Raw genomic sequence first — 53,331 nt, 5'->3', positions numbered from 1 at the left:
CGCACGCCGATGAATGGCGTGGTGGGCATGGCGGAGCTTTTGTGTGAAACCTCGCTGACCGAGGATCAGCGCCTGTTTGCCGAGACGATCAAATCCTCGGGCGAGGCGCTGTTGACCATCATCAATGACGTGCTCGACTACTCCAAGATCGAGGCGGAAAAGCTGCGGCTTTACCCGGAGGTCTTTGACCTTGAGCGCTGCCTGCACGAGGTGATGGTGCTCCTGCAGCCTTCGGCCAAGGACAAGGGGCTGAAGATGCTGGTCGATTACGACCTCTTCCTGCCCACCCGCTTTATCGCCGATCCGGGCCGGATGCGGCAGGTGCTGACCAATCTCATCGGCAATGCGGTGAAATTCACCGCCGAAGGGCATGTGATGGCCCGCGTCGTCGGCTTTGAGGGCGACGGCGGCCAATATGAGCTGCATGTGACGATCGAGGACACCGGCATCGGCATCAAGCCGGAATATGTCGAACATGTCTTTGGTGAGTTCAATCAGGTGGAAAGCGAAAGCAACCGCAAGTTTGAGGGCACCGGGCTGGGGCTTGCGATCACCCAGCAGCTGATCAACCTGATGGACGGATCGGTCTGGGTCGACAGCGAGTTTGGCAAAGGGTCGTGCTTTGGGTTCAAGGTGGTGCTGCCCGCGGCCGAACCCGATGCGGCGCAGGTACCGGAAAAACGCCCGGTGACGCTGAAATGTGCGCTGGTCGTGGATGATCTGCTGATCAACCGGGTGATCCTTGAGCGGCAATTGCAGACCTATGGGTTGCAGGTCACGCTTTGCCGTTCGGGTGCCGAGGCGCTACAGGCGATGGATGAGGGCGGCACATTCGACGTGGTGCTGACCGACCATCTGATGGCCGATATGAACGGTCTGCAATTCGCGGCCAAACTGCGCGAGCGGGGGGTGACGCTGCCGATCCTGCTTCTGACCTCGAATGTGGCAGATGCGGCCTTGTCGCCGATGCGCGGCGAATTGGCGGGGCTGTTGGAAAAGCCGGTGCTGCGCTCGGATCTGTTCCGCGCGCTGCAAAGCCTGTCCTATCCGCAGATGGAGGTGGCCGAGGTGGTGCCGGTGGCCCCGCCCGTGGTGCTCAGCCGGCAGATGCGCGTGCTCGCCGCCGAGGACAACCGCACCAACCAGCTGGTGTTTCGCAAGATGGTCAAGGATTTCGACATCGACCTGCAATTTGCCAACAATGGCCGCGAGGCGGTCGAGATGTGGCAGAGCTTTACCCCGGATCTGGTGTTCATGGACATTTCGATGCCCGAAATGGACGGACGCGAGGCGACCCGCACGATCCGCCAGCACGAGGCCGAGCGCAAAGTGCCGCGCACGCCGATCGTGGCGCTGACCGCGCATGCGATGGAGGGCGACAGTGACTCGATCTTTGCCGCCGGGGTCGACCATTATCTGACCAAGCCGTTGCGCAAGACGGCGATCACCGAGATGATCCGCGATCATTGCCCGGAAGAAGCTCGCCCCGCCGTGCCCGAATCCGACGTGGCGGCGCAGTAGCGCCCCATCCCCCGGGGCGACTAGCCGTCCATTTCCGCGATCAGGGCCAGAAAGGCATCGGCGAAGCGCTCGACCTTGGCCTCGCCCATGCCACCCATCCGCGCCAGATGTTCGCGGGTGCGCGGGCGTATTTCGGCAATTTGTTTCAGTGTCGCCGCGCTGCAGTTCAGATAGCGGTCATGCCCGTCCTCGCCGCGTACCAGCCGCAATTGCGCCGCATGCAGCTCATCAAACAATGCCCCCGCATCGCGTCCGGCCAGTTTGCGCCGCGCCGGATGCATCGGCTCGGTCAGCGCGCCCGAGATCACCTCCAGGAAAGCCGCGCCATAGCTTTCCAGCTTTTTCGCGCCGACCCCGCTGACCCGCGCCATCTGATCCATCGACTGCGGCCGGGTCTCGGCCATTTCGATCAGCGTGCGGTCGGGGAAAATCACATAGGCGGGCACCCGCGCCGCCTCGGCCAGCGCCCGGCGTTTGGCCTTCAGCGCCGAGAGGAGCGGCGCGTCCTCGTCCGAGACCAGCGCCCGCACCACCGGGCGGGCCACCGCCTTGCGCACCAGATCACGGCGCAGGGTGATCTTTTCCAGCCCCTTCAGGATCGGATGCGCCGCCCGTGTCATCACCAGCGCGCCGTGCCGCTCGGTATCGGGGCGGATCAGATCATGCCCCATCATCTGCCGGAACACCGCCTGCCACTGCGCCTTGGACAGGTCACGCCCCACGCCAAAAGTTGGCAGCGCATCGTGAAAGCGGCTTTTCACCTTTTCCGTCGCATTGCCCATCAGAATGTCGATCAGATGCCCGGCGCCAAAGCTTTCCTCGGTGCGCAGCGCCGCCGAGAGCGCCTTGCGCACCGCATCGGTGGCGTCAAACAGCTCGGGCGGGTTGGTGCAGAGATCGCAATGGCCGCAAGGCTCACTCGCCTCGCCGAAATAGCCCAAAAGACGTTGGCGGCGGCAGGCGGTGGCCTCGGCCAGCCCCAGAAGCGCGTTCAGCCGCGCATGGTCGGCCTGTTTGCGCTCAGACGGGGCGATCCCCTCATCGACCTGCGCGCGGCGCAGACGGATGTCATCGGCGCCGTAAAGGGTCATGGTTTCGGCGGGGGCACCATCGCGGCCCGCGCGGCCGATTTCCTGATAATAGGCCTCGATGCTTTTGGGCAGATCGGCATGCGCCACCCAGCGGATATCGGGTTTGTCGATGCCCATGCCAAAGGCGACGGTGGCCACCACGATCAGCCCGTCTTCGCGCTGAAACCGCACCTCCACCTCGCGGCGGTCATCGGCCTCCATGCCGCCGTGGTAATGGCAGGCGGAATGCCCCTCTTCGCGCAAAGCCTGGGCCAGGGTTTCGGTCTTGGCGCGGGTGGCGCAATAGACGATGCCCGATTGCCCCCGGCGCGCGGCGGCGAAATCCAGGATCTGCCGCCGGGGCTGGTCCTTTGGCTCAAAGGCAAGGTGGATGTTGGGCCGGTCAAAGCCGCGCAGAAAGGTGTCGGGGGCCTGACCGTCAAAGAGCCGGGTGATGATCTCGCCCCGCGTCTCTTCATCCGCCGTGGCGGTAAAGGCGGCCAGCGGCACGTTCAGCGCCCGGCGCAATTCACCGATGCGCAGGTAGTCGGGGCGGAAGTCATGGCCCCATTGGCTGACGCAATGCGCCTCATCCACTGCGATGGCGACGGTGTTCACCCGCCGCAGCAGGCCGATCGTATTGCCCGAGGCCAGCCGTTCCGGCGCCATATAGAGAAGTTTCAGTCGCCCCTCGTCGAGTGCCTGAAACACCTCCTCGGTCTCTTCCTCGGTATTGCCCGAGGTCAGCGCGCCCGCCTCAACCCCCGCCTCGCGCAAGCTGCGCACCTGATCCCGCATTAGCGCGATGAGGGGAGAGATGACCACCGTCACCCCATCCCGGCAGAGCGCGGGCAGCTGGTAGCAGAGCGATTTGCCCCCGCCCGTCGGCATGATCGCCAGCGCGTTGCGCCCGGCAAGCACGGCGCGCACGATCTCTTCCTGACCGGGGCGAAAGCCGGAAAAGCCGAAAACCCGCGCCAGATGCTGCGCGGGGTCGGACACCGGCGGCGTCAATGCGGGGGCAGCGGCCTCCGGCATCGGCTCAGAAGAAGAGGTAGGCGTTGCGGTGCAGGGCGTTTTGCAACACGATCAGGATGATGAAACAGGCCAAAGGCGCCAGATCAAGGCCCCCGGTCTGCGGCAGGAACCGGCGGAAGGGCGCATAGAGCGGGTCCAGCAGGCGGTTCAGGCTGTACCAGATCTGCGCGACCATCGGCTGCCGCAGGTTCAGGACCTGAAAACTGATCAGCCAGCTCATGATGATCTGCACGATCATGACGAACCAAACGGCGTTCAGGATCAGATCGAGGGCATCATAGAGCATTCCCATGTGGTGTTCTCCGCTAAAGGGTCGGCACACAGGTAAGACAAGGGGGGCCTGCATGCAAGACAGGGCGGGGAACATGGTGAGCCGATGGGGCGCGTTCCGGTGTGACATCCTGCCCCGCGGCGGCCAGAGCGCCCCGGGAGGGGGAGGCGAGGGGCGAAGCGCCGGGGGAACGAAGGGTCTGAATGGGGGGGATCGGTCAGGACGGCGGGGCGAGGGGACGGCCCGTGGGGGATAGGGTGCAGGCGCGCGGGCCGGCCCGGCGCCGGCGTCCCCGGGGCCTGAGGGGGGAGGTCAGCGCCAGATGCCGCAGCGTTTGGCTTGACGCCGCGCCGCAGCGGGGGCAGGCCGGGGGAGCCCAAAATCCCGGAGGTGCCGATGTATCCCTATGCCCGCCTGCTCAAGGCCGTGCTGACGTTTCGCAACGCCCCGGCGCTGCCGATCACCGGCACCCATGTCAGCCAGCACATCTGCTGGCCCTGGGACATTGACCCCTGGATGGAGCTGAACAACGGCCGCACGCTGACGCTCTATGATCTCGGGCGGGTGCCTCTGGCGCAGCGCACGGGGCTGGCGCAGGCCTTGCGGGCGAACCGCTGGGGCATTGCCGTGGCGGGCAATTCAACGCGCTACCGCCGCCGGGTCACCGCCTTTCAGCGCTTTGAGATGCGCACGCGCTGCATCGGCTGGGACCAGCGCTTTCTCTATATGGAGCAGGCGATGTGGCGGGGCGGTGAATGTTCCAGCCATATCCTGATCCGTGGCGCGGTGACCTCGGCGCGGGGGATCGTGCCGCCCGCCGAGGTGTTGACGGCAATGGGGCAGGAGACGACCAGCCCGGTGCTGCCCGAGTGGGTGCAGGCCTGGATTGCGGCAGATGCCACCCGGCCCTGGCCGCCGGAATTCTGATCCGGCCGGTTCCTGATCCCTTTATGGATCCCCCTCATGGATCCCGGTCACCCCGCGCCGGAGCGTGCGGCGTCTGCGGATGCCGCACTCCTGCCCGGACGTGGTGCGGCGGGAGCAAACTGTCGCGCCCGTGCCGCGCCTCGGTCTGCGCCGTGCCGTGCCGGACGCTCCTTGCTTGCACCTTCCGGGGGTTTCGGGCTTGATCGCCGCAAGCGCGGGCCGCACGAAGGCCAAGCCGCAACGCGGGGCAGATGGGGCAGTCATGAGCATTTCGGCACGAAAACGCATCTGGGGCTGGTATTTCTTTGACTGGGCCAGCCAGCCTTACAGCACGCTGTTGCTCACCTTCATCTTCGGCCCCTATTTCGCCCATGTCGCCACACAGCATTACATGGCCGCCGGGGCGGAGGGCGAGGCGGCGCGGGCCAGCGCCCAGGCGCTCTGGGGCACCGGGCTGACCATTTCGGGCCTGCTGATCGCCGTCCTGTCGCCGGTTCTGGGGGCGATTGCCGATGGTTCAGGGCGGCGGATGGTCTGGATCTGGGCGTTTTCGCTCCTTTATGTGCTCGGCGCGGGCGGGCTGTGGTATCTGACGCCGGCGGGCGATTTCCTCACCCCCGCCGTGGCACTGTTCGGCATTGGCCTGATCGGGATGGAATTCGCCACCACCTTCACCAATGCGCTTTTGCCCGGACTGGGCAGCGAAGAAGAGATCGGCGCGCTTTCCGGGTCGGGATTTGCCTTTGGCTATCTGGGGGGCGTCGTCTCGCTGATCCTGACGCTGGTGTTTCTGGCCGAAAGCGGCGACAGCGGGCGCACCCTGGCGGGGCTGACGCCCGGCTTTGGCCTTCTGGATGCCACGACCATGCAGGGCACGCGCTTTGTCGGGCCGCTGACGGCCCTGTGGTACATCCTCTTCATGATCCCCTTCTTTTTATGGGTGAAAGAGCCGCAACGCGCCGCCGCTGACCGGGTGCCGCCGATGGCCGCGCTGAAGGGGCTCTGGGCCTCGGTGCTGGGGCTGGCGCGGCGGCGCTCGTTGCGCAACTACCTCTTGTCGTCGATGTTTTACCGCGATGCGCTGAACGGGCTGTTCAGCTTTGGCGGTGTCTATGCTTACGGCGTGCTGGGCTGGAGCACGCCGCAGATCGGCCTCTTTGGCATTCTGGGGGCGGTGACCGCGACGCTGGCCAGCTGGTGGGGCGGGCGGCTGGATGCGCGGTTTGGCCCGAAACCGGTGATCACCGGCTCGGTTCTGGTGCTGATCGGCGTCTGCCTCGTGGTGGTGGGGATGAACCGCGAGAGCCTGTTTGGCCTGCCGCTGGCGCCGGGCTCGTCCCTGCCTGACCTGATCTTTTACCTCTGCGGCGCGCTGATCGGCGGCGCGGGGGGCACCGTGCAGGCCGCCAGCCGCACCCTTGTCGTGCGCCACACCAGCCCCGAGCGGGCGGCGGAAACCTTCGGCCTCTTTGCTTTCACCGGCAAGGCCACCGCTTTCCTTGCGCCCGGGCTGATCACGCTGGCCACCACGCTGAGCCGCGATCAACAGATCGGCATCACCCCGCTGATCGGGCTGTTCCTCATGGGCATCGTGTTGTTAGCATGGGTGAACCCGAAAGGAGAGCCCCGCCCGTGATCCCATACCTGCCTGCCCGCCGCTGGTTGCACGTCGCAGCCCTTATCGTCCTCGCGCTCCCGCTCAGCCCGGCCGCGCAGGCCGAGCCTTTGGCGCGCAGCCTGTTTGGCGCGGCCAACCGCCCCAGCCAGCAACAATCCGAGCCGATCGGCACCTATGCGCGGGGCTGCGCGGCGGGGCTGGTGCAATTGCCCGAGACCGGGCCGACCTGGCAGGCGATGCGCCTCTCGCGTAACCGCAACTGGGGGCAGCCCGAGATGATCTCCTATCTCGAAGACCTCTCGGTGGCGGCGACCAAAGTGGGCTGGGCCGGGCTTTACATCGGCGACATCAGCCAGCCGCGCGGCGGGCCGATGACCGGCGGGCACGCGAGCCATCAGATCGGGCTGGATGCGGACATCTGGATGCTGCCGCCGAAACGGGTGAACCTGTCGGCGGGCGAGCGCGAGAAGATCTCGTCGATTTCGGTGCGCACCAACGATCAGACGCGGGTGAACGGCAATTGGACCCCGGCGCATGCGGCACTGTTGCAGGCCGCCGCCTCGGACCCGCGGGTGGACCGCATCTTTGTGGCCGCCGCCGTCAAGATCGACATGTGCCTGAAGTCGAAACCGCAGGATGCGGCATGGCTGCAAAAGATCCGGCCGTATTTTTCGCATAACGAGCATTTTCATGTGCGGCTGAAATGCCCCGCAGGCGCGCGCTATTGCGAGACGCAGACCCCGACGGTGTCGGAGCTCTCCAAGGGCGGATCGGGCTGCGATGACACGCTGAACTGGTGGGTGACCACCTATCTGGAAGAGCTGCGCAACCCGCCCAAACCCACCAAACCCGCGAAAAGACCGGCGGGACCGGCGCCGCGCACGACGAAAACCTTCATCCTCTCTGATTTGCCCGCCCAATGCGCCAACGTCCTCGCGTCGCGCTGAGCGCGGCGGCACTCGCCGTCCTGATGCTGACACTGCTGCCGTCGCACCGCCCTGCGCAGGCCCAGGCGGCCTCGGGGGCGGTTCCGGCGGCCGCGCAGATACCGGCAACGCAAACCCCGGGGATCGCGCGCTATCTGGGCACCTATGTCTGGCGCGCGAAGGGGCCGGGCTTTGGCGGGTTCTCCGGGCTGGAGATTGACGATGCGGGCACCGGGATGACCGTCTTGTCCGACCGCGCGCAGCTGTGGCGGGGGCAAATCCGCCGGGATGCGGACGGGCTGATCAACGGGGTGGATGTCTCGGAATCCAGCCTGCTCCACGACAAGAACGGCAAAATACTGACCGTCAATTCCGGCGATACCGAAGGCCTGGCCGTGGCCCCCGATGGCACGATCTTCATCTCTTTCGAGGGGCGCTCCCGGGTGATGCGCTACCAAACGCCGGGCGGGGTGGCGACGGAGCTGCCGGTCCCCAAGGCGTTCAAAGCCTTTGCGAGCAATGCCTCGCTCGAGGCGCTGGCGATCGGACCTGATGGCGCGCTCTACACGATGCCCGAGGATTCCGGCAAACCGGGCAAGCCGTTTCCGGTCTATCGGTTCAAGGGCGGGAAATGGGATCAGCCCTTCAACCTGCCGCGCGACGGACAATTCCTGACGGTTGGGGCGGATTTCGGACCGGATGGCCGGTTGTATGTGTTGCAGCGCTGGTTTCACGGCATCTCCGGGTTTTCCAGCCGGGTGCAGCGGTATGATCTGACCGTCAAAGGCATCAGTGCGCCGGAACTGGTGCTGCAAACCCAAACCGGCGATTTCGACAATCTTGAAGGGATCTCGGTCTGGCGCGATGCCTCGGGCGCGATCCGGCTGACCATGGTATCGGACGACAATTTCATGTTCTTCCAGCAGACGCAGCTGGTGGAGTTCAGCATTCCGGCGCCGTGACCTTCCGCGCCTGAACGGCGTGGCGTTTGCGAAACGCTTGACGTGAGGGGGGCGAAGGGCGTATGCGCGCCGCTGCCCGCGATGGTCGCGGGCCAAGTGCCGCACCTTGCCAAAACGGAAATTGAACCAATGACCCGCTACCTCCTTGGCATCCTTGCCATGGCCGCCATCGTGGTGGCTTCGAACATCCTCGTGCAGTACCTGTTTGGCCAATGGCTGACCTATGGGGCCTTCACCTATCCTTTCGCCTTCCTCGTCACCGATCTGACCAACCGCCTGCAAGGGCCCGCAGCGGCGCGGCGCGTGGTGCTGGCGGGCTTTGTCGTCGGGCTGATCTGCTCGCTGATCGGCAGCCAGATCATCGGCGAATTCGGCCCGCTGGTCAGTTTCCGGGTGGCGCTGGGCTCTGGCCTCGCCTTCCTCTGCGCGCAGCTGACTGATGTCACCGTGTTCAACCGCTACCGCAAGGCGGGCTGGTGGCAGGCACCGCTGATCTCCACCCTGATCGGCGCCACGCTCGACACCACGATCTTCTTCAGCACCGCCTTTGCCGCGCCGCTGAGCTTCCTTGATCCCGGCGCCGATGTCGCCTGGGCGAACGAGGTTTTGCCGCTTTTGGGGCAGGGTCCGGCGGTGCCTTTGTGGGTCTCGCTGGCCTTTGCGGACTGGTCGGTCAAACTTTTGCTCGCTTTGGTGGCACTTGTGCCCTTCCGGGTGATTGTTTCACGGCGGATTGCAAAGCTCACATAAAACTTGAGCAAGCCGTTGCGTAAAAAGTTTTGACAACCACAAAATCTGTGTCAGGCTTGCTTATAACGGCAACGCATTGAAAGGAGGTGGTCCAGTGTCTAGAGTGATATTGGAGACAGGTTTCGGGACAGTTGGAGGGGCCGTGACCTGAGGGCAGTCCCGAAGGTTCTGAACTTCAACTGGGCCGGTGGATCGCCAGACCCCTAACCGGACCATCTCCGTAGATCTCGGGGGCCGCTCGTAAGAGCGGCCCTTTCTGCGCAACGGGCGGCCGCCCTGGCTGACCCTTTCGCGCGGCGGGATTTTGCCAGAATGTCGGGCCGCCACTGGATTGTTGCGCCCCGAATGTTACCTGTCATGCGCCCCGTCGGGCAGGCCAGCGCCGCACCATCCCGCGTTTGTCGCCGCCCGGCACTCCTTTTGCGCGCCCCTGCCTTTCGGGCCGCAGCTGCCCTTTCGTCCCAAAGGACCACCCGGTCGCCCATGCTCAGGATTTCCGACACCATCCATCTCGCCGATTGGGAGATGAGCGAGAATTTCACCCGCTCTCAGGGGCCGGGCGGGCAGAATGTGAACAAGGTGGAGACGGCGGTCGAGCTGCGGTTTGAGGCCGAACGCTCGCCGCATCTGCCGCCCGCGGTCAAGGCGCGGCTGAAGCGGCTGGCCGGGCGGCGCTGGACGCTGGATGGCGCAATCCTGATCCGGGCAGAAGAGACCCGCTCTCAGGCGCGCAACCGCGAATTGGCGCGCCAGCGACTGGTCGAGCTGGTGCAGGCGGCGCTGGTGGCGCCGAAACGCCGGATCGCGACCAAGCCCACCTTGGGCAGTCAGCGGCGGCGGTTGCAGGCGAAATCCGTGCGCGGCACGGTGAAATCGCTGCGCGGGAAAGTGGATGATGACGAGTGATCTGATCGCGCGGCGCGCGCGGCTTTTGGGGCCGAATGTTCCCACCTTCTACGACGATCCGGTGCATATCGTGCGGGGAGAGGGCGTCTGGCTCTGGGATGCTTCGGGGCGGCGCTATCTCGATTGCTACAACAACGTGCCGCATCTGGGCCATTGCCATCCCGCCGTGGTGGCGGCCATTGCGGAGCAGGCGGCGCGGCTGAACACCCATACCCGCTATCTGCATGAGGGCATCCTGAACTATGGCGAGCGGCTGGTGGCGAAATTCGGCCATGATCTCAGCCAGTTGATCATGGTCTGCACCGGCTCTGAGGCGAATGACATCGCATTGCGCATGGCACAGGCGGTGACCGGCAAAACCGGCTTTATCGCCACCGACAACACCTATCACGGCAATACGACGGCGGTGGCGCATCTCTCGACCCGCCGCCCGCCGATCGGCGGATGGCCGGGCCATATCCGCCGGGTGCCCGCCCCCGACAGCCTCGCGCCGCTGGGCGGCAGTCTGGCCGCGCAGCCACAGGCCTTTGCCGAGGGTGTGGCGCAAGCGATTGCAGAGCTGGAGGCATCGGGCCATGGCTTTGCCGGGCTGATGCTTTGCCCCGCCTTCGCCAATGAGGGGCTGCCCGAGGTGGGGCCGGGGTTCCTTGATCCGACCGTTGAGGTGGTGCGCCGGGCGGGCGGGCTGATCCTGTGTGATGAGGTGCAGCCGGGTTTTGGCCGCCTTGGCCGCCACTGGTGGGGGCATGAGCATTTGGGTTTTGCGCCCGATGTGGTGACTTTGGGCAAGCCGATGGCCAATGGGCATCCGGTGGGGGCCGTGGTGACGCGGCCTGATATCATGGCGGCCTTTCGCACTGCGTTTGGCTATTTCAACACCTTTGGCGGCAATCCGGTGTCTTGTGCCGCCGCTTTGGCGACGCTGGAGGCACTGGAGGCCGAGGGGCTGGTGGCGAATGCCGCCGATGTCGGGGCCCATGCGCTGGGCCTGATGCAGCAGCTCTCGCATCCGCTGATTGCCGATGTGCGCGGGCGCGGCCTGTTCTTTGCGGTGGAATTCGCGCGGGACGGGCAACCGGCCAGCGAGTTCTGCGGCCGGGTGGTGGAGGCGATGCGCGCGCGCGGCGTCCTCCTGGGCCGTGTGGGTCGCGCGCAGCATATCCTGAAGCTGCGGCCGCCGATGCCGATCACCCGCGCCGATATGGATTTCGCGGTGGCGGAGCTGGCGCAGGTTCTGGCGGAGATCCCCGCATGAGCGAAACCCCCGCCGAAGCGCAGGACATGGCCGACCGCGCCCTGCGCGCCTGGGGCGGAGCGGGATCTGCGCGGCTGGTGACGCGGCGCGAGAACACGGTGTTTCAGGTGGATCTGCCGCAGGGGCGCGCGGCGCTGCGGCTGCACCGGCGCGGCTATCAATCGGCGGCGGGCATCGCGGCGGAATTGCAGTTCATGACGCATCTGACCCGCGCCGGAGTGCCGGTGCCGCAGCCCATTGCCCGGCCGGAGGGCAGTTGGCTTTATGAAGAGGGCGACCGGCAGATCTCTTGCGTCTCCTGGCTGGAGGGCGTGGCGCTGGGGCGGGCCGACACGCCGTTGCCGCAGCCGGTCCCTGTGCAGGCCGCGCAGATGCGGGCGCTGGGTGCGCTGGCCGCACGAATGCATACGGCGAGCGACGGGCTGGTGCTGAACCGCCCGCAGTGGAATGCCGAGGGGCTTTTGGGCGCTGAACCGCTCTGGGGGCGGTTTTGGGAGCATCCGGGCTTTTCGGAGCCAGAGCGCGGGCAGATCCTCGCCGCGCGCGAGGCGGCCAAGAGACGGCTGGCCACCGTGGCCGACTACGGCCCGATCCATGCCGATCTGCTGCGCGAGAATGTTCTGGTCGGCCCCGAGGGTCTGGCGTTGATCGATTTCGACGATGGTGGCATGGGCTACCGGCTCTATGACCTTGGCACAGCCTTGGTGCAGGGGCTGGAGGAGCCGGGCCTGACCGCTCGCGCCGAGGCGCTGCTGGCGGGTTACACCGCGGCGCGCGGCGGGGGGCAGCCTGCGCCGACGCTGCAGGATCTGACGTTTTTCGTGATGTTGCGCTGTTTCGCCTCGGTCGGCTGGATCGCCAGCCGGGCGGCACAAGACGATCCGCGCCAATTGCTCTATACGCGCCGGGCGGTCAGACTGGCCGGGCATTTTCTGGACGGATCCGCCGTGGGAGGTATGTAATGGGTAGCATGTTTCAAAAACTGACACGGATGTTCAACAAGCCGCCGCATCTGCAGGTGGGGGCGCTGTGTCTGCGCAAAAATCGCGGGCAAACCGAGGTGCTGCTGATTTCCAGTCTGGGCACCGGGCGCTGGATCATCCCCAAAGGCTGGCCGATGCGCGGCAAAAGCCTGGCCGCGGCCGCGCAGCAGGAGGCCTGGGAAGAGGCTGGGGTGAACGGCGCGATCCATCCCAAAGCGCTCGGCAGCTACCATTACATGAAGGAACGCGACAACGGCTTGGCGCTTTATTGCGAGGTGCAGGTCTTTGCGCTGACCGTCAAACGCCTGCGCGAGGACCATCCCGAAGCGGGCCGGCGGAAATTGCGCTGGGTCAGCCCGGAGGAGGCGGCGGCACTGGTGGGTGAGCCCGGATTGAAACGCCTGATTGCCGGAATAGACAGTCACTTTCCCCTGAAATGAGGTTGTTTTGCTGGGGCAAACCCGATACCTCGCCGCAACTGTAACGAAATGATGACAGAGGCGCGACATGGCCCAGCCGCCGGTGAACCAGTGGAAAACCCTCGATAAGGACCTCAGCCGCATCGGGCAGCTGGAGGATGCGACGCATTTCGTGGCGCGGCCGCTGGTGGCACCGGGGATCGCGCTGGCCTTTATCGTGCTGGTTGCCCTCGTGGCCACGGCCTTTGTGGGCGGCGAGCCGGGGGCCATTCTGGTGATCGCGGCGGCGGCGATCGGTGCCTATATGGCGCTGAACATCGGCGCCAATGATGTGGCCAACAACATGGGGCCTGCGGTTGGTGCCAATGCGCTGACCATGGGCGGCGCGCTGGCGATTGCGGCGGTGTTCGAGACGGCGGGGGCACTGCTCGCGGGCGGCGATGTGGTGGGCACCATCTCCTCCGGGATCGTCAGTCCGGCGGCGGTGCCGGATGCGGCCAGTTTCGTCTGGCTGATGATGGCCTCGCTCTTGGCGGCGGCGCTCTGGATCAACCTGGCCACCATGCTGGGCGCACCGGTCTCGACCACGCATTCGGTGGTGGGCGGCGTTGTCGGCGCGGGGATCGTGGCGGCAGGCTTTGGCGCCGTGAACTGGCCCGCCATTGCGCAAATCGCGGCAAGCTGGGTGATCTCGCCGGTGATGGGCGGGGTGATCGCGGCGGCGTGCCTCGCCTTCATCAAGGCGCGGATCATGTATGTCGAGGACAAGATCGCGGCGGCGCGCCTTTGGGTGCCGGTGCTGATCGGCGTCATGGCGGGAACCTTTGCCACCTATCTGGCGATCAAGGGCCTGAAAAAGATCTTTGATATCACGCTGGGCACCGGCCTGCTGATCGGGCTTTTGGCGGGCCTCGCGTTCTGGGCGCTTTCGGTGCCGATGATCCGGCGGCAGTCCGAAGGCGTTGAAAACCGCAAGAAATCGCTGAAGAAACTCTTTGCCCTGCCGCTGGTGATCTCGGCGGCGCTGCTCTCCTTTGCGCATGGGGCGAATGATGTGGCCAATGCGGTCGGCCCGCTGGCGGCCATCGTGCATGCGGTGCAAGAGGGCGATATCGCCGCCAAGGTCGACATCCCCAGCTGGGTGATGCTGATGGGCGCGCTGGGCATCTCGATGGGGCTGATGCTGTTCGGGCCGCGGCTGATCCGGCTGGTGGGGTCCGAGATCACCAAGCTCAACCCGATGCGCGCCTATTGCGTGGCGCTCTCGGCGGCGGTGACGGTCATTCTGGCCAGCTGGCTGGGGCTGCCCGTCAGCTCGACCCATATCGCGGTCGGCGCGATCTTTGGCGTGGGCTTCTTCCGCGAATGGCATGCCGAGCGGCGCGCCCGCGCGCTGGGCCTGTCCAAGGGGAAACCCGTCGCCCCGGAAGAGCGGCGCCGGCGCAAGCTGGTGCGCCGGTCGCATTTCATGTCGGTGGCGGCGGCCTGGGTGATCACCGTGCCTGCCTCCGCCGCACTCTCGGCGCTGATCTTTGTGATCCTGCGCGCGATCACCACCTGACCCCGCGCCCGGGCTTTGCCTGATCCCAAATATCCCCGCCGGAGGCTTCCGCCCGCACCGTTCGCGGAACGGCGGGGCGGGGGCGTCAGACGATCACCTCGCGGTGCGCCTGCGCGCCAACGCCAAACACCCGTTTGTAGCGCGCGATCTGATCGGCGGGGCCCATCGCCTTTTCCGGATTGTCCGAGAGTTTGACCGTGGGGCGGCCATCTGCCGCCACCGCCTTGCAGACAAGGCTGAACGGCGCCAGCGCATCCCCGGCAACCAGCCCGCGAAAGTCATTCGTCAGCAAGGTGCCCCAGCCAAAGCTGACCTTCACCCGCCCCACGAAACGCGCATGCAGGGCGTGGATCTCGGCCACATCCAGCCCGTCAGAAAAGATCACCAGCTTTTCGCGCGGATCTTCGCCGCGCGATTGCCACCAGCGGATCGCGGTTTCGGCGCCAGTGGCCGGATCGCCGCTGTCGATGCGGATGCCGGTCCAGCCCGCCAGCCAATCGGGCGCGCCCGCCAGGAACCCCTCGGTGCCATAGGTGTCGGGCAGAATGATGCGCAGATTGCCGTCATGCTCTTCCTGCCAGTCGGCCAGAACCCGGTAGGGGGCCTGGCGCAACTCGGCATCGCTGTCGGCCAGTGCGGCATAGATCATCGGCAGCTCATGCGCATTGGTGCCGATCGCCTCGATGTCGCGCCGCATGGCGATCAGACAGTTCGAGGTGCCGGTGAAGGCGCTGCCCAGCCCCTCCATCATCGCCTGCACGCACCAATCCTGCCAGAGGAACCCATGCCGCCGCCTTGTGCCGAAATCGGCGATCTTCAGGCCGGGAATCGTCCGCAGGCTCTCGATCTTTTCCCAGAGCCGGGTCATCGCCCGGGCATAGAGCACCTGCAGCTCAAACCGCCCCATGTCGCGCAGCACCGCGCGGCTGCGCAGCTCCATCAGGATCGAGAGCGCGGGGATCTCCCAGAGCATCACCTCGGGCCAGCTGCCCTCAAAGGTCAGCTCATATTGCCCGTCGTGTTTTTCCAGATGATAGGCGGGCAGGCGCAACCCCTCGAACCATTCCATGAAGTCGGGGCGGAACATCTGCCGCTTGCCGTAAAACATATTGCCGCGCAGCCAGGTGCTCTCGCCGCGCGCCAGCCGCAGGCTGCGCACATGGTCAAGCTGTTCGCGCAGCTCGCCCTCATCAATCAGCTCGGCCAGACGGATGGTCTTGCTGCGGTTGATCAGGCTGAATTCCACCTGCGTTTCCGGGCGGTTGCGGAACACCGACTGACACATCAGCAGTTTGTAGAAATCGGTGTCGATCAGCGAGCGCACGATCGGGTCGATCTTCCATTTGTGGTTGTGCACGCGGGTCGCAATATCGGCCATGGTCTATGTCTCCTCAGGCCTGACGGTTAAAGCAGGCCGGATCGGGGATTGGCAAGCCGAAGCCTGCGCGGGGCAGGATCAGCCGAGCCTTACCCCCGCCGCAAGCATCGCCTCCCGTGCCTTGGCCAGCGAGCCGTCCAGGTCAATCGCGCGGCAGGCCGCCTCGATCACCGTCACCTCAAAGCCGAGGCGCGCGGCATCCATCGCCGACCAGGCCACGCAATAATCCAGCGCGAGGCCGGTAAAGGTCAGCGCGGTCACGCCGCGGTCGCGCAGATACCCGGCGAGGCCGGTGGAAGTGGTGTGGTCATTCTCGAAAAACGCCGAATAGCTGTCGATGGCGGGGTTCATGCCCTTGCGGATCACCAGATCGGCGGGGGTGGTCACCAGATCCGGGTGAAAGGCCGCGCCATCCGTCCCTTGCAGGCAATGCGCGGGCCAGAGCGTTTGCGGGCCATAGGGCATCTCGATCTGCGTGAAAGCGGCCGCGCCGGGGTGGTTCACCGCGAAGGAACTGTGATCCGCCGGATGCCAGTCCTGCGTCAGCACCACCACCGGGAAATCCGCCATCAGCGCATTGATCTGCGCCACGATCGCATCGCCGCCCGCCACCGCCAGCGCGCCGCCGGGGCAAAAATCGTTCTGCATGTCGATGACGATCAGCGCATGGGTATGGGGGTGCATGGGGGCCTGCCTTTCCGTTTCCCTATCGGTAGGGGCCGCCGCCCGGCAGGTCAACGCTGGCCGCGCAGGGAAAGCGCTGCGACATCCTTTCGCTTGCGGGAAAGGCGCCGCGGGTCTAGGAGAGCGCGCATGTTTACCGTTGCCGCGCTCTATCATTTCACCCGCTTTGCGGACCCCGCCGCGTTGATCGCACCCTTGCAGGCCCTGGCCGAAGCCGAGGGCGTGCGCGGATCGCTCCTGATCGCCGGGGAGGGGATCAACGGCACCATCGCGGGCAGCCGCAATGGCATTGACGCGGTGCTGGCGCATATTCGCGCCCTGCCGGGCTGTGCGGATTTTGAGTGGAAGGAAAGCCCCGCCGCGACCATGCCCTTTGGCCGGATGAAGGTGCGGCTGAAGCGCGAGATCGTGACGATGGGCCAGCCCGATGTCGATCCGCGCGCGGCGGTGGGCCATTATGTGCAGCCCGCCGAATGGAACGCGCTCATTCAGGCGCCGGATGTGGTGGTGATCGACACCCGCAATGATTACGAGGTTGAGATCGGCACCTTCGAGGGCGCGGTTGATCCCGGCACGCGGTCCTTCCGCGATTTCCCGAAATGGTGGGAAGAGAATGCCGAGCGCTTTCACAACAAGCGCGTGGCGATGTTCTGCACCGGCGGCATCCGCTGCGAGAAATCGACGAATTTCCTGCTCGGTCAGGGCATCGAAGAGGTCTACCACCTCAAGGGCGGCATCCTGAAGTATCTGGAAGAGGTCCCCGAGGAAGAGAGCCTCTGGCAGGGGCAATGCTTTGTCTTCGACAGCAGGGTCAGTCTGGGGCATGGCCTGAAGCAGGGCGATTACGACACCTGTCACGCCTGCCGCCGTCCGCTCTCAGTTGCGGACAAGCTGCGCCCGGAGTTTGAAGAGGGCGTCTGCTGTCACCGCTGCGCCGGGGAATACACCGCCGCAGACCGGGAGCGGTTCCGCGAGCGGGCCCATCAGATGCGGCTGGCCGCCGAGCGCGGCGCGGCGCATCTGGGGCAGCAGCTTTAGTTTCCGCTGGTCGAGACGGTCACCGACAGTTTCTTGGGCGACGGCCGGTCCGCGCTGCTGACCGTGGCCACGACCGGCCGCGGAAAGCTGAGGCGCGGCAGATCCATGCCATAGCCGCCCGCCACCACCGGCAGAGCCACCACAGAGGCGGCGATCACAGAAAAGACGAGGATCGGGAGGGAGGGGTTCATGGGAAGTCTCCTAACTGAACTGAAGTGTTCAGATGCATTAGTGAACCGTATAGTTCACTTCTGCAAGTAAAAAATGAACTGCGCAGTTCAGAAAATGCACTTGCATCAGCGCGGCGAGGCGATACCTTAGAACCATTCTAAAAAGGTGCATCATGATACCGTCTTTTTCGTCCCGTCGCCGCTTTGCCGAGCTCTCCGAACAGGAGGTTCTGGCCCTGGCGATTTCCTCGGAAGAGGATGACGCCCGCATCTACCGGCAATATGCCGAGAAACTGCGTGCCGCATATCCCGGCTCTGCGGCGGTTTTCGATGAGATGGCGGTGGAGGAAGATGACCACCGCCGCCGCCTGATCGAGGCGCATCGCGCGCGCTTTGGCGAGGTGATCCCGCTGATCCGGCGGGAACATGTGGCGGGGTTCTATGCCCGCCAGCCGGTCTGGCTGATCGAGAACCTCTCGCTCGAGCGTATCCGCGGCGAGGCCGAGGCCATGGAACATGCGGCAGCCGCATTCTACACCAAGGCCGCCGGGGCCACTTCGGATGCCGCCACCCGCAAATTGCTGGGCGATCTGGCGGCGGCTGAGGCCGGTCACGAGACGCGCGCCGGTGAATTGCAGGGCGAGCATCTGGATGCCGAGACGAAATCCGAAGAGGACCGCGCCGCGCACCGGCAGTTCATCCTGACCTGGGTGCAGCCGGGGCTGGCGGGGCTGATGGACGGCTCGGTCTCGACCCTGGCGCCGATCTTTGCGACGGCTTTTGCGACGCAAGACACCTGGACCACCTTTCTGGTGGGCGCGGCGGCCTCGGTCGGCGCGGGCATCTCGATGGGCTTTACCGAGGCCGCGCATGATGACGGCGTGCTCTCGGGGCGCGGCTCGCCGCTCAAACGCGGGCTGGCCTCCGGGGTGATGACCGCACTTGGCGGGCTCGGCCATGCGCTGCCCTATCTGATCCCGGATTTCTGGACCGCCACCACCATCGCGATGATCGTGGTTTTCGTCGAGCTTTGGGCGATTGCCTGGATCCAGAACCGCTTTATGGAAACGCCGTTCTTCCGCGCGGCGTTGCAGGTCGTGGTCGGTGGCGCGCTGGTCTTTGCCGCGGGTGTGCTGATCGGCGGCGGCTGATCCCGCCGTCGCCCGAGATCCGAAATTCCACCCGCGGCATGCCGAAATGCGCCTCGGGTGTTTTTGCGGCTGGCGGGCGCGGCGCGGGGCTGTTAGCCCTAGGCCATGCTGGCGATTTTCCTCAAGACGCTTCCGTTTTTCGCGCTGATCGGGCTGGGCTGGGCCGCCGGCCGGGTGAAGTTTTTCCCCGCCGAAGCCACCGCCTGGCTGACGAAATTCGTCTTTTACTTCGCGCTCTCGGCGATGCTGTTCCGTTTTGCGGCCACGCTGCCGTTCTCCGACCTCTTTGATCCGGTGTTTGTGGCGGCCTATCTGAGCGCTTCGCTGACGGTCTGCCTGTTGGCCTTTGCCGTGGCCCGCCTGCGCGCCCTGCCCTTGGAAGAGGCGGCGATGGAGGCCTATACCGCGATGACCGGCAACACTGGCTTTCTCGGCGTGCCGATGCTGGTGGTGCTGTTGGGGGCCGCCGCCGCCGGGCCGGTGCTGATGGTGCTCTGCACGGATATGATCGTGTTTTCCTCGATCCTGACCATGGTGATCGCCGCGGCCCGTCATGGCCGGATCAGCCTCGGCCTGCTGCGGCCCCTGGCGCTGGGGCTGCTGAAAAACCCGATGATCACCTCGATTCTGGCCGGGCTCACCTGGTCGGTGCTGAAAATCCCGATGCCCGTACCGCTCAATGACTTCCTGACGCTGCTGGGGGCCGCTGCCACGCCCGGCGCGCTCTTTGCCATCGGCGCCTCGCTGGCCGACAAAAGCGCAGAGCGGGTGCGCCCCGCCGTCTGGCTCTCGGGGGCCAAGCTGGTGCTGCATCCGCTTGCCGTGGCCGTGGCCGCGCTGTGGCTCTTCCCGGTCGATCCCTTTGCCGCCGGGGTGATGATCGCGGCGGCGGCTTTGCCGGTGGCGGGCAATGTCTATATCCTCTCGGCCCATTACGGCATCGCGCGTCAGCGGGTGTCGGCTTCCATCCTGATTTCCACCGCGGCGAGCATTCTGACCGTGCCGGTCGTGATCGCCTGGGTCACCCATCACTAGGAGATAATATGCGTACCCTCTCAGAAAACCGCTGTTTCGGGGGCGTTCAGGGCGTCTATGCACATGCGTCGCAGGCGACCGGGACCGAGATGACCTTTGGCCTCTTCCTGCCCGCCGAGGCCGAGGATCAGCCGGTGCCGGTGCTCTGGTATCTTTCCGGCCTGACCTGCACGCATGAGAATGCGATGACCAAGGCGGGGGCGCAGAAATGGGCCGCCGAGCATGGCATTGCGCTGGTCTTCCCCGACACTTCGCCGCGCGGCGAGGGGGTGGCGAATGATGCCGCCTATGATCTGGGGCAGGGTGCGGGGTTCTACGTCAACGCCACGCAAGACCCCTGGGCGCCGCATTTTCAGATGTGGGATTATGTGGCCGAAGAGCTGCCGAACCTCCTCGCCACCAATTTCCCGATCAACGAAGAGCGCCAGGCGATCACCGGCCATTCGATGGGCGGGCACGGCGCGCTGACGCTGGCGATGTCGCTGCCGGGGCGGTTCACCTCGGTTTCGGCCTTTTCGCCGATCTGCAACCCGACCGCCTCGGACTGGGGCCGCAAACAATTCACCGCCTATCTCGGCACCGATGAGACGCGCTGGGCCGCGCATGATGCGAGCCTTCTGATGACGGCGCAGGGGTTTGACGGCGATGTGCTGGTGGATCAGGGCACATCGGATCAGTTCCTTGACCTTCTGATGCCGGAAAGCTTCGCCACGGCGATGATGAAACGCCGCCAATCGGGCGCGTTCCGCATGCAGGCGGGCTATGATCACAGCTATTTCTTCATCCAGACCTTCATGGCCGAACATATCGCCTTCCACGCCGAGGCTTTGTACCGCCCATGATCTATCTCGATGCCGATGCCTGCCCGGTGAAGGACGAGGCCGAGCGGGTCGCCACCCGTCTGGGCCAGAAATTGCTGATGGTCTGCAACGGCGGCCTGCGTCCCTCGGCCAATCCTTTGGTGGAAATGGTCTATGTGGCGGCGGGCCCGGATGAGGCCGACAAATGGATCGCCGAACGGGCGGGGCGGGGCGATGTCGTGGTGACCGTCGACATCCCGCTTGCGGCGAAATGCGTAGAGGCCGGGGCGCGGGTCCTGAAACATGATGGCGAGGCGCTGACCCCCGCCAATATCGGCAATGTGCTGGCCACCCGCGATCTGATGGCGGATCTGCGCAGCGCCGATCCATTCCGGCAGGGCGGCGGCAAGGGGTTTTCCAAGGCCGACCGGTCACGGTTTCTCGATGCTCTGGATCGGGTGACCCGGGCTGCGATGAAAGAGGCAGAGAATGATTGAAGCGGTGATCTTTGACATCGGCAATGTGCTGATCGAATGGCAACCCGAGCGGCATTACGACAGCATCATGCCGCGTGCGCGGCGCGAGGCGATGTTTGCCGCCGTCGATCTGCATGCGATGAATGACGCGATCGACCGCGGCGCCCCCTTCCGCGAGACGATCTATGCCGAGGCGGAAAAACACCCCGAATGGCGGGAGGAGATCCGCCGCTGGCATGATGACTGGATCCATATGGCCAGCCCGGCGATTCCGCATTCCGTGCGGCTCTTGCGGGCGCTGCGGGCCCGCGGCGTGCCGGTTTTCGCGCTGACCAATTTCGGGATTGAGAGCTTCGCCTATGCCCAGACGCAGTATGATTTCCTGAGCGAATTTGACCGCGCCTATGTCTCGGGCCAGATGGCGGTGATCAAACCGGATGCCGAGATTTACGCCCGGGTCGAGGCGGATTGCGGCATTGCCCCCGGGGGTCTACTCTTTGCCGATGACCGCGCGGATAATATTGCCGCCGCCGCCGCGCGCGGCTGGCAGACGCATCTGTTCACCGCGCCCGACGGTTGGGCCGCGCGGCTGATCGCCGAAGGGCTGCTCAGCGAGGAGGAAGCGCAATGACCGCCAGAGTATCCGGCACACGATCCGGCCCCGAAATCGTCGGTCCCGAAGCCGAAGCCCATCTGGACTGGCTCACCCTGACCGAGGCGCTGGAGGCGGGCCACTATCTGCCGCGCGCCGAGGTGGCGGATACCTTCCTCTACCGCGGCAAGGATACCTTGCTCACCCGCTCGGCCTGGATCGACGGCCTCGGCCTTGCGGTGAAAGCGGCAACCATCTTCCCCGGCAATCCGGCGGCGGGACGCGGCTCGGTCAACGGGGTGGTCAACCTGCTGAGTGATGAGACCGGCGAACTGGAGGCCTTGGTCGATTTTCAGCTCGTCACCAAATGGAAAACCGCAGGCGACAGCCTGCTCGCCGCGCGCAAACTGGCCCGGCCCGAGGCGCGCGACGTGCTGATCATCGGCGCGGGAAATGTGGCGGCCTCGATGATTGCGGCCTACCGGGCCGCCTTTCCCGGCGCAAAGTTCAGCATCTGGAACCGCTCGCACGAGGCGGCGCGCAAACTGGCGGACGCCAGCGGCGCGACAGCGGTCACCGATCTGGAAACCGCCACCCGCCGCGCCGAGATCATCGCCACCACCACCATGGCGCAAAGCCCGCTGCTGATGGGCGACTGGCTGGCGCCGGGCACCCATGTCGACCTGATCGGTGCCTACCGGCCGGACATGCGCGAGGCGGATGACAATGCACTGCGCCACGCGCGGCTTTTCGTCGACTCCCGCGCCACCACCTTGCACCACATCGGCGAGATCAAGGATCCGCTGGAACGCGGCGTGATCTCCGAGGCGGATATCATCGCCGATTACTACGACCTCCCCTCGGGCCGCTTTGCCCGGCAAAGCCCGGAAGAGATCACCATCTGCAAGAACGGCGGCGGCGCGCATCTCGACCTGATGGTGGCGCAATACGCCCTGCAAGCCTGGCGCGCCCGCTGATCTTTGCCTGATCCAAAATATCCCGGGGGTCCGGGGGCAGCGCCCCCGGCCTCACCACGCGCGCCCGGCCCGGATCACTCGGCCGCCACCATCGCCATCGGCTTTTCCCGCACCGGCAGATGCGCGATGGCCGAAAACGCCCCGACGCCGACGCCGATCCACCACACAATCGTGTAGCTGCCATAGAGGTCATAGAGCTTGCCCCCCAGCCAGACGCCCATGAACGAGCCGATCTGATGCGAGAGGAAGACAAAGCCATAGAGCGTGCCCATATAGCGCAGCCCATAGATATGCGCGACAAGCCCCGAGGTCAGCGGCACCGTGGCCAACCACAACGCCCCCATCGAGAGCGAGAACAACAGCACCGTCGCCGGGGTCATCGGCGTCAGGATAAACGCCGCCGAGACCAATGTGCGCGCCAGATAAATCCCCGCCAGCAGGTATTTCTTGGTATAGCGCTTGCCCAGCCAGCCCGCCGTGATCGTGCCCGCAATATTCGCCAGCCCGATGACCGAAATGGCAATCGCCCCCAGCGCCGAGGTGGTCGAGATCCCCAGTGATGCGAGCATGCCGGTGGGGTCAATGGCGCCGCACATCTCGGTCACAAAGGCCGGGAAATGCGCGGTGATAAAGCCCAGCTGATAGCCGCAGGAGAAAAAGCCCACAAAGATCAGGATGAACGAGGGGTCCTTGAAGGCGCGGGTCAGCACCGCTCCCATGCTTTCCTCCAGCTCATGTTTGCTGGCCATCGCAGGCGCGCGCAGCATCGGCAGCGCGAACAGCGTCAGCAGGATGATCCCCGAAAAGATCATGAACACCGATTGCCAGGGGAAATGCGCCAACAGCCCCTGTGCCAGCGGCGCGCCGAACACCTGGCCCGCCGATCCGGCAGCGGTGGCAATCCCCAGCGCCAGACTGCGGTTCTCGTTGGAGCTCGCGCGGCCCACCACCGCCAGGATCACCCCAAAGCCGGTCCCCGCAATGCCAAAGCCCACAAGGATCTCCAGCATCTGATGCTGCAGCGGCGTGACGGCGAGCGAGGAGAGCATCAGCCCCGCAGAATAGAGAAGCGCCCCGAGGATGATCGCGCGGCGATCCCCGAATTTCTCGGCAAAGGCGCCAAAGATCGGCTGGCCGATCCCCCAGGCCAGGTTCTGAATGGCGATGGCCAGCGAGAACTCGGCGCGCGGCCAGCCAAATTCGCTGGCGATGGGAATCTGGAACATCCCAAAGCTCGCCCGCAGGGCAAAGTTGATCAGCAAGATGATGCAACCACCGATCAGAACCGGGGTGAACAGACGGGCGTGGCTCATGATGGGGCTCCGGGATGCGAGACTGCAGAGTTCAGATGAAACCCGCCTCAGGTCAATCGCCGTTTTGTGATGGGGACAATTCGGCGATGGAATGCGGGGTTTGCGGCCTCTGTTGCAGGCCCGTCACCTGCGGGTTGCGGGCGATGGGTGACAAGATCAGCGCGTTCCGCCCCGGGCGGACCGCCACCCCGCCCTGACCGCCACCCCGCCCTGACCGCGCAAAAAATCGCGGCCTCCGGGGAACCCCGGGCGTGCCCCGGCGTTATCTCATCGAAGCCCCCGTGGCCGGGGTCAAGGCCACTACCCTGTTGTCTCTCCTACCCCACTTGACCCGGACCAATGGTCCGGGTTTTTCTTTGCGCCGATCCGCGTTCAGCGGCTTGCCCCTGCGGCGATCCCGGTTAGGATCGCGCCGCCCCGCGCGCGCCGCGCGCCAGACCAAGGAACAGCCGATGACCTTCACCCTCGCCACCTGGAACATCAACTCGGTCCGCCTGCGCGAAGGTCTGGTCGCCAAGCTTCTGGGCGAGGAGGCGCCGGATGTGCTCTGCCTGCAGGAATGCAAAAGCCCGGTGGAGAAAATCCCGCTCGAGCAATTCGCGGCGCTGGGCTACCGCCACATCGTGGCGCGCGGCCAAAAGGGCTATAACGGCGTGGCCATTCTGTCGAAAACCCCGCTGGAGGATGTGGATGGCCGCGATTTCGCCGGGCTGAACCACGCCCGCCATGTCGCGGCACGGCTGGAGAACGGCGTGGTCATCCACAATTGCTATGTCCCCGCCGGGGGCGATATTCCCGACCGCGAGGCCAATGTGAAATTCGGCCAGAAGCTCGATTACCTCAGCGAGATGCGCGACCATTTCCGCGCCCAGCGGCCGCACAAGGCGATTCTGGTGGGCGATCTGAACATCGCCCCGCGCGAGGATGACGTCTGGAACCACAAGGCGCTGTTGAAAATCGTCAGTCACACGCCGGTCGAAGTGGCGGCACTGGCCGAAACGCAAGAGGCCGGGCGCTGGGTCGACATCACCCGGCAGGATATCCCCTCGGGCAACCTGTACAGCTGGTGGAGCTACCGCAGCCCGGATTGGGATGCGGCGGACAAAGGCCGCCGTCTGGACCATATCTGGGCCACGCCCGACATTTCGGGGGCGGCACATTCCAGCCGGGTTTTGCGCGCCGCCCGCGGCTGGGAGCAGCCCTCGGACCACGCGCCGGTCTTTGCGACCTTTGATTTGTGAGCTGAACGGGCTTTAACGCGAATTGGTGCGGGCCTGCCCCTTGGCCTGCCGCATGTCGCATCGCATATAGGGGGCAACAGATTTTCAGGGGGCAGAGATGTTCGGCACCGACCAGAAACCCAACACCGCAGCCGCCGCCGATGCGGCGGTGATTTTTGACGTCACCGAAGCCGATTTCATGGCCCGCGTCGTCGAGGCCAGCAAGGAAGTGCCGGTCATCGTGGACTTCTGGGCGCCCTGGTGCGGCCCGTGCAAGACGCTGGGTCCGGCGCTGGAGGCGGCGGTCACCGCTGCGGGTGGCAAGGTGCGGATGGCGAAAGTGAACGTCGACCAGAACCAGATGCTGGCCGGGCAGATGCAGGTACAGTCGATCCCGACGGTCTATGCCTTCTGGCAAGGCCAGCCGGTGGACGGCTTTCAGGGCGCGCAGCCCGCGTCGCAGATCAAGACCTTCGTCGACAAGCTGGCGGCGCTGGTGGGTGATGATGGCGGTCTGGCCGATGCCATCGAGGCCGCCGAGACCATGCTGGCCGAGGGCGCGGTGCAGGATGCCGCCGAGACCTTTGCCGCGATTCTGGAAGAAGATCCGAACAGCGCCGAAAGCCATTCCGGGCTGATCCGGTCCTATCTGGCGCTGGGCGATCTGGCGCAGGCCGAGGCGGCGCTGGCTGCCGTGCCCACCGCCATCGCAGGCACTGCCCCGATTGAGGCGGCCAAGGCGCAGATCGCGCTGGCGCATCAGGCGGCGAATGCCGGGCCGCTCGACGCTTTGTCGGCGGCGGTGGCGGCGGACCCCGCCGATCATCAGGCGCGTTTTGACTATGCCACCGCCTTGCATGCGGCGGGCGATGTCGAAGCGGCGGTGGAACAGCTGCTGGAATTGTTCCGCCGCGACCGCGAGTGGAACGAGGGCGCCGCGCGCACGCAGCTCTTCACCATTTTCGACGCCATGAAGGCCACGGATCCGATCGTGCTCAAGGGGCGCCGCCGTTTGTCGTCGATGATCTTTGCCTAAAGCGTCCTGCGGACTAGGTTACCCTGCATGACAAAACGCATGGCTGACCTTCCCGCGGTACTGCCGCTGTTCCCGCTTCCTGGCGCGCTGTTGCTGCCGCGCGCCCGGTTGCCGCTCCACATATTCGAGCCGCGCTATGTGCAGATGCTCGAGGATTGCCTGAAGACGCCCGAGCGGCTGATCGGCATGGTGCAGCCGCGCAAGGTGCCCGGCGGCCCGCCGCGTCTGAACGCCATCGGCTGCGCCGGGCGTCTGACCGCCTTTTCCGAAACCGAGGACGGGCGCTACATGATCACCCTCTCCGGCATCTCGCGGTTTCGGATGGTGCAGGAGATCGAGGGCTTTACCCCCTACCGGCGGGGCCATGTCACCTGGGAGGGGTTTGAGCGCGACCGCGGCGCGGTTGAAACCGATGCCGCGCTCGACCGTGACGCGTTCATGGACCTTCTGGGCCGGTTCTTTGCCGATCAGGGGCTTGCGACGGATTGGGAGTCGCTGAAAGATGCCGAGGATGAGCTGCTGATCAACTCGCTCTCGATGCTGTTGCCGTTCGAGCCGGAGGACAAACAGGCGCTGCTGGAGGCGCCGCGGCTGGAAAACCGCCGCGAGACTCTGGTGACGCTGATCGAATTTGCGATGCGCGGTGGCGATGAGGAGATGGTGCAATGAGTGATGCCGCGGACAGCAACCGCGCCGAGGGGCCAGCCCGCCCGGAGTTTGACCGCCGTATGCTGGAGGGGCTGGTCTGCCCGCTGACGCAGGCGGTGCTCAGCTATGATGCGGGCGCGCAGGAGCTGATCTCGCGCCGGGCGGGGCTGGCCTTTCCCATCCGCTCCGGCATTCCGATCCTGCTGATCGACGAGGCGCGCCGACTGGACGACGAGGCCTGAGGCGAAAACCCGCTGAGGGCCAGGCCTGATTAAGTCAGGCCCGCCCTGAACTCAGAGGGCGCGGCCTTGCAAAAGCCGAGGCTGACCCGCCCGCATGCCCGCTGCTTCGCGCATGAAACGGCGGCGCAGACCGGGCAGGGCCTGCACCAGTCCCATCCCCAGATCGCGCCCGGCCCGCAGCAGCGGATTGTTGTTGGAAAACAATTTGTTGACGGCGTCCATGCCGAGGGCCATTGCGGTTGAATCAAACCGCCGCCAGCGCTGATACCGCTCCAGCACATCCGCCGCGCCGATATCCTCGCCACGCCGATGCGCCTCAACCAGCACTTCGGCCAGCGCGCCCACATCGCGCAGCCCGAGGTTCAGCCCCTGTCCGGCAATCGGATGCACCCCATGCGCGGCATCGCCCACCAGCGCCAGACGCGGGGCGACATACTCCTCGGCCAAAGTCAGCGTCAGCGGATAGGAAAAGCGCGGGCTGGCCAGACGGATCTCGCCCAGAAAATCGCCAAAACGCGGGCGGAGCATGCCCAGAAAATCTTCGTCCGGCAGGGCGGCCAGCGCGCGGGCGTTGCTGTCCTTCTCGCTCCAGACGATTGAGCAGCGGTTGCCGGTCAGCGGCAGAATCGCCAGCGGTCCGGTGGGCATGAAAAACTGATGCGCGATGCCGTCATGCGGCAGGTCATGCTCGAGCGCGCAGACCAGCGCGGTTTGCCCGTATCCCCAGCCGCGCCGCTTGATCCCCGCCCGTTCCGCCACGCCCGAGCGGCGGCCATCGGCGCCGATCAGCACCCTGCCCGTCAACTCGCGGCCATTCGACAGCATGACCGAAATGCCGGAGGCAGAGGCGGTTTGCGACAGCACCGAGGTGCCGGCGATCATGGTGATCGAGGGCGAGGCGTCCAGCGCATCCTGAAAGGCGCTGTAAAGATGGCGGTCTTCCAGCATATAGCCCACCGGGCCGCCATCCAGCTCGGCACTGTCGAACTGCAGCCCAAACATCGCAGCACCTTCACCGGCATGGCCGTCATGCGCGCGCACCTCGCGCAGGGGCTGCGCGCGCTCCGCAACGGCGGGCCAGGTGCCGATCACCGAGAGCAGCTTTTGCGAGGCGATGGCCAAAGCATAGGCGCGGCCGTCAAAACCCGCATCCGCACGGCTGCGCGGCGGCTGCGCATCGACCACCGCCACGCTCAGCCCGGCCCCTGCCAGCGCCAATGCCAGAGCCGGGCCATTCAGCCCGCCCCCTGCCACGATCACGTCGAAGAAATCATCCTGTCCCATGTGCCCTACTATGGCGTGTCGCGCGGGATTGTCCATGTGTTCTGCGCGCGTTAGCTTGCGTCAAAATGGAGGGATGCGCGATGGATTTCCGCGAGATGACGGCAGCCGAGCAGGGGCGGGCGATTGGCGAGGGCAAGGCCTGTCCGGTGGATCTGGCCGAAAGCTATCTGGAGGCTGCCGCTGCCCATCCCGATGGCGCGCGCATTTATGCCCGGCTGACGCCGGAGCGGGCGCGGGCAGAGGCGATGGCCGCGCGCGCGCGGGCCAAGGCGGGCACCCGGCGCGGGTTGCTCGATGGGGTCTCGCTCTCGTGGAAGGATCTCTTTGATTCGGCAGAGGTGGCCACGGAATCCGGCTCGCGCCTGCTGGAGGGTAGGGTGCCGGAAACCGATGCCGAAGTGCTCGCCACCGCCACCTTGGGCGGCGGCGTCTGTCTGGGCAAAACCCATATGACGGAGCTGGCCTTCTCGGGCCTTGGCATCAACCCGATGACCGCGACGCCGCCGAATGCGGTGGTGCCGCATCTGGCGCCGGGCGGCTCCTCCTCTGGTGCGGCGGTCTCGGTGGCTTTGGGGCTGGCGGCGGGGGCGGTTGGCTCGGACACCGGCGGCTCGGTGCGGATCCCCGCCGCGTGGAATGACCTCGTGGGGCTGAAAACCACGCATGGCCGGGTGTCGCTGAAAGGCGCGGTGCCGCTTTGTGCGAAATTCGACACGGTGGGGCCGCTGGCCCGCAGCGTCGAGGATTGCGCGCTGATCCTGTCGCTGATCGAGGGGCGGGCGGCGCCGGATCTGGCCGGGGCCAGTCTGACGGGCGCGCGGCTTCTGGTGCTGGAAGGACTGCCGATGGAGGGCGCGCGGGCCGAACCTCTGCGCGGGTTCGAGCAGGCGGTGGAGGCGCTCGGTCGCGCCGGGGCCAAAATCGAGCGCCGGGCGCTGAAGATGGTCGATCCGGCGATGGCCCTCTCGCCCACGCTATTCGCCCCCGAGGCCTATGGGCTGTGGATGGACGAAATCGAGGCGGCGCCCGAAAAGATGTATGCGCCGATCCTGGAGCGGTTCCGTGGCGGTGCGACGGTGCGCGCGGCGGATTATGTCGCGGGTTGGGCGGCGCTGGAGCGCTACCGGCAGGCCTGGAATGCCGCTGTGGCGGGTTATGACGCGGTTCTGGTGCCCACCGCGCCGATCCTGCCGCCCGATGCGGCGCGGCTCTTGTCCGACAGCGCCTATTTCGCGCAAGAGAACCTGCTGGCGTTGCGCAACACCCGGATCGGCAACATTTTTGGCCTCTGTGCGCTGACCTTGCCCACCGGCCTGCCCTGCACCGGCATTTCGCTGATGGGACAACCGGGAGGCGAGCACGCGCTTTTGCGGCTGGGCGCAGCGGTTGAGCCGGTTTTGCGGGCACTCGCCAACTGAAAAGCCACAATTTGAGCAAGCAAGCGCCGGTCCCCCGGCGCTTTTTCTTGCCGCGCCCGCCGCGTTCGGGTTAGTTTGGCCGTAACGGGGCGCAATGACCCCGACGAGTGAGGCAGCAATGGCGTTTCCCGAGCGGTTTTCGAACCTGCCCGATTATGCGTTTCCGCGTTTGCGGAAACTTCTCGACGTGCATCCTGCGGGCGGCACGCCCATCGCCATGACCATTGGCGAGCCCTGTCACCCGATGCCCGATTTCGTGGCGCCGGTGCTGGCCGCCCATGTGCATGAACTTGCGAAATATCCCCCGAACGACGGCACGCCCGAGCTCTTGTCCGCCATCTCGGCTTGGCTGGCCGGGCGCTATGGCGTCAGCGTTGGCCCCGACCGGCTGATGGTGCTGAACGGCACGCGGGAGGGGCTGTATAATGCCGCGATGGCGCTCTGCCCTGAGGAAAAGAACGGCAAAAAGCCCGTCGTGCTGATGCCGAACCCGTTCTATCAGGTCTATGCCGTGGCGGCGCTTTCGGTCGGGGCCGAGCCGGTCTATGTGCCCGCGACCGAGGCCACCGGCTTTTTGCCCGACTACGCCAGCCTGCCCGCCGAAGTGCTCGACCGGGTGGCGATTGCCTATCTCTGTTCGCCCGCCAATCCGCAGGGGGCCGTCGCCTCGCGCGACTATCTCGCCGGGCTGATCGCCTTGGCGGAAAAGCATGATTTCCGGATTTTCGCCGATGAATGCTACTCCGAACTCTGGCGCACCGCGCCGCCGCCGGGGGCGCTGGAGGTCTCCGAGGCGATGGGCGCCGATCCCGAACGCGTGGTGATCTTCCATTCGCTCTCCAAACGCTCAAACCTGCCGGGGCTGCGCTCGGGCTTTTGCGCGGGCGGGGCGGAAAGCATCGCCCGCATCCGTCAGCTGCGCGCCTTTGCCGGGGCGCCGCTGCCCTTGCCGGTACAGCGGGTCAGCGAACGGGCCTGGGCCGATGAGGCGCATGTGGTCGAGAACCGCGCGCTTTATAATGAGAAATACAAGATCGCTGAGCAGATCTTTGCCGGGGCCAATGCCTATCAGACGCCGGAGGGGGGCTTTTTCCTCTGGCTGCCGGTGGCCGATGGCGAGGAAGCGGCGCTGAAACTCTGGCGCGAGACGGGGGTGCGGGTGCTGCCCGGGGCCTATCTCGCGCGGGATTCCGAATTCGGCAACCCGGGCCGGGCCTATATCCGGGTGGCACTCGTCGCCCCAAAAGAAGAAATGCAGCGCGGGCTGATCCAGCTACGTGACTGCCTCTATGCGTGAGGACAGGAAGATGGCATCCTATCAGGTGAGACAGCGCGACCCGCTTTTGGACCAGAACACCCAGGCGGTGCTGGAACGACGCGGCAAGGAACTGGTCGGTGCCGGTCTGGTGCTGGTGGGCTTTCTCGTGGCCCTGATGCTGATGTCCTATTCCCCCGAAGATCCGAGCTGGATGGCGGCGACCGATGCCCCGGCGCAGAATATTCTGGGCCGGTTTGGCGCGGCCATTGCCTCGCCGCTTTATATCATCGCGGGCTATGGCTCCTGGGGTGTCGCTTTGGCGCTGATGGTCTGGGGCGCGCGTTTTGTCACCCACCGGGGCGAAGAGCGGGCGATGTCACGCGCGGTTTTCGTGCCGATCGGCGTGGCGCTGGTCTCGGTTTACGCCTCTTCGCTGACGCCGGGGGCCGATTGGGGCCACAGCTTTGGCATGGGTGGTCTGTTCGGCGATACTGTGATGGGCGCGCTCTTGGGCATGTTGCCGGTGGGCGCCTCGTTCGGGCTGAAGTTTCTGGCGCTGGTGATCGCTGTGGCGATGCTGGGGATGGGCCTCTTTGTGCTGGGTTTTGACGCGGCAGAGCTGCGCACCATCCGCCGCTTCCTTGGCCGTGGTTCGGTGCTGCTCTATGTGGCGGCAATGAATCTGCTGGGCAAAGGCGCGGCCGCTTCGGTGCAGGCGGCGCAGGCGGCGGCGCAGATGGCACAGGCCAAGGCGCAGGAGCGCATCGCGCAGCGCCGGGCGCAGGCGGCGGGCCGTCAGGCCCCCGCCGGTATGGCGCAGGATTGGTATGCCGAAGACAGCCAGGATTGGCAGCAGGACTATGCGCCCGCGCCCGCAGCACCCCCGCGTGCCGCGCAAAGCAACCGCATCCGCCGCGCCGTCGACCCGGAGTATTTCGCCAATCCGGCCTATAACCCCGAGCCGGAACTGATTGAACAGCACGACCCCTGGGCCGATCATCCGATGGATGCGCCATCGCCGGACCGCATCCGCGCCCGGATTGCCGATGCGGTGAAAAGCCGCGCGACGGCACCGCAACCGGTTGATCTGTATGGCTACGCCGACGCGCAGGACGATGCCGGATTGCAAGGCTACGCCGACACCCATCATGCGCCGCAGCTGTACGCAGAGCGCCGCTATGCCCCCGATGAGGCCGAAGAGCTTTCCTATGCCCCGAGTGTCCCGCTGCGCGCCGAGCCCGCGCTGCACGCCCCCGCCCCCGCGCCCGCCGCGGCCCCGGTGGCGGCAGGCGCTGTCTCGGCGGTGATGGCCGCCGTGGCCAGCCGGATGGCGCGCGGTCCGAAAGCGCCGCTGGTGTCCGAGCGCGCCCGTGTCGAGCCGAGCCTGCGGGCCGAGCCGCCGCTGCAGGCGCGTCCGCGCTTCATGCCGGGCGCCGCTGCCGCACCGCAAGCCGCCGGGAAGGTGCAGCCCGCCTTGACCCGCTCGGCCGCGCCGCGCCCGCGGATGGACCCGATGCCGGAAATGCCGGGCGTGGTGGAAGATGCCGCCTTTGATCCGGCTTTCGCGGGCAGTGACGGGCTGCGTGCGCCGGGGTTTGAGCCCTTTGAGATCGAGTTTGACGACGCGCTGGATTACGCCGAACAAGACAGCGTGAATGCGTTTGAGGAATCCGCCACCCCCGCCCGCGCCTTGCTGCGTGGCGCGGCCCGCGACGAGCCTGCCACGGACGCCTATGCCGGTGACTGGGACGCAGAGGACAATGACAATGTCTTTGCGGTGGATGATGAGGATGACGCCCCGCTGACCACCCCCTTGACGGCGTCGCGTGCGCCGCTGTCGCGCGTGGTGATCCCGCAGCCGGAGGCGCGCCGCGTGGTGCAAAACCCGGTGAAAAAGCCGATTGCCCCCTCGCGTCAGGCCCAGGCCGAGGCGCAGCCGCGTCTGGCGCTGGAGCCGCAGGTCTCCAGCTACGAAGTGCCGCCGCTGAACCTGTTGACCAACCCCGCCTCGGTGCAGCGCCACAGCCTCTCGGATGAGGCGCTCGAGGAAAACGCCCGCATGCTGGAAAACGTCCTCGACGATTACGGCGTCAAGGGCGAGATCGTCAGCGTGCGCCCCGGTCCGGTGGTCACCATGTACGAGCTGGAACCGGCGCCGGGCCTAAAGGCCAGCCGGGTGATTGGTCTCGCCGATGACATCGCGCGCTCGATGTCGGCGCTCTCGGCACGGGTGTCGACGGTGCCGGGCCGCACGGTGATCGGGATCGAATTGCCGAATGCCAACCGCGAAAAGGTCGTGCTGCGCGAGATCCTCTCGGCGCGCGATTTCGGCGACAGCGCGATGCGGCTGCCGCTGGCTTTGGGCAAGGATATCGGTGGCGAGCCGATCATTGCCAACCTTGCCAAGATGCCCCACCTGCTGATCGCCGGGACCACGGGTTCGGGGAAATCGGTGGCCATCAACACGATGATCCTCAGCTTGCTCTACAAGCTCTCGCCCGAGGAATGCCGCCTGATCATGATCGACCCCAAGATGCTGGAACTCAGCGTCTATGACGGCATCCCGCATCTCCTCTCGCCCGTGGTGACCGACCCTAAAAAGGCGGTTGTCGCCCTGAAATGGGTGGTGGGCGAGATGGAAGAGCGCTACCGCAAAATGTCGAAAATGGGCGTGCGCAACATCGAAGGCTACAACGGCCGCGTGCGCGAAGCTCTGGCGCGGGGCGAGACCTTCAAGCGGACCGTGCAGACCGGCTTTGACGAGGATACCGGCGAGCCGGTGTTCGAGACTGATGAATTCACCCCCTCGACCATCCCCTATATCGTGGTGATCGTCGATGAGATGGCCGATCTGATGATGGTGGCGGGCAAAGAGATCGAGGCCTGCATCCAGCGTCTGGCGCAGATGGCGCGGGCGTCGGGCATCCACCTGATCATGGCGACCCAGCGTCCCTCGGTCGATGTGATCACCGGCACGATCAAGGCGAACTTCCCCACCCGGATCTCGTTCCAGGTGACCTCGAAGATCGACAGCCGCACGATTCTGGGCGAACAGGGTGCCGAGCAACTGCTGGGCATGGGCGACATGCTCTATATGGCGGGCGGCAGCCGGATCACCCGGATTCACGGTCCCTTCGTCAGCGATGAAGAGGTCGAAGAGATCGTCAACCATCTGAAAAGCTTCGGGCCGCCGGAATATATGTCGGGCGTGGTCGAAGGGCCGGATGAGGGGCGTGAAGCGGATATCGACGCGGTGCTGGGTCTGGGCGGCGGCACGGATGACGTGGAAAACGCGCTTTATGACACGGCGGTCGCCATTGTCTGCAAGGACCGCAAATGCTCGACCTCCTATATCCAGCGCAAATTGGGCATCGGCTATAACAAGGCCGCGCGTCTCGTGGAGCAGATGGAGGAGCAGGGCGTGGTCACCGCGGCGAACCATGTCGGCAAACGCGAAATTCTGGTGCCCGAGCATTGAACGGACCCCCCTCCCCCACCGGGGGGGGAACCAAATCACCGCCGCGGGGTTACCCTGACCGGATGGCCCGGATGCCCCAGCGGCATTCGGGCCTTTCGCTGAGGCAGGCCGGCGGAGGACCTGCCCGGACCCTGCGGATGGCGCGCCGCCCGATGGCACAAGCGTGATCCGTGACCGCCGCTTCGTGAACGCCGGGGGCTGGATATTTCCACGCCCGATGTCAGATTAGGATGATGATGATGCGCTTCTTTTCCCCCGCCGCCCTGCTGGCCCCGCTCCTTGCCCTGCTGCTGGCTTTGCCCGCAGCGGCGGCCGATAAAATTCCGCTCACCGAAATCTCGCGCTATCTGAACGGGTTGGGCACCGTCTCGGCGGATTTCACGCAAGTGAACTCGGATGGCTCGCAGACGGCGGGCAAGCTTTTCATCCGGCGTCCGGGGCGGATGCGCTTTGAATATGCCGCGGATAAAACGCTGGTGCTGGCCTCGGGCGGGCAGGTGGCGATTTTTGACGCGAAATCCAATCAGCCCCCCGAGCAATATCCGCTGGCACGCACGCCGCTGAACCTGATTCTGGCGCCGAAGATCGATCTGGGGCGCAACAAGATGGTGATGGGGCATGTGACCGACGGCACCCTGACCGCCGTCACCGCCCAGGACCCTGATCACCCGGAGGTGGGCTCGATTCAGCTGATCTTCTCGGCGGCGCCGACGATGCTGCGGCAATGGGTGGTCACCGATGATACCGGGGCACAAACCCGCGTCTCGCTGACCAATCTGCAGGCCGGAGAAACCTTCCCGCCCTCGCTGTTCTCGATCACCGATGAAGCGGCCAAGCGCGGATTCTGAATAACCTGACCTGCAGGAAAAGGGGCGCCCGCGGCGCCCCTTTTGTCGTCAGAGGATGCTCAGTTCTTGCGGCAGGCGGTCAGCTGCGCGTTGTACAGGGCTGCGCGGGCATCAACATTCGCGGCCACGGACATCAGCCAGCTTTTGCTGTTGTAGCTTTGGCGCGCATAGCCGGTCCGGCCTTCGTGATAGGCCAGATACTGGTTGCGGGCGTCTGATTTGGACAGGCCCAGCTTTCGCGTCGTGCCGTCCATGTACCAGCCCATGAAGTCGGTCGCATCCTCGATCCGGTCGCGTTTGGCGCCCCGGTTGCGGGTCTCGGCGCGGTATTCGTCCCAGGTGTTGTCGAGCGCCTGGCTATAGCCATAGGCCGAGCTTTGGCGGCCCATCGGGATCACCCCCAGCGCATAGCGGAACGGCGTGCGCGCATTGCCGATGAATTTCGATTCCTGATGGATCGTTGCCATCTGCACGGCGATCGGAATCCCCCAGCGGCGCTCGCTGCGTTTCATCGCGGCATAATATTTGGGACGCTCGCGCACAATGTCGCAGGCGTCATCGAGATTACGGGGCGCGGAAAAGTCTCCACCCCCGCAGGACGCCAGCAACAGCAGCGCCGCAAGTTTCAGATATCTGCTCATGTCTGCCTCTTGGCCTTCTTTTGTGCCATATTACGCAAAATTGAAGGTCAGGGAAATCACAAAGCCGACGATGGCCGGGCGATCGGCGGACTGTTGGTCCTGCGCTCACAGACTGTTTCCGGCGTTTTCGGCCCCCGGCAATGGACAGCCCCGGCGGAGAGGATTATTACCTCGAAGTTGGGGGCATCTGATTCATGCAAACAACGCAAGCGAAATATCACATTGGCCAGGTGGTCCGCCACCGCAAGCACCCGTTTCGCGGGGTGGTTTTTGATGTCGATGCGATGTTTTCGAATACCGATGCCTGGTATGAAGCCATCCCCGAGGACAGTCGCCCCTCAAAGGATCAGCCCTTTTATCATCTGCTGGCCGAGAATGATAACAGCTACTATGTGGCCTATGTCTCAGAGCAGAATCTGATCGCGGATCAGTCGGGCGAACCGGTGGATCACCCGGATCTGGGGGATCTTTTCGGAGATTTCGAAGACGGCCGCTATCCGCTGCAGTTTCAGCTCAATTGACCACCGTCTACTGACCACCGTCTCGCGCAGCGCCGCCGCACGGGGCTATGGTCCGGGGCTGTGGACCGCATGGGGGTCAGGCGATCAGCGGCAGACGAAACGCCAGCAGATTGCGGCCATTCTCCCGGCGATAGCCCAGATCCTGCGTCAGATCGCGGATCAGGAACCAGCCAAAGCCGCCTTCGGGCAGCGCTTCCGGCTCCGGGCGCTCCGATTCGGTCTCGGCGCGGGCCTTCAGGCAATCATCGGGCAGCGCCACACCATCATCGCTGACCGAGCAGGAGAGACTGCGGCGGTCCCGCACGATCGACAGGGTGATCGTGCCCGGCGCATCTTCGGCATAGCCATGCTCGACAATGTTGTTCAGCACCTCTGCCAGCACCAGTTCCAGCGTGCCGGATTCGTCCGGTGACAGCTGTCGCATGAAGCGGGCCACTGCCGCGCGCAGCGCGGTGCGCACCGAAAGCGGATCTGCCGGAAAGCTGTGGTGGAAAATCTGCGGCCCGGCGGCGGGCCGGCGGCGAACTTCCGGCGGTACCTCGCGTGCCTGGTCAGCCCACATCGCGCATCCCCTCACCCATGATTGCGGCTTTCATCGTCGGGTGGATTTTCAGCACTGAATCCATGCGGGTCAGACGGAACACCTTTTCCACATTCGGGGTCAGCGCCACCAGTTCGATCTTGCGCGGTGCCAGCGCCTTCATCACCGAGACGATGGCGCCCAGACCCGAGCTGTCGAGGAAGATCACCTGCCCCAGATCCAGCACGATCCGATGCGCCGGTTGCGCCGCGATTTCGCGCATCTGATCCTTGAACCGAATGGCAACGGCGGCGTCGAGCCGCTCTTCCCCGACGCGCACGAAGAGGGCTCCATTATGGGCTTCAGCATACAGGTTCATTCGGGGGGCCTCCGACAGGTCAACTTTGATCTGAAACTAGGGGGCATTCCTTACCATTCGGTGTGCGGCTGGGGGCAGGTGCAGGAAAGATATGAAAAATGTCATTGTTTCTGCACAGCTGACCAATCGAAGGGCTCACCGCGCGGCCAGAGGACGCTGGTCGCGCCCTTTTGGGCGCAGAATAGGCAATGTCCCCAAGGTTGCAGTGACTTTCTGAAATCACGCTTTGGTTGATCCGTCGCGGTCCGGGCCGCCTAAATACCCCAAACAGAAGACAATCGCCGCCCCTTCGCCCCTGTTCTGGCCGGAATCTGCGCCCGGAGCACCTGCCGCAGCGTTAACGCAGCTCAGATTTTCGCCCCCTCTCGCCAAAACTTTTGCCGAAGGCTAGAGGTTGAGCGGATGACAGGAGACGACAATGCTGGACTATGCAGAGCTTGCCACGACGATCCGGGCGCTGACCCATGGCGAAACCGATGAGGTGGCGCTGATGGCCACCGTCGCCTGCGAAGTGCATCACGCCGATGATCGTTTTGACTGGACCGGCTTCTACCGGGTAACCGCGCCCGAAGTGCTGAAGATCGGCCCCTATCAGGGTGGCCACGGCTGTCTGGTGATTCCCTTCGCGCGCGGCGTCTGCGGGGCGGCGGCGCGCACGGGCGCGGTGCAACTCGTGCCCGATGTCGATGCCTTTCCCGGCCATATCGCCTGCGCCAGCTCGACCCGCTCCGAGATCGTGCTGCCGGTCTTTGCCGGGGCAGGGCGGTTGATCGGGGTTTTCGACATCGATAGCAACCAGCCCGATGCCTTCACCCAAGCCGATGCCGAGGGGCTGGCCGCGATTCTGGCCGAGGTGTTCGGCGGGCTGTGAAGGTGGCTTGACCCTGCCCGCCATTCGCGCAGAAAAGGGGCAAAGGGTCTGACCGGGACCGGTGCAATCAGGGGATCGCAGCATGTGGGATGTGTTCATGGCCTTTCCGGCCGAGAGCCTGATCAGCTTTATCATCGGCGGGCTGATCCTGAATGTGGCGCCGGGGGCGGATGTGTTCTTCGCCACCGCCTGCGGCATCAAGGGTGGCCCGCGCGCCGGGGCGATGGCGGGCCTGGGCGTCGGCTTTGGCGTCTGCTGGCACATCACCTTGGCGGCGCTCGGCCTCTCGGCGGTGATCGCGGCGCATCCGGGCGCGCTCAGCGCCATCCGTTGGGCGGGGGCTGCCTATCTCGCCTGGCTCGCGGTGAAAAGCTGGCGCGCGGGCATGGGCGAGAATGATGCCAAAGGCGTGATCAGCCCCTGGCGTGCGATCGGGCGCGGCTTTTTGTCGAACGCGCTGAACCCCAAACCCGTGCTCTTCATCCTCGCCTTCCTGCCGCAGTTCACCCGACCGGAATACGGCCCGATCTGGCAGCAGATCGTCATCCTCGGCGGTATCTTCGCCTTTACCGGCACGCTGATCACCATCGGTTACGGCCTGCTGGCGGGCTATCTCGGCCGCTCGCTGGGGCGCCGCATGGGCGTGGTCAACAAGATCTCGGCGGTGATGTTCGGCGGTCTCGCCGCCAAGATCGCCATCTCCTGATGAGCGATTTTGTCTATACCCCGCCCGATCTGCCGCTGCGCATCCTGCATGCCGACCGCGATATCGTGGTGGCGGACAAGCCCACGGGCCTCCTTTCCGTCCCCGGCCGGGGCGAGGACCGCGCCGATTGCCTGATCAACCGGCTGCGCGAGGTTTATCCCGGTGTCCTTCTGGTGCATCGGCTGGATCTGGACACGTCGGGCGTCATGGTTTTCGCGCTGAACCCGGCCGCGCAAAAGCATCTGGGGCGGCAGTTCGAGACGCGCCAGACCGAGAAAACCTATATTGCCCGGCTGGCCGGACATCTGACGCCCGAGCGGGGGAGGGTGGATCTGCCGCTGATCGTCGATTGGCCGAACCGCCCGCGTCAGCATGTGAATTTTGAAACCGGACGCCCGGCGCAGACCGATTGGCAGGTGCTGGCGCTGGAAGACGACGGCACGACGCGGGTGCGCCTGATGCCGGTGACCGGGCGCAGCCATCAGCTCCGGGTGCATATGCTGGAACAGGGGCACCCGATCTTGGGTGACAGCCTCTATGCCTCAGGGGCGGCGCGCGATTATCCCCGGCTGATGCTGCATGCTGAAACTTTGGGCCTGACGCATCCCTATTCCGGCGCCGCGATGATGTTCACCGCCGACTGTCCGTTCTGATCCGGCCAGCCGGGTGCTTTCGCACTGGCATGGGCGGCTGTTTTCTGATTCTTAGAGGACAGCAATTGCCCGAAGGAGGACGGCACGGCCATGCTGACCTTGATCCTGCACCGAGACGCGAGTGCCACTGCCCGCCGCCCGGCCCGCTACTACCGGGTTGAGGTGGTCTATAACCTCTTTGGCGAATATTCGGTGCTGCGCGCCTGGGGGCCACGAGGCCGGGCAGGCCGTCAGGTCGTCTCGTGGTTTTCCAATCTGCGCGACGCGGTGACGGCGGCCGATCACTGGCATCTCAAGGCCCGCGCACGCGGCTATCATTTGACAAAACGGAGCTATGGTCAGGCATGACACATCTGTGGGTACGGGCCGAGCAGCGCCCGAATGAAGAGCGCGTGGGCCTGACCCCCGAAGGGGCGGCGGCGCTGATCGCGGCTGGAATCCGGGTGACGGTCGAGGAAAGCTCGGTGCGTGAGATCCCGCTGGCGGGCTATGTCACCGCGGGCTGCGAGATCGCGCCCGAGAACAGCTGGCCCGAGGCCCCGCGCGAGGCGATCATCTTTGGGCTGAAGGAATTGCCCGAGGATGGCACGCCGCTGCCGCACCGCCACATCATGTTCGGCCATGCCTATAAGGGGCAACCGGCGGGGCAGGAACTGCTCAAGCGCTTCAAGGCCGGCGGCGGCACGCTCTATGATCTGGAATATCTGGTGGACGAAAGCGGCCGCCGGGTGGCTGCCTTTGGCTATTGGGCGGGCTATGCCGGGGCGGCGATGGCGCTGAAATGCTGGGCCGCGCAGCAACGCGGCGAGATCTGCGGTCCGGTGTCGAAATACCCCGGCCAGCAGGCGCTGGTGGATGATCTGGCGGCTGACCTTGGGGCGGCACCGCGTCCGCGCGCCATCGTTATCGGCGCGCTGGGGCGCGTCGGCACCGGCGCCTCGGATCTCTGCGCGGCGCTGGATGTTGCGGTCACCAAATGGGATATGGCGGAAACCGCCAGCGGCGGGCCATTCCCCGAAGTGCTGGCGCATGACATCTTCCTCAACTGCATTCTGGCCCGGCCCGGCTGCCCGGTTTTCGTGCCCGCCGCAGCATTGCAGGACCCGGGCCGCGCCCTGCGGGTGATCGGCGATATCGCCTGCGATCCCACCTCGGAATTCTCACCGATCAAGGTCTATGACCGCACCACCGACTGGGCCGAACCCGCCCTGCGCGTCGCCTCCGATCCGGTCCTGGATGTGACGGCCATCGACAACCTGCCCTCGCTGCTGCCGCTGGAATCGAGCATCGATTATGCCGGGCAACTCCTGCCCTCGCTGCTGACGCTGCAAGATCTGACGGCGGGTGTCTGGGGCCGTGCCAAGCGGGACTACGACCACTACGTCGCGTTGGTCTGATCCCGGGGGCGCCCGGCTCAGGTCGGGCGCAACACCTCTCCCTCGGCATCCTCGATGCTGAGGCCAAGTGCTTCCATCCCATCCTCGATGAATTCTGCCAGCTGCGGCATGCCCAGCAGATAGCCCGCGCTGGGGGCCGTTGCCTCTTCCCGCGCGGTCTGAATCGCTTCCACCAGCTCGTCCGCCTCAAAAGTCTCGCGTCCGATCCAGACCAGAGCGGTCAGGCTGGCCTGTTCATCCACATTCAGATCGGTGATGAACTCGGCCAGTTCACGATAATGCTGGCCATGCGGGACATCGGAATCCAGCTCACGCGCGCGCAAGAGGATATAGGCGAGTTTTGCCGGGCTGATCAAAAGCATGGGGCACCTCCTGCACAGACTGTCGCGCCAAGGCGCGGGCAATGCAAGCGGAACCCCGTCAGGCGGCAGAGCTGCGCCGCAAGAGGTAGATGTCCATCAGCCAACCATGCGCCGCCCGTGTCGCCGCCCGCCGCGCGATGATTTCCGGCCCGGTCCCGGCCAGCGGTCCGGCGATGTTGATCTCTTCCGCCATCCCGGCATAGGCGGTCCACCAGATCTGGACGCCTTCAGGCGGCAGCGTCTGGAACGCGCAATCGCCATCCAGCATCACCACCAGCGTGTCCACCCCCTCGGGCCAACCATGATCGCGCAACCGGCGCCCGGTGGTCACCAGAAACGGCGCGCCGATCTCGTTCAGCGGGATCGCATGCGCGGCACACAGCGTCTGGATCGAGGTGATGCCGGGAATAACGGTGATCTTCGGGGCAGGGGTCAAACGCCCGGCAATCCGCAATGTGCTGTCATACAGCGCAGGATCGCCCCAGACCAACAGCGCCACCCGGCCCGTATCCCCCAGATGCGCGGCAATCTCGCGCGCCCAGGCGGCGGCAATCGCATCATGCCAGTCATCCACCCGACGCCGGTAGTCCGGAGTGGTGGGGTCCCGGACCGGCAGGTCAAACTCCACCAAACGGGTTGCGGGGTTGGTCACCACTTCGGCGCAGATATCCCGGCGCAAACCGGCCAGATCATCCTTGTCCGGCCCTTTGCGCGGGATCAGGATCAGATCGGCCCGGTTCAGCGCCGTCACCGCGCTGCGGGTCAAATGATCGGGATTGCCGGTACCGATACCCACCAAAATCAGTTCAATCATCTGCCTGTCCTTTGCGCGGCCTGACCATCGCCGATCCATACGGGGCGCACAAGCCGGAGTGACCGCCTCTGGCAGGGTCGGATGCCTCCGGCGGGGATATTTTGAACGAAGCAAGATCTGGCATTTGCTTCGTTCAAAATATCCCGGGGGAGCCGCCGCAGGCGGTGGGGGCAGCGCCCCCTCTCCCCCGGAATCAGGGATTAGCCGAGCGCCTGCAACGCGCGCGCGTTCCAGAAGCGGGAGGCGAGCGCGCCCAGGGTGAGCCAGGCCATCAGCGCCACGCCAAGGGCGCGGGCCGAAAACTCCCCGGCCAGTTCGGGCGGGGCGACACCGGCATAGCTCTCCAGATGCGGCGCGCCGATCACATGCGGCAGCGCCAGCACGAGCGCGGCAACGACCCAGCTCAGCGGCCCTTTGCCAAAGCCAAAGAGGGCTGCGGCGATGAGGCTGGCAAGGACGGTGCCCAGCCACCAGATTTGCCGGTCGGTCAAATCGGCCGCCGGGGTGCCCGGCAGTTCAGGGGCCAGCCCCATTGCCGGGGCGAGTTGCAGCGCCACAAAGCCCGCCAGCCCCCAGAGGATGCCCTGTGCCGGGCCGACACGATGGCCGAAATGCTCGGCCAGTCCAAAACCCGCCACCATCAACAGCGCATAGGCGATGTAGGTGGTACCGGTAAAGAGCACGGTCAGGCTGTTGCGCTGCAGGGTCGAAACCTCGCCTCCCTCCTCATGGGAATGCTCATGCGCGGCGTGGTCGTGCCCGGCATCCGCCTGAGCCTCCGGCAGCGCGGCGTGATCATGGCTGTGCGCCCCGGCCTCACCCGTGGCAACGCCTTGATAATGCACCAGCTCACCTGATTCATATTGCTCACCCTGCAGCAAAAGCGGCTGGATGAACGCGAAATGCAGCAGGGCCGCAAGCAGCCCCGCCGCACAACCAGCGAACAACGCGCTGGCCAACATGCGTTGGATCATGAATTCAGGTTGGGCTTAGTGGCAGGGAAAGCCGACCGCGTGGCGCGTGTCATGCGCCGCGTCATGCAGGGTCGCCGATTGCGCATGGCCCGCGATAAAGACCAGCGTTGCCCCCAGAAGGGCCACGAAAACCGCCGAGATCAGCGTGGTCGAGGTGGCAGCGGTTTTCGTCGTGTTCAGCGTATTCATTCTCATCTCCTTGCCGTCACACCCGACGGCCTCATGGTTTCTCCGCGCATGGCCGGTCTCCTGACTCGCGGGTCGGTGCAGAACCTCGGCCTTCCCGGCGTGGCGCCAGTGGCATCATCGAGGCCTGCTCGCCGCATACAGTCGCGGGGGCGGTTGGGGCTTGGGGCGCCGTCTTCGGTCCGCCCTTTCCCCATTCCCGTTTCATTCCAGACGCTTTGCGCCTTTGGTGGAAACCATGCCTGTTCATTTGCCAGCAAGCCCGCCCGCCGGTCAAGCCTGTTTGCGGCGCTCTGGAGGCTGATCTAACCGGGAATGCGTGCCAGCGCCTTCAGCCGCAGATCGCCAAAGGCGCGGGCATCGGCAAAGGTGCCATCGGCTGCCGCCAGATAGGCGCGGGCGAATCGCAGAAGGTCGGGCAGATCCGCCGCCGTCAGATCGCCAAAGAGATAGGCGGTCTTGCCCTCGGCCCGAAACGCCACGGTTGACGGGCGGGTGCAGCCGGACATGCAGTCGATCCCTGCCACGCGGAGCGGCAGCCCCTCGGCCGCCAAGGCCGCCTCCAGCGCGGGCAAGAGCCCCGATTGCCCCGCGGCGCAGCTGGTGCAGACATGGACGCGGTGGCCGCTCATGCCCCCATCAGCTCCAGCGCCAGCGGGCCATAGAGGATCAGCGTTGGTCCGTCGCCAGCGTCCCCGGCGATCAGCGCGGGCAGCGCGCCCACGGTGGAGGGGCGCAGCTTTTGCGCAGGCGTCGAGACATTCTCGGCCATCAGCGCCGGGGTCTCGGGTGGCAGGCCCTGGGCGATCAGCCCAGCGGCCAGCGTCGCAAAGGTGCGCCGCGCCATATAGACGATGGTGGTCGCCTGCGGATCGGCCAGGGCAGGCCAGTTCAGCCCCTCGGGCAGCGCGCCCGAGACATCATGGCCGGTGACATATTGCACCCGCCGCGCGGTCAGCCGCCGGGTCAGCGGAATGCCTGCCGCCGCTGCCGCAGCCGAGGCTGCGGTGACGCCGGGGATGATCTCATAGCCGATCCCGGCTTCGCGCAGCGCGACGATTTCTTCCTCCAGCCGTCCGAACACGCCGGAATCGCCGGATTTCAGCCGCACCACTTTCGCGCCGGTGCGCGCGTAATCCACCAAGAGGCGGCTGACGTGATCTTGCTTGGGCGAGGGGCGGCCCGCGCGTTTGCCCACCCCCACAAGGTCGGCCCCGGCGCGGGCATGGCCAAGGATCGGCCCGGCGGAGAGGTCATCGAACAGCACAGCATCGGCGGCAGCCAGACGGGCGGCGGCCTTCAGCGTCAACAGTTCAGGGTCGCCCGGACCGGAGGAGACAAAGGAGACGAAGCCTTGGGGGGTCGGGTCGGTCATAGGGCCTCGGCGATCAGGTGAAAGAAGGTGCCGCTGGCCCGCCCGCGACGCGAGCCGGTCTCGGCCACCGCCGCCCCCGTGGCATCGGTTACTTCGGCCAGCGCGGCATCGGGTTGCGCCAGAATGCTGGCATAGTGAAACTCATGCCCCATCAGCCGCGCGCCTGCGGGCTGGCCCGGCATCGGGGCGGTGAGGTTGGCGCGGCGATAGCCCAGATGCATCCGGCGTTTGGCAAAGGAGGTCTCGAGGCCCAGAAGGCCCGCCATTTCATGGCGGCTGCCATCGGCGGCCACCAGCCCCGCGCCCATCGCCATATAGCCGCCGCACTCGCCATGCACCGGGCGCGTTTCGGCAAAGGCGCAGAGGCCTGCCCGAAATTTCGTAGCGGCGGCCAGAACGCCCGCATGCAGCTCGGGGTAGCCGCCGGGCAGCCAGCAGCAATCGGCGGCGGTGTCCGGGCCCTCATCGGCCAGCGGCGAGAAGGGCAGGATCTCGGCCCCCGCCGCGCGCCAGCCCTGCAGCTGATGCGGATAGACAAAGGAAAATGCCGCATCCCGCGCCAGCGCAATCCGTTGCCCCGGCGGGGTGATCGGCAGCGGCGGGGTGAGCGGCAGCCGGGTCGGCCCGGCGGCGGCGCGGATGGCGTTCAGGTCCAGATGCCGGGCGACAAAGGCGCCCGCCGCATCCAGAATCCGCGCCAGATCGGGGTTTTCCTCGGCCTGCACAAGGCCCAGATGCCGCTCGGGCAGCTCAATCTCCGGGTTGCGCGGCAGGCAGCCGAGGCAGGCGATGCCTGCCGCCGCCAGCCCCTCGCGCACCATCGCTTCATGCCGGGGCGAGGCGACACGGTTGGCCACCACGCCGGCAATCTGCACCTCGGGCCGCATTCGGGCAAAACCCAGCGCCACCGCGCCCGCCGATTGCGCCTGCCCCGAGACATCGAGCACCAGCACCACCGGCCAGCCGGTCAGCGCCGCGAGATCGGCACTCGCCCCGGTGCCATGGGCCCCCGGCACCGCCACGCCGTCAAAAAGCCCCATCGAGCCTTCGGCGATCACCAGATCGGCATCCGCCCCGGCATGGATCAGCCCGGCGAGCATCGCCTTGCCCATCGCCCAGCCATCGAGATTGACCGAAGCCCGCCCCGAGGCCGCCGCGTGAAAGGCGGGGTCGATGTAATCCGGCCCGTTCTTGAAGGGCTGCACGCAAACCCCCTGCGCCCGCAACGCGGCCAGAAGGCCCAGCGTCAGCGTGGTCTTGCCGGTGCCCGACGCGGGGGCAGAGATCAACAGGCCCGGGGTCACCTTCGGATCACGCCTGCGGCTCGGCCGAGGCCGGACCCGTTCCGGGGAAACGCGGCTCAGTGCCCGTCGGGCGGAAGCGGCGGTCGTAATCCCCGGCATAAAGGCGGCTTTCGCCGAATTCCTCGGCCCCGATCGCCCGCCCCACGAGGATCAGCGCGGTGCGCTCCATTTCGGCGCCAATCGCGGTTTCCAGCGTGGCGAGGGTGGCGCGCACCACCCGCTCATCGGGCCAGCTGGCGCGCCAGACCACCGCCACCGGGCAATCGGCACCGTAATGCGGCGTGAGGTCAGCGATCACCTTGTCCAGTACATGTACCGAAAGGTGAATCGCCAACGTGGCCCCCGTCCGGGCGAAATTCGCGAGCGTCTCGCCCTCGGGCATGGCACTCGCGCGGCCCGAGGTGCGGGTCAGCACCACCGATTGCGCCACACCGGGCAGCGTCAGCTCGGCGGCCAGCGTGGCGGCGGCGGCGGCGAAGGAGGGCACGCCCGGCGTCACATCATAGGGAATGTCCAGCGCGCGCAGACGGCGCAGCTGCTCGCCCATCGCCGACCAGACCGAGAGGTCGCCCGAATGCAGCCGCGCGACATCTTGGCCTGCTGCATGCGCCTCGGCGATTTCGGCGATGATCTGGTCAAGGCTCATCGGGGCGGTGTTCACGATGCGCGCGCCGGGCGGGCAATGCGCGAGCAGCGCCTCGGGCACCAGCGATCCGGCATAAAGGCAGACCGGGCAGGCGGCGATCAGATCGCGGCCGCGGAGCGTAATCAGATCGGCGGCACCTGGACCGGCGCCAATGAAATGCACGGTCATCCGTTTTCTCCTGTTGCGATGGCGGCGGTGGCCATGCCGTCAGCCGACACCCGGCGCGGCCCGGTCAGCCGTGCGCCGGGACCGGCGGCGGCCAGCGCGGCGGCTTCGGCCAAAGATCCGGTGCCGAACCGCCCCGAAACCCGCGCCGACCAGGTGGCAGTGTCTTGTTTCTCCAATGCGCTGCGCGGAATCGCATGCAGCTCCAGCCCCAGCTCTTCGGCCAGGGCCTGAATGACCGGCGCGTGGGCTTTGGCCTCGGCGGTGGCCAGGGCCGTCAGCCCCTTGGCGCCGCCCGCCGCCTCCAACGCCGCTTTCAGCGAGGCGAGGCTGGCTTCACCGCGAAATCCGAAACCGGCTATGCGCATTTGGTCACACTCCATTGCACCAGGGGGCGCGCGGGGGTCCAGCCGCGCATCCGCCCGAGAGGTGCTGCCTGCGCCAGATCAATCCTGAGCAAGCTGCCGCCCCAGTCAGCATGGGCGGCCAGCACCAGCGCTTCGGTTTCCAGCGTCACCGCATTGATGACGAGGCGCCCGCCATTTGGCAAGGCCGCCCAGACGGCGGCGAGGAGCGCCGCGTCGCCGCCGCCGCCAATGAACACCGCCTGCGGTTGCGGCAGCTGTGCCACCCGCTCAAGGCTGGCGCCCTCATGCACCGCCAGCCGGTGATCGACACCGAAATTCAGCGCATTCGCCCGGATGTTCGGCACCCGGTCCGGCCGGGTTTCCACTGCGGAAGCCGTCCCGCCCGCCAGACACCATTCGACCGAGACCGAGCCGGAGCCCGCGCCCAGATCCCACAGATGCGCGCCCGGGCGTGGGGCGAGGGCCGCCAGCGTCAGCGCCCGCACGGGGGCCTTGGTGATCTGCCCGTCCTGCGCGAACAGCGCATCCGGCAGGCCCGCTGTGCGCGGCAGGGCCACGCCGCCCGCAGGCTCTATCGCCACCAGCACCGGCGCCGCGAGGGCTGTCAGCGCAAATCTGTCCGCCGTGGTTTCGGTGATCCGCGCGCGCGGGCCGCCCAGGGCCTCCATCACCCACAGGGCACTCTCGCCCCAGCCAGCCCCTGACAGCCAATCCGCCAGTTCGCCCGCCGCCGCCCCATCGCGGAGCGTGCAGAGCAGCCGTTGGCCCGGCGCCAGATGCGGGCGCAACCGGGTCAGCGGCGCGGCATGCAGGCCGAGGCAGAGCGTGTCTTCCAGCTTCCAGCCCAGCCGCGCGGCGGCGAGGCTGAAGCAGGAGGGCGCGGGATGCGCGATCCACTCACCGGGGGCCAGATGCCGGGTCAGGCTGCCGCCCGCGCCATGCCAGAACGGATCGCCCGAGGCGAGCACCGCCACGCGCTTGCCGCGCGCCGCCAGCACCGGGGCCACGGAAAACGGCACCGGCCAGGGCTGACCGCGCCCGGAGCTGCCGAGCCCCACGAGATCGAGATGCCGTGGCCCGCCAAAGACGATTTCCGCCGCCTCCAGTGCGGCACGGCTTGCAGGTGTCAGCCCTTCAAGGCCATCTTCGCCGAGACCAATGATGTGAACCCAAGGATCAGCCATGACGCGCGCCCTTCTGCTCGGCGGCACCACCGAAGCCAGCCTGATGGCCCGCGCCCTCGCCGAAGCCGGGATTGAGGCGGTGTTTTCCTACGCCGGCCGTACCGGTGCACCGCGCGCCCAGCCCCTGCTGACGCGGGTGGGGGGCTTTGGCGGCGTGGCGGGCCTTGTGGCCTATCTGCGGGCCGAAGGGATCAGCCATGTGATTGACGCCACCCATCCTTTTGCCGCCGGGATGAGCCGCAACGCGATTGCCGCCTGCGCCGAGACGGGCGTGCCGCTGATCGCACTTGAGCGCGCGCCCTGGGCTGCGGGCGAGGGCGATGATTGGACCCATGTGCCCGACATTCCCGCCGCCGCTGCCGCGCTGCCTGTCGAGGCAGAGCGGGTGTTTCTGGCCATCGGCCGCATGCATCTGGCCGATTTCGCGGGCCAGCCGCAGCACCATTACCTTTTGCGCCTCGTCGATGCCCCCGAGGGGCCCTTGCCCCTGCCGCAGGCCGAGGCGGTGATCGCCAGCGGTCCCTTCACGCTGGAAGAAGATCTGGCCCTGCTGCGCGGGCACCGGATTCAACGCATCGTGGCGAAGAATGCGGGGGGCGTTGGCGCGCGGGCCAAGCTGGATGCCGCGCGGGCGCTGGGCCTGCCGGTGCTGCTGATCGACCGCCCGGCGTTGCCCGCGCGGGCCACCGCCGAAACAGGGGATGCGGTGCTGCACTGGCTGGCTCATACCACGCCGCCTGCGCTGCGCGGGGTGTAGACCCAAGGCCCCAGCCGCTTCGTGGCCGCATTGCCGACGAGGACCACCGTCCGCATATCCGCCATTTCGGGCGTGGCTTCCCCAAGCGTCACCGTCCGGATCGCCTGCTCCGGCGTGGTGACCGCGCGGGCAAAGGTGATCAGCCGCGCGCTCCCGCATTCAGCGCGCAATATCTCCAGCGCGCGGGCGAATTGATGCGGGCGGGATTTCGAGCGCGGGTTGTAAAAGGCCATCGCGAAATCGGCCTGTGCAGCCAGCCGCAGGCGATGCTCCACCAGCTCCCAGGGTTTCAGATTGTCCGAGAGGTTGATGCAGCAGAAATCATGCCCCAAGGGCGCGCCCGCCGCCGCCGCCGCCGCCAGCATCGCGGTGATGCCGGGCAAAACGCGGATGTCGAGACTGAGGTATTCCGGCGCTGCCTCCACCGCCTCGAACACCGCTGAGGCCATGGCGAACACCCCGGGATCGCCGGAGGACACCACCACCACCTGCCGCCCCGCCGCCGCCATCTCCAGCGCGTGGCGCGAGCGGTCCAGTTCCACCCGGTTGTCGCTGGGGTGCAGCGTCAGGCCGGGGCGCGGCGCGATCCGCGCGACATAGGGGATGTAGCCCACGATATCGGTGGCCGTGGCGAGGGCCGCGCGCACTTCCGGCGTTACCAGATCTTCGGCGCCGGGGCCGAGGCCCGCGATGGTCAGCCTGCCACTCATTCTGCCGCCTCGGCCAGTTCCGGGCGGCGGCCCTGTCCGTGCACCAGCACGATGGCGAAATAGGGGCATTCCGCCTCGGGTGCCTCGGCCAGAGGCTGTACCTTTTGCCCGGGCATCGTCCCGCGCTCGACCAGCCAGGCGGCCCCGAGCCGCCCGGCGGCGGCCAGCGCGCGGCGGACTTTTGGCAGATTGCGCCCGGTTTTCATGATGACCAAAGCATCCGCCGCCGTCATGTGGCGGATCAGATCTTCTTCGGGCAGCGTGCCCATCAGCACCGTCATCACATCATCACCCCAGGTGATCGGCGTGCCGGTGGCGGTCCAGCAGCCCGACATGCCGGTGATGCCGGGGATCACCTCGATCTCCACCCGGCCCAGCAGACGGGTGTAGAGATGCATGAAACTGCCGTAGAAGAACGGATCGCCCTCGCAGATCACCACCACATCGTCGGTGGCGAGTTGCGCGGCCAGACGTTCGGCCCAGTCATCGTAAAACCGGGCCAACGCGTCGATATAGGCCGGGCTGTCAAAGGGGAGTTCGGTCGTGACCGGATATTCCATAGCATGTTCGGTGACTTTGGCGGCCAGCATCCCCTCGACGATGCGGCGCGCCTGACCCGCCCGGCCCGCCTTGCGGAAATAGGCGATGTGGCGCGCGGCGCGGATTGCGCGGTCGGAGCGGACCGACATCAGATCCGGGTCGCCGGGGCCAAGGCCGGTGCAGATCAGTTTGCCCATGCGCTACTCCTTGCGGCAGGCGAGCGCATTGACCGCCGCCACCGTGATTGCCGATCCGCCCAAGCGCCCCAGCACGGCCATGGAGGGCACCGGCGCTGCCTCCATCAAGGCGGCTTTGGATTCCGCCGCACCGATGAAACCGACCGGACAGCCGATGATCGCGGCAGGGCGCGGGCAGGCGGGGTCCTCCAGCATGTTCAGGAGGTGAAAAAGCGCGGTCGGCGCATTGCCGATCGCCACCACCGCCCCCGCCAGATGCGGCCGCCACAGCTCCAGCGCCGCCGCCGAGCGGGTGTTCTCCATCTCGCGCGCCAAAGCCGGGACCCGCGGGTCCTGCAAGGTGCAGAGAATCTGGTTGTCGGCGGGCAGGCGCGAGCGGGTGATCCCTTCGGAGACCATGCGCACATCGCACAGGATCGGCGCGCCCGCTTCCAGTGCCGTCCGGGCGGCGATGGCCATGCCGGGGGTGAAGGCCACATGCGCCTCCAGCCCGACCATGCCCGCCGCATGGATCATGCGCACGGCGACCACCTCTTCCTCGGGGGTGAAGCGCGCGAGATCCGCCTCGGCCCGGATGGTGGCAAAGCTCTGGCGATAGATCGTGGCGCCGTCTTTTTCGTAGCTATGGGGCATCGGGGGCCTTCAGGAAGAGATCAGGGGTGGCGGTCAGGGCGGCAGCGGACAGGCCGGGCCGGGTGGCGGGATCACGGGCGGTGCCGTGGCGGATCAGGTCATAGCCCGTCGCGGTGGCGGTCAGGGTCAGCGCGGCGGGGCCGGGATGGGCGCAGCCTTTCGCACAGCCCGAGACATGCAGCAAGGCACCCTCTGGCAAGAGCGCGGGCCCGGTGGCGAGATGCGCGGCCAGCGCGCGGGCGAGCGGGCGGGTGCTGCCCCGCGCCTGCGGGCAGCCGGGGGCGCCGGTGCAGGCGACCACCCGGCGCAGCGGATCATCGGGGTCGGTGATCAGCCCGGCCAGACGCGGCAAGTTGGTCAGCCCTTCAATCAAGAGCATCCGCCAGGGCGTGACCCGCAGCGCGGGTCCGAGCGGCGCAAGTGCCGCCAAAGTGCCCGCGGTCAGCTGCCCGAACTCAAAGCCGATCAACGCCCCCCATGCTGTCAGGCCGGGGCCGGGCACGGAGCGGGGGGAAGCGGGGGGCCGGCCCCCCGCCTGCACGCCCGCCGGGCGTGCCCCCCCTCTGATCAGCGCCGCCATGCGGCCGCGCCCCTCCGTCACACCGCCGCTCTGCACGAACCAGCGCGCCAGCCGCACCGCCTCATGGGCCGCATCGGCCAGACCCACCGGGCAGCCCAGCGCCATGCCGTCGGCCCGCAGGATCAGACCGCCCTCCGCGCTTCGCTCCAGCCGGATGTCGGCAGCGCAGTCCTGCAGCACCGGCGCGGGGCCGATGTCGATGGCAAAGCCGAATTTCCCCGGCAGCTCCGGGGCTTCGGCCAGCGCAGCCTCCAGCGCGGCGGCGAGTTCCTGAACCCCGTCGCCGGGGCTCCAGAGCGGGGTCACCAGGATGTTGCGCCGGGTCTCTTGCGCCAGATCGGCGTCAATCAGCCCCACCGCGCGCAGATCGGCGATGAGGGCTTCATGCGTCTCGGCCCGCACGCCGCGCAGCTGAACATTGCCACGGGCCGAAAGGTCGATCAGCCCATTGCCATGCTCTGCCGACGCCGCCGCGATGGCGCTCGCCTGCGCGGTCGTCAACCGGCCGCCATGCGGGCGCACCCGCACCACCAGCCCATCGCCCGATGCCATCGGCCGCAGCGCGCCGGGGCACCAGCCCTGAATGACCGGATCGCTCATGCCCCGCCCTCCGCTTGTGCCGGGGCCCGTGCAGATGCCGCTGCCGGAGCCTCCAACGCGGCGCGGATCGAGTTGCGGCGGGTCTGCCAGAGCCCCGCCGTCGCCAATTGCCGGAACTTTTCCTGCATGGCCGCCAAAGCGCCCGGATTCTCGCGCGCGAGGAAATCCACGACATCCTCGCGGCCCAAAGTGGCGTCGTGATAAAGGTCAAAGAGATGCGCGGGCACGACGCCTGCCAGATGCGCGAAACTCGCCATATGGTCGAGCGTCGCGGCAATCTCGGCGCCGCCGCGAAAACCATGCGCCATCATGCCCTCGGCCCAGCGCGGCTGCGCGGCGCGGGCGCGCACCACCCGGGCAATCTCTTCGCCCAGGGTCCGCGCGCGCGGGTCATCGGGCCGCGTGGCATCCATGTGGTAAAGCGCCGCCTGCCCGCCCAGCGTGGCAGAGGCCGCCGCAAAGCCCGCCTCATGTGCCGCGTAATCCGAGGCGACCAGCACATCGGTTTCGGTCAGGTCCTGCACATGCACGAAAGCATCCGCCGCCCGCACCCGCGCCTCCAGCGCCGCGCGCTCGGGGCTGGTGCCCCCCTGCGCGTCAATGGCCCAGGACGATCCCTGCAACCAGGCCTCGCCCGCCGCCGCCCGCCCTTCGGCGCTGTAATCCTCCAGCGCTTCGTTCATCCCCAGACCGTAGAGCCCCGGTTTCGGGCCAAATACCCGGGGGCTGGCCGTGCGGTAGGGATTGTCGCCGGGCGCCTCCTCGCGCTCGGCCAGCGCGGCGGCGGCGGCCTCGAACATCTGCGCGAGTCCGGGAAAGACATCGCGGAAAAGGCCCGAAACCCGCAAGGTCACGTCAATCCGTGGCCGCCCGAGCAGGGCCAGCGGGATCACCTCAAAGCCCGACACCCGGGCCGAGCCCTCGTCCCAGCGCGGTGCAAGGCCCGCAAGATGCAGCGCCATGGCGAATTCCTCGCCCGCCGTCCGCATCGTCGC

At 66.4% G+C, this 53,331-nt stretch carries 58 protein-coding genes and 1 riboswitch (2 of these 59 only partly in view); of the genes, 33 read left to right on the top strand and 25 right to left on the bottom strand.

The genetic code is table 11. The annotated features are described in order from the left end of the window. Positions 1–1,521, top strand: partial view of a response regulator gene (locus ACEN2S_RS14210; RefSeq protein WP_441866835.1) — the 3' portion only. The gene continues 708 nt to the left of window position 1, outside the view; the window shows 1,521 of its 2,229 coding nt (coding positions 709–2,229); its start codon lies beyond the left edge, outside the window; it ends in the stop codon at positions 1,519–1,521. Between the two features lie 20 nt (positions 1,522–1,541). On the opposite strand, the gene recQ is transcribed toward ACEN2S_RS14210, so the two are convergent. Together recQ and ACEN2S_RS14200 are read right to left on the bottom strand one after the other, a co-directional pair. After that, positions 1,542–3,629, bottom strand: a complete 2,088-nt coding sequence (recQ, locus tag ACEN2S_RS14205) for a DNA helicase RecQ (protein ID WP_441866833.1) — start codon at positions 3,627–3,629, stop codon at positions 1,542–1,544. Positions 3,630–3,633: 4 nt separating this feature from the next. After that, positions 3,634–3,921, bottom strand: coding sequence for a YggT family protein (locus tag ACEN2S_RS14200; RefSeq protein ID WP_441866831.1), 288 nt, complete (start codon positions 3,919–3,921; stop codon positions 3,634–3,636). A 375-nt stretch (positions 3,922–4,296) separates the two neighbouring features. Between ACEN2S_RS14200 and ACEN2S_RS14195 the strand changes: the two genes are divergently transcribed. The 10 genes from ACEN2S_RS14195 to ACEN2S_RS14150 all read left to right on the top strand — a co-directional run bounded on the left by ACEN2S_RS14195 (position 4,297) and on the right by ACEN2S_RS14150 (position 14,207). Further along, positions 4,297–4,827 (top strand): acyl-CoA thioesterase, encoded by a 531-nt coding sequence (locus ACEN2S_RS14195; protein WP_441866829.1) that lies wholly within the window; start codon positions 4,297–4,299, stop codon positions 4,825–4,827. A gap of 262 nt (positions 4,828–5,089) precedes the next feature. Continuing rightward, entirely contained in the window at positions 5,090–6,463 is a 1,374-nt protein-coding gene (locus ACEN2S_RS14190) for an MFS transporter (protein WP_441866827.1), read from the top strand. Next, entirely contained in the window at positions 6,460–7,392 is a 933-nt protein-coding gene (gene mepA / locus ACEN2S_RS14185) for a penicillin-insensitive murein endopeptidase (RefSeq protein ID WP_441866825.1), read from the top strand. Before ACEN2S_RS14190 ends, mepA begins: the two co-directional genes overlap by 4 nt. Further along, a complete protein-coding gene (locus tag ACEN2S_RS14180) occupies positions 7,365–8,333 on the top strand; it encodes an esterase-like activity of phytase family protein (RefSeq protein WP_441866823.1) in 969 nt (322 codons plus the stop codon). The genes mepA and ACEN2S_RS14180 overlap by 28 nt, the downstream gene beginning before the upstream one ends. 129 nt (positions 8,334–8,462) lie before the next feature. Beyond that, a complete protein-coding gene (locus tag ACEN2S_RS14175; RefSeq protein ID WP_441866821.1) occupies positions 8,463–9,083 on the top strand; it encodes a queuosine precursor transporter in 621 nt (206 codons plus the stop codon). Between the two features lie 483 nt (positions 9,084–9,566). Beyond that, the gene (gene arfB, locus ACEN2S_RS14170; protein WP_441866819.1) at positions 9,567–9,989 is read left to right on the top strand and encodes an alternative ribosome rescue aminoacyl-tRNA hydrolase ArfB; all 423 of its coding nucleotides are present in this window, start codon (positions 9,567–9,569) and stop codon (positions 9,987–9,989) included. Next, a complete protein-coding gene (locus tag ACEN2S_RS14165) occupies positions 9,979–11,244 on the top strand; it encodes an aspartate aminotransferase family protein (RefSeq protein ID WP_441866880.1) in 1,266 nt (421 codons plus the stop codon). Before arfB ends, ACEN2S_RS14165 begins: the two co-directional genes overlap by 11 nt. After that, positions 11,241–12,206: a phosphotransferase enzyme family protein gene (locus tag ACEN2S_RS14160; protein WP_441866817.1), complete on the top strand. Its 966-nt coding sequence runs from the start codon at positions 11,241–11,243 to the stop codon at positions 12,204–12,206. The genes ACEN2S_RS14165 and ACEN2S_RS14160 overlap by 4 nt, the downstream gene beginning before the upstream one ends. Next, positions 12,206–12,667 carry an NUDIX hydrolase gene (locus ACEN2S_RS14155; RefSeq protein ID WP_441866815.1) on the top strand — a complete coding sequence of 154 codons (462 nt, stop codon included), beginning with the start codon at positions 12,206–12,208 and terminating at the stop codon, positions 12,665–12,667. Before ACEN2S_RS14160 ends, ACEN2S_RS14155 begins: the two co-directional genes overlap by 1 nt. Positions 12,668–12,734: 67 nt before the next feature. After that, on the top strand, positions 12,735–14,207 hold the full coding sequence (locus ACEN2S_RS14150; RefSeq protein ID WP_441866813.1) for an inorganic phosphate transporter: 1,473 nt from the start codon (positions 12,735–12,737) through the stop codon (positions 14,205–14,207). 85 nt (positions 14,208–14,292) lie between these two features. On the opposite strand, the gene pncB is transcribed toward ACEN2S_RS14150, so the two are convergent. Both pncB and pncA read right to left on the bottom strand, forming a co-directional pair. Then, positions 14,293–15,585: a nicotinate phosphoribosyltransferase gene (gene pncB / locus ACEN2S_RS14145; protein ID WP_441866811.1), complete on the bottom strand. Its 1,293-nt coding sequence runs from the start codon at positions 15,583–15,585 to the stop codon at positions 14,293–14,295. A 78-nt stretch (positions 15,586–15,663) separates the two neighbouring features. Further along, positions 15,664–16,269 carry a bifunctional nicotinamidase/pyrazinamidase gene (gene pncA / locus ACEN2S_RS14140; RefSeq protein ID WP_441866809.1) on the bottom strand — a complete coding sequence of 202 codons (606 nt, stop codon included), beginning with the start codon at positions 16,267–16,269 and terminating at the stop codon, positions 15,664–15,666. Positions 16,270–16,398: 129 nt separating this feature from the next. Between pncA and trhO the strand changes: the two genes are divergently transcribed. Continuing rightward, positions 16,399–17,307, top strand: a complete 909-nt coding sequence (trhO, locus tag ACEN2S_RS14135) for an oxygen-dependent tRNA uridine(34) hydroxylase TrhO (RefSeq protein WP_441866807.1) — start codon at positions 16,399–16,401, stop codon at positions 17,305–17,307. Here trhO and ACEN2S_RS14130 read toward each other — a convergent pair. Continuing rightward, positions 17,304–17,498, bottom strand: coding sequence for a hypothetical protein (locus ACEN2S_RS14130; protein WP_441866806.1), 195 nt, complete (start codon positions 17,496–17,498; stop codon positions 17,304–17,306). The two genes, trhO and ACEN2S_RS14130, sit on opposite strands and share 4 nt — an antisense overlap. Before the next feature lie 152 nt (positions 17,499–17,650). Between ACEN2S_RS14130 and mbfA the strand changes: the two genes are divergently transcribed. The 6 genes from mbfA to ACEN2S_RS14100 all read left to right on the top strand — a co-directional run bounded on the left by mbfA (position 17,651) and on the right by ACEN2S_RS14100 (position 22,508). Beyond that, complete coding sequence (gene mbfA / locus ACEN2S_RS14125; RefSeq protein ID WP_441866805.1) at positions 17,651–18,628, top strand: iron exporter MbfA; 978 nt, start codon at positions 17,651–17,653, stop codon at positions 18,626–18,628. A 105-nt stretch (positions 18,629–18,733) separates the two neighbouring features. Continuing rightward, positions 18,734–19,663: an AEC family transporter gene (locus ACEN2S_RS14120; RefSeq protein WP_441866804.1), complete on the top strand. Its 930-nt coding sequence runs from the start codon at positions 18,734–18,736 to the stop codon at positions 19,661–19,663. Between the two features lie 8 nt (positions 19,664–19,671). Continuing rightward, positions 19,672–20,505, top strand: a complete 834-nt coding sequence (gene fghA, locus ACEN2S_RS14115) for an S-formylglutathione hydrolase (protein WP_441866803.1) — start codon at positions 19,672–19,674, stop codon at positions 20,503–20,505. Then, on the top strand, positions 20,502–20,960 hold the full coding sequence (locus ACEN2S_RS14110) for a YaiI/YqxD family protein (protein ID WP_441866802.1): 459 nt from the start codon (positions 20,502–20,504) through the stop codon (positions 20,958–20,960). The genes fghA and ACEN2S_RS14110 overlap by 4 nt, the downstream gene beginning before the upstream one ends. Then, the gene (locus tag ACEN2S_RS14105) at positions 20,953–21,570 is read left to right on the top strand and encodes an HAD-IA family hydrolase (protein ID WP_441866801.1); all 618 of its coding nucleotides are present in this window, start codon (positions 20,953–20,955) and stop codon (positions 21,568–21,570) included. The genes ACEN2S_RS14110 and ACEN2S_RS14105 overlap by 8 nt, the downstream gene beginning before the upstream one ends. Next, positions 21,567–22,508: an ornithine cyclodeaminase family protein gene (locus tag ACEN2S_RS14100; protein WP_441866800.1), complete on the top strand. Its 942-nt coding sequence runs from the start codon at positions 21,567–21,569 to the stop codon at positions 22,506–22,508. Before ACEN2S_RS14105 ends, ACEN2S_RS14100 begins: the two co-directional genes overlap by 4 nt. 74 nt (positions 22,509–22,582) lie before the next feature. Here the strand turns inward: ACEN2S_RS14100 and ACEN2S_RS14095 are convergent, their stop codons facing one another. Beyond that, positions 22,583–23,821, bottom strand: coding sequence for an MFS transporter (locus ACEN2S_RS14095; RefSeq protein ID WP_441866799.1), 1,239 nt, complete (start codon positions 23,819–23,821; stop codon positions 22,583–22,585). Between the two features lie 452 nt (positions 23,822–24,273). Between ACEN2S_RS14095 and ACEN2S_RS14090 the strand changes: the two genes are divergently transcribed. The 4 genes from ACEN2S_RS14090 to ACEN2S_RS14075 all read left to right on the top strand — a co-directional run bounded on the left by ACEN2S_RS14090 (position 24,274) and on the right by ACEN2S_RS14075 (position 26,967). Next, on the top strand, positions 24,274–25,062 hold the full coding sequence (locus ACEN2S_RS14090; RefSeq protein WP_441866798.1) for an exodeoxyribonuclease III: 789 nt from the start codon (positions 24,274–24,276) through the stop codon (positions 25,060–25,062). A gap of 97 nt (positions 25,063–25,159) precedes the next feature. Then, positions 25,160–26,077 (top strand): thioredoxin, encoded by a 918-nt coding sequence (gene trxA / locus ACEN2S_RS14085; protein WP_441866797.1) that lies wholly within the window; start codon positions 25,160–25,162, stop codon positions 26,075–26,077. A gap of 39 nt (positions 26,078–26,116) precedes the next feature. Beyond that, a complete protein-coding gene (locus ACEN2S_RS14080) occupies positions 26,117–26,746 on the top strand; it encodes an LON peptidase substrate-binding domain-containing protein (RefSeq protein WP_441866796.1) in 630 nt (209 codons plus the stop codon). After that, positions 26,743–26,967 carry a Trm112 family protein gene (locus tag ACEN2S_RS14075; protein ID WP_441866795.1) on the top strand — a complete coding sequence of 75 codons (225 nt, stop codon included), beginning with the start codon at positions 26,743–26,745 and terminating at the stop codon, positions 26,965–26,967. The genes ACEN2S_RS14080 and ACEN2S_RS14075 overlap by 4 nt, the downstream gene beginning before the upstream one ends. 51 nt (positions 26,968–27,018) lie before the next feature. Here the strand turns inward: ACEN2S_RS14075 and ACEN2S_RS14070 are convergent, their stop codons facing one another. Then, complete coding sequence (locus tag ACEN2S_RS14070) at positions 27,019–28,251, bottom strand: UbiH/UbiF/VisC/COQ6 family ubiquinone biosynthesis hydroxylase (RefSeq protein WP_441866794.1); 1,233 nt, start codon at positions 28,249–28,251, stop codon at positions 27,019–27,021. A gap of 80 nt (positions 28,252–28,331) precedes the next feature. Here ACEN2S_RS14070 and ACEN2S_RS14065 point away from each other — a divergent pair, with 80 nt between their 5' ends. The 4 genes from ACEN2S_RS14065 (at position 28,332) to ACEN2S_RS14050 (ending at position 35,253) form a co-directional block, all read left to right on the top strand. Then, a complete protein-coding gene (locus ACEN2S_RS14065; RefSeq protein ID WP_441866793.1) occupies positions 28,332–29,669 on the top strand; it encodes an amidase in 1,338 nt (445 codons plus the stop codon). A gap of 118 nt (positions 29,670–29,787) precedes the next feature. Next, positions 29,788–30,966 (top strand): aminotransferase class I/II-fold pyridoxal phosphate-dependent enzyme, encoded by a 1,179-nt coding sequence (locus ACEN2S_RS14060; protein WP_441866878.1) that lies wholly within the window; start codon positions 29,788–29,790, stop codon positions 30,964–30,966. 10 nt (positions 30,967–30,976) lie between these two features. Then, entirely contained in the window at positions 30,977–34,405 is a 3,429-nt protein-coding gene (locus ACEN2S_RS14055; RefSeq protein WP_441866792.1) for a DNA translocase FtsK 4TM domain-containing protein, read from the top strand. A gap of 230 nt (positions 34,406–34,635) precedes the next feature. Next, complete coding sequence (locus ACEN2S_RS14050) at positions 34,636–35,253, top strand: LolA family protein (protein ID WP_441866791.1); 618 nt, start codon at positions 34,636–34,638, stop codon at positions 35,251–35,253. A 59-nt stretch (positions 35,254–35,312) separates the two neighbouring features. Here ACEN2S_RS14050 and ACEN2S_RS14045 read toward each other — a convergent pair whose 3' ends face one another. Then, positions 35,313–35,894 carry a transglycosylase SLT domain-containing protein gene (locus ACEN2S_RS14045; RefSeq protein WP_441866790.1) on the bottom strand — a complete coding sequence of 194 codons (582 nt, stop codon included), beginning with the start codon at positions 35,892–35,894 and terminating at the stop codon, positions 35,313–35,315. 194 nt (positions 35,895–36,088) lie between these two features. Between ACEN2S_RS14045 and hspQ the strand changes: the two genes are divergently transcribed. Then, positions 36,089–36,415 (top strand): heat shock protein HspQ, encoded by a 327-nt coding sequence (hspQ, locus tag ACEN2S_RS14040; protein WP_441866789.1) that lies wholly within the window; start codon positions 36,089–36,091, stop codon positions 36,413–36,415. A 76-nt stretch (positions 36,416–36,491) separates the two neighbouring features. Here the strand turns inward: hspQ and ACEN2S_RS14035 are convergent, their stop codons facing one another. Further along, positions 36,492–36,977: an ATP-binding protein gene (locus ACEN2S_RS14035; RefSeq protein ID WP_441866788.1), complete on the bottom strand. Its 486-nt coding sequence runs from the start codon at positions 36,975–36,977 to the stop codon at positions 36,492–36,494. Continuing rightward, a complete protein-coding gene (locus ACEN2S_RS14030; RefSeq protein WP_441866787.1) occupies positions 36,967–37,314 on the bottom strand; it encodes an STAS domain-containing protein in 348 nt (115 codons plus the stop codon). Before ACEN2S_RS14030 ends, ACEN2S_RS14035 begins: the two co-directional genes overlap by 11 nt. A 418-nt stretch (positions 37,315–37,732) precedes the next feature. Between ACEN2S_RS14030 and ACEN2S_RS14025 the strand changes: the two genes are divergently transcribed. The 5 genes from ACEN2S_RS14025 (at position 37,733) to ACEN2S_RS14005 (ending at position 40,941) form a co-directional block, all read left to right on the top strand. Further along, the gene (locus ACEN2S_RS14025) at positions 37,733–38,185 is read left to right on the top strand and encodes a GAF domain-containing protein (protein WP_441866786.1); all 453 of its coding nucleotides are present in this window, start codon (positions 37,733–37,735) and stop codon (positions 38,183–38,185) included. Positions 38,186–38,267: 82 nt separating this feature from the next. Beyond that, the gene (locus ACEN2S_RS14020) at positions 38,268–38,891 is read left to right on the top strand and encodes a LysE family translocator (protein WP_441866785.1); all 624 of its coding nucleotides are present in this window, start codon (positions 38,268–38,270) and stop codon (positions 38,889–38,891) included. Continuing rightward, on the top strand, positions 38,891–39,544 hold the full coding sequence (locus ACEN2S_RS14015; protein ID WP_441866784.1) for a pseudouridine synthase: 654 nt from the start codon (positions 38,891–38,893) through the stop codon (positions 39,542–39,544). The genes ACEN2S_RS14020 and ACEN2S_RS14015 overlap by 1 nt, the downstream gene beginning before the upstream one ends. A 90-nt stretch (positions 39,545–39,634) precedes the next feature. Further along, positions 39,635–39,892, top strand: a complete 258-nt coding sequence (locus ACEN2S_RS14010) for a WGR domain-containing protein (RefSeq protein WP_441866783.1) — start codon at positions 39,635–39,637, stop codon at positions 39,890–39,892. Beyond that, entirely contained in the window at positions 39,889–40,941 is a 1,053-nt protein-coding gene (locus tag ACEN2S_RS14005; protein ID WP_441866782.1) for a saccharopine dehydrogenase, read from the top strand. Before ACEN2S_RS14010 ends, ACEN2S_RS14005 begins: the two co-directional genes overlap by 4 nt. 17 nt (positions 40,942–40,958) lie before the next feature. Here ACEN2S_RS14005 and ACEN2S_RS14000 read toward each other — a convergent pair whose 3' ends face one another. The 10 genes from ACEN2S_RS14000 to cbiE all read right to left on the bottom strand — a co-directional run bounded on the left by ACEN2S_RS14000 (position 40,959) and on the right by cbiE (position 48,319). Then, a complete protein-coding gene (locus ACEN2S_RS14000; RefSeq protein WP_441866781.1) occupies positions 40,959–41,303 on the bottom strand; it encodes a DUF3775 domain-containing protein in 345 nt (114 codons plus the stop codon). Between the two features lie 58 nt (positions 41,304–41,361). Then, entirely contained in the window at positions 41,362–42,117 is a 756-nt protein-coding gene (cobF, locus tag ACEN2S_RS13995) for a precorrin-6A synthase (deacetylating) (RefSeq protein ID WP_441866780.1), read from the bottom strand. A gap of 200 nt (positions 42,118–42,317) precedes the next feature. Continuing rightward, complete coding sequence (locus tag ACEN2S_RS13990) at positions 42,318–43,091, bottom strand: CbtA family protein (protein WP_441866779.1); 774 nt, start codon at positions 43,089–43,091, stop codon at positions 42,318–42,320. Positions 43,092–43,106: 15 nt separating this feature from the next. Then, the gene (locus ACEN2S_RS13985) at positions 43,107–43,280 is read right to left on the bottom strand and encodes a CbtB domain-containing protein (RefSeq protein WP_441866778.1); all 174 of its coding nucleotides are present in this window, start codon (positions 43,278–43,280) and stop codon (positions 43,107–43,109) included. A gap of 33 nt (positions 43,281–43,313) precedes the next feature. Next, positions 43,314–43,533: riboswitch (cobalamin riboswitch) on the bottom strand. A 49-nt stretch (positions 43,534–43,582) separates the two neighbouring features. Next, positions 43,583–43,909, bottom strand: coding sequence for a DUF1636 family protein (locus tag ACEN2S_RS13980; RefSeq protein WP_441866777.1), 327 nt, complete (start codon positions 43,907–43,909; stop codon positions 43,583–43,585). Next, positions 43,906–44,652 carry a uroporphyrinogen-III C-methyltransferase gene (gene cobA, locus ACEN2S_RS13975; protein WP_441866776.1) on the bottom strand — a complete coding sequence of 249 codons (747 nt, stop codon included), beginning with the start codon at positions 44,650–44,652 and terminating at the stop codon, positions 43,906–43,908. The genes ACEN2S_RS13980 and cobA overlap by 4 nt, the downstream gene beginning before the upstream one ends. Next, entirely contained in the window at positions 44,649–45,956 is a 1,308-nt protein-coding gene (locus ACEN2S_RS13970; protein WP_441866775.1) for a cobyrinate a,c-diamide synthase, read from the bottom strand. Before ACEN2S_RS13970 ends, cobA begins: the two co-directional genes overlap by 4 nt. Positions 45,957–45,963: 7 nt before the next feature. Next, positions 45,964–46,770 carry a precorrin-4 C(11)-methyltransferase gene (gene cobM / locus ACEN2S_RS13965; RefSeq protein ID WP_441866774.1) on the bottom strand — a complete coding sequence of 269 codons (807 nt, stop codon included), beginning with the start codon at positions 46,768–46,770 and terminating at the stop codon, positions 45,964–45,966. Beyond that, a complete protein-coding gene (locus ACEN2S_RS13960) occupies positions 46,767–47,135 on the bottom strand; it encodes a cobalamin biosynthesis protein (RefSeq protein ID WP_441866773.1) in 369 nt (122 codons plus the stop codon). The genes cobM and ACEN2S_RS13960 overlap by 4 nt, the downstream gene beginning before the upstream one ends. Next, positions 47,126–48,319, bottom strand: coding sequence for a precorrin-6y C5,15-methyltransferase (decarboxylating) subunit CbiE (gene cbiE, locus ACEN2S_RS13955; RefSeq protein ID WP_441866772.1), 1,194 nt, complete (start codon positions 48,317–48,319; stop codon positions 47,126–47,128). The genes ACEN2S_RS13960 and cbiE overlap by 10 nt, the downstream gene beginning before the upstream one ends. Here cbiE and ACEN2S_RS13950 point away from each other — a divergent pair. After that, positions 48,318–49,076 (top strand): cobalt-precorrin-6A reductase, encoded by a 759-nt coding sequence (locus tag ACEN2S_RS13950; RefSeq protein WP_441866771.1) that lies wholly within the window; start codon positions 48,318–48,320, stop codon positions 49,074–49,076. The genes cbiE and ACEN2S_RS13950 overlap by 2 nt on opposite strands. Here the strand turns inward: ACEN2S_RS13950 and cobJ are convergent. The 5 genes in view from cobJ to cobN are tightly spaced (at most 3 nt apart) and all read right to left on the bottom strand, a layout consistent with a single transcriptional unit that may run on beyond the window. Continuing rightward, the gene (gene cobJ, locus ACEN2S_RS13945) at positions 49,043–49,786 is read right to left on the bottom strand and encodes a precorrin-3B C(17)-methyltransferase (protein WP_441866770.1); all 744 of its coding nucleotides are present in this window, start codon (positions 49,784–49,786) and stop codon (positions 49,043–49,045) included. The two genes, ACEN2S_RS13950 and cobJ, sit on opposite strands and share 34 nt — an antisense overlap. Further along, the gene (locus tag ACEN2S_RS13940; RefSeq protein ID WP_441866769.1) at positions 49,783–50,523 is read right to left on the bottom strand and encodes a precorrin-2 C(20)-methyltransferase; all 741 of its coding nucleotides are present in this window, start codon (positions 50,521–50,523) and stop codon (positions 49,783–49,785) included. Before ACEN2S_RS13940 ends, cobJ begins: the two co-directional genes overlap by 4 nt. Before the next feature lie 3 nt (positions 50,524–50,526). Continuing rightward, on the bottom strand, positions 50,527–51,156 hold the full coding sequence (locus tag ACEN2S_RS13935) for a precorrin-8X methylmutase (RefSeq protein WP_441866768.1): 630 nt from the start codon (positions 51,154–51,156) through the stop codon (positions 50,527–50,529). Further along, positions 51,146–52,336 carry a precorrin-3B synthase gene (gene cobG, locus ACEN2S_RS13930; RefSeq protein WP_441866767.1) on the bottom strand — a complete coding sequence of 397 codons (1,191 nt, stop codon included), beginning with the start codon at positions 52,334–52,336 and terminating at the stop codon, positions 51,146–51,148. Before cobG ends, ACEN2S_RS13935 begins: the two co-directional genes overlap by 11 nt. Next, positions 52,333–53,331, bottom strand: partial view of a cobaltochelatase subunit CobN gene (cobN, locus tag ACEN2S_RS13925; protein ID WP_441866766.1) — the final stretch only. The gene runs 2,292 nt beyond the window's last position; only the last 999 of its 3,291 coding nucleotides appear in the window; the start codon falls outside the window, past its right edge — the gene reads right to left on this strand; its stop codon occupies positions 52,333–52,335. The genes cobG and cobN overlap by 4 nt, the downstream gene beginning before the upstream one ends.

This window comes from Phaeovulum sp. W22_SRMD_FR3 (assembly GCF_052113705.1).
In the GTDB taxonomy this organism is placed as follows: domain Bacteria; phylum Pseudomonadota; class Alphaproteobacteria; order Rhodobacterales; family Rhodobacteraceae; genus JBGQOG01.
Note: the sequence above shows the minus strand (reverse complement) of the source record. Positions and strands in the feature narration are given on the sequence as shown.

What these genes read in the sequence shown, in the direction of transcription:
- recQ (WP_441866833.1), bottom strand. Translation starts at nt 3,629, where the DNA reads ATGCCGGAGGCCGCTGCCCCCGCATTGACGCCGCCGGTGTCCGACCCC.
- ACEN2S_RS14200 (WP_441866831.1), bottom strand. Translation starts at nt 3,921, where the DNA reads ATGGGAATGCTCTATGATGCCCTCGATCTGATCCTGAACGCCGTTTGG.
- ACEN2S_RS14195 (WP_441866829.1), top strand. Translation starts at nt 4,297, where the DNA reads ATGTATCCCTATGCCCGCCTGCTCAAGGCCGTGCTGACGTTTCGCAAC.
- ACEN2S_RS14190 (WP_441866827.1), top strand. Translation starts at nt 5,090, where the DNA reads ATGAGCATTTCGGCACGAAAACGCATCTGGGGCTGGTATTTCTTTGAC.
- ACEN2S_RS14180 (WP_441866823.1), top strand. Translation starts at nt 7,365, where the DNA reads ATGCGCCAACGTCCTCGCGTCGCGCTGAGCGCGGCGGCACTCGCCGTC.
- ACEN2S_RS14175 (WP_441866821.1), top strand. Translation starts at nt 8,463, where the DNA reads ATGACCCGCTACCTCCTTGGCATCCTTGCCATGGCCGCCATCGTGGTG.
- arfB (WP_441866819.1), top strand. Translation starts at nt 9,567, where the DNA reads ATGCTCAGGATTTCCGACACCATCCATCTCGCCGATTGGGAGATGAGC.
- ACEN2S_RS14165 (WP_441866880.1), top strand. Translation starts at nt 9,979, where the DNA reads ATGACGAGTGATCTGATCGCGCGGCGCGCGCGGCTTTTGGGGCCGAAT.
- ACEN2S_RS14160 (WP_441866817.1), top strand. Translation starts at nt 11,241, where the DNA reads ATGAGCGAAACCCCCGCCGAAGCGCAGGACATGGCCGACCGCGCCCTG.
- ACEN2S_RS14155 (WP_441866815.1), top strand. Translation starts at nt 12,206, where the DNA reads ATGGGTAGCATGTTTCAAAAACTGACACGGATGTTCAACAAGCCGCCG.
- ACEN2S_RS14150 (WP_441866813.1), top strand. Translation starts at nt 12,735, where the DNA reads ATGGCCCAGCCGCCGGTGAACCAGTGGAAAACCCTCGATAAGGACCTC.
- pncB (WP_441866811.1), bottom strand. Translation starts at nt 15,585, where the DNA reads ATGGCCGATATTGCGACCCGCGTGCACAACCACAAATGGAAGATCGAC.
- pncA (WP_441866809.1), bottom strand. Translation starts at nt 16,269, where the DNA reads ATGCACCCCCATACCCATGCGCTGATCGTCATCGACATGCAGAACGAT.
- trhO (WP_441866807.1), top strand. Translation starts at nt 16,399, where the DNA reads ATGTTTACCGTTGCCGCGCTCTATCATTTCACCCGCTTTGCGGACCCC.
- ACEN2S_RS14130 (WP_441866806.1), bottom strand. Translation starts at nt 17,498, where the DNA reads ATGAACCCCTCCCTCCCGATCCTCGTCTTTTCTGTGATCGCCGCCTCT.
- mbfA (WP_441866805.1), top strand. Translation starts at nt 17,651, where the DNA reads ATGATACCGTCTTTTTCGTCCCGTCGCCGCTTTGCCGAGCTCTCCGAA.
- ACEN2S_RS14120 (WP_441866804.1), top strand. Translation starts at nt 18,734, where the DNA reads ATGCTGGCGATTTTCCTCAAGACGCTTCCGTTTTTCGCGCTGATCGGG.
- fghA (WP_441866803.1), top strand. Translation starts at nt 19,672, where the DNA reads ATGCGTACCCTCTCAGAAAACCGCTGTTTCGGGGGCGTTCAGGGCGTC.
- ACEN2S_RS14110 (WP_441866802.1), top strand. Translation starts at nt 20,502, where the DNA reads ATGATCTATCTCGATGCCGATGCCTGCCCGGTGAAGGACGAGGCCGAG.
- ACEN2S_RS14105 (WP_441866801.1), top strand. Translation starts at nt 20,953, where the DNA reads ATGATTGAAGCGGTGATCTTTGACATCGGCAATGTGCTGATCGAATGG.
- ACEN2S_RS14100 (WP_441866800.1), top strand. Translation starts at nt 21,567, where the DNA reads ATGACCGCCAGAGTATCCGGCACACGATCCGGCCCCGAAATCGTCGGT.
- ACEN2S_RS14095 (WP_441866799.1), bottom strand. Translation starts at nt 23,821, where the DNA reads ATGAGCCACGCCCGTCTGTTCACCCCGGTTCTGATCGGTGGTTGCATC.
- ACEN2S_RS14090 (WP_441866798.1), top strand. Translation starts at nt 24,274, where the DNA reads ATGACCTTCACCCTCGCCACCTGGAACATCAACTCGGTCCGCCTGCGC.
- trxA (WP_441866797.1), top strand. Translation starts at nt 25,160, where the DNA reads ATGTTCGGCACCGACCAGAAACCCAACACCGCAGCCGCCGCCGATGCG.
- ACEN2S_RS14080 (WP_441866796.1), top strand. Translation starts at nt 26,117, where the DNA reads ATGGCTGACCTTCCCGCGGTACTGCCGCTGTTCCCGCTTCCTGGCGCG.
- ACEN2S_RS14075 (WP_441866795.1), top strand. Translation starts at nt 26,743, where the DNA reads ATGAGTGATGCCGCGGACAGCAACCGCGCCGAGGGGCCAGCCCGCCCG.
- ACEN2S_RS14070 (WP_441866794.1), bottom strand. Translation starts at nt 28,251, where the DNA reads ATGGGACAGGATGATTTCTTCGACGTGATCGTGGCAGGGGGCGGGCTG.
- ACEN2S_RS14065 (WP_441866793.1), top strand. Translation starts at nt 28,332, where the DNA reads ATGGATTTCCGCGAGATGACGGCAGCCGAGCAGGGGCGGGCGATTGGC.
- ACEN2S_RS14060 (WP_441866878.1), top strand. Translation starts at nt 29,788, where the DNA reads ATGGCGTTTCCCGAGCGGTTTTCGAACCTGCCCGATTATGCGTTTCCG.
- ACEN2S_RS14055 (WP_441866792.1), top strand. Translation starts at nt 30,977, where the DNA reads ATGGCATCCTATCAGGTGAGACAGCGCGACCCGCTTTTGGACCAGAAC.
- ACEN2S_RS14050 (WP_441866791.1), top strand. Translation starts at nt 34,636, where the DNA reads ATGATGATGATGCGCTTCTTTTCCCCCGCCGCCCTGCTGGCCCCGCTC.
- ACEN2S_RS14045 (WP_441866790.1), bottom strand. Translation starts at nt 35,894, where the DNA reads ATGAGCAGATATCTGAAACTTGCGGCGCTGCTGTTGCTGGCGTCCTGC.
- hspQ (WP_441866789.1), top strand. Translation starts at nt 36,089, where the DNA reads ATGCAAACAACGCAAGCGAAATATCACATTGGCCAGGTGGTCCGCCAC.
- ACEN2S_RS14035 (WP_441866788.1), bottom strand. Translation starts at nt 36,977, where the DNA reads ATGTGGGCTGACCAGGCACGCGAGGTACCGCCGGAAGTTCGCCGCCGG.
- ACEN2S_RS14030 (WP_441866787.1), bottom strand. Translation starts at nt 37,314, where the DNA reads ATGAACCTGTATGCTGAAGCCCATAATGGAGCCCTCTTCGTGCGCGTC.
- ACEN2S_RS14025 (WP_441866786.1), top strand. Translation starts at nt 37,733, where the DNA reads ATGCTGGACTATGCAGAGCTTGCCACGACGATCCGGGCGCTGACCCAT.
- ACEN2S_RS14020 (WP_441866785.1), top strand. Translation starts at nt 38,268, where the DNA reads ATGTGGGATGTGTTCATGGCCTTTCCGGCCGAGAGCCTGATCAGCTTT.
- ACEN2S_RS14015 (WP_441866784.1), top strand. Translation starts at nt 38,891, where the DNA reads ATGAGCGATTTTGTCTATACCCCGCCCGATCTGCCGCTGCGCATCCTG.
- ACEN2S_RS14010 (WP_441866783.1), top strand. Translation starts at nt 39,635, where the DNA reads ATGCTGACCTTGATCCTGCACCGAGACGCGAGTGCCACTGCCCGCCGC.
- ACEN2S_RS14005 (WP_441866782.1), top strand. Translation starts at nt 39,889, where the DNA reads ATGACACATCTGTGGGTACGGGCCGAGCAGCGCCCGAATGAAGAGCGC.
- ACEN2S_RS14000 (WP_441866781.1), bottom strand. Translation starts at nt 41,303, where the DNA reads ATGCTTTTGATCAGCCCGGCAAAACTCGCCTATATCCTCTTGCGCGCG.
- cobF (WP_441866780.1), bottom strand. Translation starts at nt 42,117, where the DNA reads ATGATTGAACTGATTTTGGTGGGTATCGGTACCGGCAATCCCGATCAT.
- ACEN2S_RS13990 (WP_441866779.1), bottom strand. Translation starts at nt 43,091, where the DNA reads ATGATCCAACGCATGTTGGCCAGCGCGTTGTTCGCTGGTTGTGCGGCG.
- ACEN2S_RS13985 (WP_441866778.1), bottom strand. Translation starts at nt 43,280, where the DNA reads ATGAATACGCTGAACACGACGAAAACCGCTGCCACCTCGACCACGCTG.
- ACEN2S_RS13980 (WP_441866777.1), bottom strand. Translation starts at nt 43,909, where the DNA reads ATGAGCGGCCACCGCGTCCATGTCTGCACCAGCTGCGCCGCGGGGCAA.
- cobA (WP_441866776.1), bottom strand. Translation starts at nt 44,652, where the DNA reads ATGACCGACCCGACCCCCCAAGGCTTCGTCTCCTTTGTCTCCTCCGGT.
- cobM (WP_441866774.1), bottom strand. Translation starts at nt 46,770, where the DNA reads ATGACCGTGCATTTCATTGGCGCCGGTCCAGGTGCCGCCGATCTGATT.
- ACEN2S_RS13960 (WP_441866773.1), bottom strand. Translation starts at nt 47,135, where the DNA reads ATGCGCATAGCCGGTTTCGGATTTCGCGGTGAAGCCAGCCTCGCCTCG.
- ACEN2S_RS13950 (WP_441866771.1), top strand. Translation starts at nt 48,318, where the DNA reads ATGACGCGCGCCCTTCTGCTCGGCGGCACCACCGAAGCCAGCCTGATG.
- cbiE (WP_441866772.1), bottom strand. Translation starts at nt 48,319, where the DNA reads ATGGCTGATCCTTGGGTTCACATCATTGGTCTCGGCGAAGATGGCCTT.
- cobJ (WP_441866770.1), bottom strand. Translation starts at nt 49,786, where the DNA reads ATGAGTGGCAGGCTGACCATCGCGGGCCTCGGCCCCGGCGCCGAAGAT.
- ACEN2S_RS13940 (WP_441866769.1), bottom strand. Translation starts at nt 50,523, where the DNA reads ATGGGCAAACTGATCTGCACCGGCCTTGGCCCCGGCGACCCGGATCTG.
- ACEN2S_RS13935 (WP_441866768.1), bottom strand. Translation starts at nt 51,156, where the DNA reads ATGCCCCATAGCTACGAAAAAGACGGCGCCACGATCTATCGCCAGAGC.
- cobG (WP_441866767.1), bottom strand. Translation starts at nt 52,336, where the DNA reads ATGAGCGATCCGGTCATTCAGGGCTGGTGCCCCGGCGCGCTGCGGCCG.